The sequence below is a fragment of the Alcanivorax sp. genome, assembly GCF_051117345.1.
Lineage (GTDB): Bacteria > Pseudomonadota > Gammaproteobacteria > Pseudomonadales > Alcanivoracaceae > Alcanivorax.
Window position 1 is genome coordinate 1 of sequence record NZ_JBNPEC010000033.1, and the last position, 53,866, is coordinate 53,866.

The 53,866-nt window shown below is 59.1% G+C and carries 45 protein-coding genes and 1 pseudogene; 25 read left to right on the forward strand and 21 right to left on the reverse strand.

What is annotated here, in order from left to right; genetic code table 11:
- Positions 1–1,023, forward strand: a 1,023-nt coding sequence (argJ, locus tag ACFE0K_RS02285) for a bifunctional glutamate N-acetyltransferase/amino-acid acetyltransferase ArgJ (RefSeq protein ID WP_434534522.1), incomplete at its 5' end; no start/stop codon positions are given.
- A 137-nt stretch (positions 1,024–1,160) separates the two neighbouring features.
- Complete coding sequence (locus ACFE0K_RS02290) at positions 1,161–2,120, forward strand: Nudix family hydrolase (protein WP_434534523.1); 960 nt, start codon at positions 1,161–1,163, stop codon at positions 2,118–2,120.
- A 137-nt stretch (positions 2,121–2,257) separates the two neighbouring features.
- On the opposite strand, the gene ACFE0K_RS02295 is transcribed toward ACFE0K_RS02290, so the two are convergent.
- The 5 genes from ACFE0K_RS02295 to pilB form a co-directional block, all read right to left on the reverse strand.
- On the reverse strand, positions 2,258–2,449 hold the full coding sequence (locus ACFE0K_RS02295; RefSeq protein WP_035249304.1) for a DNA gyrase inhibitor YacG: 192 nt from the start codon (positions 2,447–2,449) through the stop codon (positions 2,258–2,260).
- A gap of 2 nt (positions 2,450–2,451) precedes the next feature.
- The gene (gene coaE, locus ACFE0K_RS02300) at positions 2,452–3,051 is read right to left on the reverse strand and encodes a dephospho-CoA kinase (RefSeq protein WP_434534524.1); all 600 of its coding nucleotides are present in this window, start codon (positions 3,049–3,051) and stop codon (positions 2,452–2,454) included.
- 120 nt (positions 3,052–3,171) lie between these two features.
- Entirely contained in the window at positions 3,172–4,050 is an 879-nt protein-coding gene (locus tag ACFE0K_RS02305) for a prepilin peptidase (protein ID WP_434534525.1), read from the reverse strand.
- A 3-nt stretch (positions 4,051–4,053) separates the two neighbouring features.
- Positions 4,054–5,280, reverse strand: a complete 1,227-nt coding sequence (locus ACFE0K_RS02310) for a type II secretion system F family protein (RefSeq protein WP_434534526.1) — start codon at positions 5,278–5,280, stop codon at positions 4,054–4,056.
- Between the two features lie 2 nt (positions 5,281–5,282).
- Positions 5,283–6,989 carry a type IV-A pilus assembly ATPase PilB gene (pilB, locus tag ACFE0K_RS02315; protein WP_434534527.1) on the reverse strand — a complete coding sequence of 569 codons (1,707 nt, stop codon included), beginning with the start codon at positions 6,987–6,989 and terminating at the stop codon, positions 5,283–5,285.
- Positions 6,990–7,586: 597 nt separating this feature from the next.
- Between pilB and ACFE0K_RS02320 the strand changes: the two genes are divergently transcribed.
- Positions 7,587–7,943: a pilin gene (locus ACFE0K_RS02320; RefSeq protein WP_434534528.1), complete on the forward strand. Its 357-nt coding sequence runs from the start codon at positions 7,587–7,589 to the stop codon at positions 7,941–7,943.
- 441 nt (positions 7,944–8,384) lie between these two features.
- Positions 8,385–8,448: pseudogene (locus ACFE0K_RS02325) on the forward strand (pilin); the annotation flags it as partial.
- 384 nt (positions 8,449–8,832) lie between these two features.
- Here ACFE0K_RS02325 and nadC read toward each other — a convergent pair.
- Both nadC and ACFE0K_RS02335 read right to left on the reverse strand, forming a co-directional pair.
- Positions 8,833–9,672, reverse strand: coding sequence for a carboxylating nicotinate-nucleotide diphosphorylase (gene nadC / locus ACFE0K_RS02330; protein ID WP_434534529.1), 840 nt, complete (start codon positions 9,670–9,672; stop codon positions 8,833–8,835).
- Between the two features lie 73 nt (positions 9,673–9,745).
- Positions 9,746–11,083, reverse strand: coding sequence for an alanine/glycine:cation symporter family protein (locus ACFE0K_RS02335; protein ID WP_434534530.1), 1,338 nt, complete (start codon positions 11,081–11,083; stop codon positions 9,746–9,748).
- A gap of 206 nt (positions 11,084–11,289) precedes the next feature.
- Between ACFE0K_RS02335 and ACFE0K_RS02340 the strand changes: the two genes are divergently transcribed.
- From ACFE0K_RS02340 to aceF, 5 genes are all read left to right on the forward strand, one after another.
- A complete protein-coding gene (locus tag ACFE0K_RS02340; RefSeq protein WP_434534531.1) occupies positions 11,290–13,521 on the forward strand; it encodes a DUF1631 domain-containing protein in 2,232 nt (743 codons plus the stop codon).
- 37 nt (positions 13,522–13,558) lie between these two features.
- Entirely contained in the window at positions 13,559–14,125 is a 567-nt protein-coding gene (gene ampD, locus ACFE0K_RS02345) for a 1,6-anhydro-N-acetylmuramyl-L-alanine amidase AmpD (RefSeq protein ID WP_434534532.1), read from the forward strand.
- The gene (locus ACFE0K_RS02350; RefSeq protein ID WP_434534533.1) at positions 14,122–14,958 is read left to right on the forward strand and encodes a hypothetical protein; all 837 of its coding nucleotides are present in this window, start codon (positions 14,122–14,124) and stop codon (positions 14,956–14,958) included. Before ampD ends, ACFE0K_RS02350 begins: the two co-directional genes overlap by 4 nt.
- A gap of 369 nt (positions 14,959–15,327) precedes the next feature.
- Entirely contained in the window at positions 15,328–18,000 is a 2,673-nt protein-coding gene (gene aceE / locus ACFE0K_RS02355; protein ID WP_434534534.1) for a pyruvate dehydrogenase (acetyl-transferring), homodimeric type, read from the forward strand.
- A gap of 36 nt (positions 18,001–18,036) precedes the next feature.
- Complete coding sequence (aceF, locus tag ACFE0K_RS02360; RefSeq protein ID WP_434534535.1) at positions 18,037–19,698, forward strand: dihydrolipoyllysine-residue acetyltransferase; 1,662 nt, start codon at positions 18,037–18,039, stop codon at positions 19,696–19,698.
- A gap of 80 nt (positions 19,699–19,778) precedes the next feature.
- On the opposite strand, the gene ACFE0K_RS02365 is transcribed toward aceF, so the two are convergent.
- The 10 genes from ACFE0K_RS02365 to ACFE0K_RS02410 form a co-directional block, all read right to left on the reverse strand.
- Positions 19,779–20,105 (reverse strand): hypothetical protein, encoded by a 327-nt coding sequence (locus ACFE0K_RS02365; protein WP_434534536.1) that lies wholly within the window; start codon positions 20,103–20,105, stop codon positions 19,779–19,781.
- Positions 20,106–20,363: 258 nt separating this feature from the next.
- Positions 20,364–21,035 (reverse strand): response regulator, encoded by a 672-nt coding sequence (locus tag ACFE0K_RS02370; RefSeq protein WP_434534537.1) that lies wholly within the window; start codon positions 21,033–21,035, stop codon positions 20,364–20,366.
- Positions 21,032–22,384 (reverse strand): ATP-binding protein, encoded by a 1,353-nt coding sequence (locus ACFE0K_RS02375; RefSeq protein ID WP_434534538.1) that lies wholly within the window; start codon positions 22,382–22,384, stop codon positions 21,032–21,034. The genes ACFE0K_RS02370 and ACFE0K_RS02375 overlap by 4 nt, the downstream gene beginning before the upstream one ends.
- 395 nt (positions 22,385–22,779) lie before the next feature.
- Complete coding sequence (locus ACFE0K_RS02380; RefSeq protein WP_434534539.1) at positions 22,780–23,352, reverse strand: cob(I)yrinic acid a,c-diamide adenosyltransferase; 573 nt, start codon at positions 23,350–23,352, stop codon at positions 22,780–22,782.
- Between the two features lie 82 nt (positions 23,353–23,434).
- Complete coding sequence (locus tag ACFE0K_RS02385) at positions 23,435–25,339, reverse strand: TonB-dependent receptor plug domain-containing protein (RefSeq protein ID WP_434534540.1); 1,905 nt, start codon at positions 25,337–25,339, stop codon at positions 23,435–23,437.
- Positions 25,340–25,559: 220 nt separating this feature from the next.
- Positions 25,560–26,438 carry a ketopantoate reductase family protein gene (locus tag ACFE0K_RS02390; protein ID WP_434534541.1) on the reverse strand — a complete coding sequence of 293 codons (879 nt, stop codon included), beginning with the start codon at positions 26,436–26,438 and terminating at the stop codon, positions 25,560–25,562.
- A gap of 267 nt (positions 26,439–26,705) precedes the next feature.
- The gene (locus ACFE0K_RS02395) at positions 26,706–27,656 is read right to left on the reverse strand and encodes a response regulator (RefSeq protein ID WP_434534542.1); all 951 of its coding nucleotides are present in this window, start codon (positions 27,654–27,656) and stop codon (positions 26,706–26,708) included.
- A gap of 101 nt (positions 27,657–27,757) precedes the next feature.
- On the reverse strand, positions 27,758–29,302 hold the full coding sequence (locus ACFE0K_RS02400; protein WP_434534543.1) for an AmpG family muropeptide MFS transporter: 1,545 nt from the start codon (positions 29,300–29,302) through the stop codon (positions 27,758–27,760).
- Positions 29,303–29,492: 190 nt separating this feature from the next.
- Entirely contained in the window at positions 29,493–29,795 is a 303-nt protein-coding gene (locus ACFE0K_RS02405; RefSeq protein ID WP_434534544.1) for an MGMT family protein, read from the reverse strand.
- Between the two features lie 164 nt (positions 29,796–29,959).
- On the reverse strand, positions 29,960–30,721 hold the full coding sequence (locus ACFE0K_RS02410) for an SDR family oxidoreductase (protein ID WP_434534545.1): 762 nt from the start codon (positions 30,719–30,721) through the stop codon (positions 29,960–29,962).
- 358 nt (positions 30,722–31,079) lie between these two features.
- On the opposite strand from ACFE0K_RS02410, the gene groES reads away from it, so the two are divergent.
- From groES to rimI, 7 genes are all read left to right on the forward strand, one after another.
- Positions 31,080–31,370, forward strand: coding sequence for a co-chaperone GroES (gene groES, locus ACFE0K_RS02415; RefSeq protein WP_035249363.1), 291 nt, complete (start codon positions 31,080–31,082; stop codon positions 31,368–31,370).
- A 99-nt stretch (positions 31,371–31,469) separates the two neighbouring features.
- The gene (gene groL / locus ACFE0K_RS02420; protein WP_434534546.1) at positions 31,470–33,113 is read left to right on the forward strand and encodes a chaperonin GroEL; all 1,644 of its coding nucleotides are present in this window, start codon (positions 31,470–31,472) and stop codon (positions 33,111–33,113) included.
- Between the two features lie 255 nt (positions 33,114–33,368).
- A complete protein-coding gene (rrtA, locus tag ACFE0K_RS02425) occupies positions 33,369–33,980 on the forward strand; it encodes a rhombosortase (protein ID WP_434534547.1) in 612 nt (203 codons plus the stop codon).
- 13 nt (positions 33,981–33,993) lie between these two features.
- Positions 33,994–35,658, forward strand: a complete 1,665-nt coding sequence (locus ACFE0K_RS02430) for a DUF3592 domain-containing protein (protein WP_434534548.1) — start codon at positions 33,994–33,996, stop codon at positions 35,656–35,658.
- Between the two features lie 107 nt (positions 35,659–35,765).
- Positions 35,766–37,313 (forward strand): 2-isopropylmalate synthase, encoded by a 1,548-nt coding sequence (locus tag ACFE0K_RS02435; protein ID WP_434534549.1) that lies wholly within the window; start codon positions 35,766–35,768, stop codon positions 37,311–37,313.
- 37 nt (positions 37,314–37,350) lie between these two features.
- Entirely contained in the window at positions 37,351–38,097 is a 747-nt protein-coding gene (locus ACFE0K_RS02440; protein ID WP_434534550.1) for a hypothetical protein, read from the forward strand.
- Positions 38,078–38,566, forward strand: coding sequence for a ribosomal protein S18-alanine N-acetyltransferase (gene rimI / locus ACFE0K_RS02445; RefSeq protein WP_434534551.1), 489 nt, complete (start codon positions 38,078–38,080; stop codon positions 38,564–38,566). Before ACFE0K_RS02440 ends, rimI begins: the two co-directional genes overlap by 20 nt.
- Positions 38,567–38,785: 219 nt before the next feature.
- Here the strand turns inward: rimI and ACFE0K_RS02450 are convergent, their stop codons facing one another.
- Positions 38,786–39,205 carry a hypothetical protein gene (locus tag ACFE0K_RS02450; protein ID WP_434534552.1) on the reverse strand — a complete coding sequence of 140 codons (420 nt, stop codon included), beginning with the start codon at positions 39,203–39,205 and terminating at the stop codon, positions 38,786–38,788.
- A gap of 144 nt (positions 39,206–39,349) precedes the next feature.
- On the opposite strand from ACFE0K_RS02450, the gene ACFE0K_RS02455 reads away from it, so the two are divergent.
- From ACFE0K_RS02455 to ACFE0K_RS02470, 4 genes are all read left to right on the forward strand, one after another.
- A complete protein-coding gene (locus ACFE0K_RS02455; protein ID WP_434534553.1) occupies positions 39,350–39,685 on the forward strand; it encodes a DUF2834 domain-containing protein in 336 nt (111 codons plus the stop codon).
- Between the two features lie 83 nt (positions 39,686–39,768).
- Positions 39,769–41,352, forward strand: coding sequence for a peptide chain release factor 3 (gene prfC, locus ACFE0K_RS02460; RefSeq protein ID WP_434534554.1), 1,584 nt, complete (start codon positions 39,769–39,771; stop codon positions 41,350–41,352).
- Positions 41,353–41,765: 413 nt separating this feature from the next.
- A complete protein-coding gene (locus tag ACFE0K_RS02465; protein ID WP_434534555.1) occupies positions 41,766–42,152 on the forward strand; it encodes an MmcQ/YjbR family DNA-binding protein in 387 nt (128 codons plus the stop codon).
- 14 nt (positions 42,153–42,166) lie between these two features.
- On the forward strand, positions 42,167–42,469 hold the full coding sequence (locus ACFE0K_RS02470; RefSeq protein WP_434534556.1) for a hypothetical protein: 303 nt from the start codon (positions 42,167–42,169) through the stop codon (positions 42,467–42,469).
- A gap of 221 nt (positions 42,470–42,690) precedes the next feature.
- Here ACFE0K_RS02470 and ACFE0K_RS02475 read toward each other — a convergent pair whose 3' ends face one another.
- Positions 42,691–44,118: a phospholipase D family protein gene (locus ACFE0K_RS02475; RefSeq protein WP_434534557.1), complete on the reverse strand. Its 1,428-nt coding sequence runs from the start codon at positions 44,116–44,118 to the stop codon at positions 42,691–42,693.
- 229 nt (positions 44,119–44,347) lie between these two features.
- Between ACFE0K_RS02475 and ACFE0K_RS02480 the strand changes: the two genes are divergently transcribed.
- The gene (locus tag ACFE0K_RS02480; RefSeq protein WP_434534558.1) at positions 44,348–46,972 is read left to right on the forward strand and encodes a DUF6351 family protein; all 2,625 of its coding nucleotides are present in this window, start codon (positions 44,348–44,350) and stop codon (positions 46,970–46,972) included.
- Between the two features lie 108 nt (positions 46,973–47,080).
- Here ACFE0K_RS02480 and ACFE0K_RS02485 read toward each other — a convergent pair whose 3' ends face one another.
- The gene (locus ACFE0K_RS02485) at positions 47,081–48,904 is read right to left on the reverse strand and encodes a beta-ketoacyl synthase (RefSeq protein ID WP_434534559.1); all 1,824 of its coding nucleotides are present in this window, start codon (positions 48,902–48,904) and stop codon (positions 47,081–47,083) included.
- A gap of 400 nt (positions 48,905–49,304) precedes the next feature.
- A complete protein-coding gene (locus ACFE0K_RS02490; protein WP_434534560.1) occupies positions 49,305–50,486 on the reverse strand; it encodes an acetyl-CoA C-acyltransferase in 1,182 nt (393 codons plus the stop codon).
- Positions 50,487–50,944: 458 nt separating this feature from the next.
- Between ACFE0K_RS02490 and ACFE0K_RS02495 the strand changes: the two genes are divergently transcribed.
- The 4 genes from ACFE0K_RS02495 to ACFE0K_RS02510 all read left to right on the forward strand — a co-directional run.
- The gene (locus ACFE0K_RS02495; protein ID WP_434534561.1) at positions 50,945–51,532 is read left to right on the forward strand and encodes a superoxide dismutase; all 588 of its coding nucleotides are present in this window, start codon (positions 50,945–50,947) and stop codon (positions 51,530–51,532) included.
- A gap of 170 nt (positions 51,533–51,702) precedes the next feature.
- Complete coding sequence (locus tag ACFE0K_RS02500) at positions 51,703–52,236, forward strand: hypothetical protein (protein ID WP_434534562.1); 534 nt, start codon at positions 51,703–51,705, stop codon at positions 52,234–52,236.
- 117 nt (positions 52,237–52,353) lie between these two features.
- Complete coding sequence (locus tag ACFE0K_RS02505) at positions 52,354–53,217, forward strand: hypothetical protein (protein ID WP_434534563.1); 864 nt, start codon at positions 52,354–52,356, stop codon at positions 53,215–53,217.
- A 55-nt stretch (positions 53,218–53,272) separates the two neighbouring features.
- Positions 53,273–53,866, forward strand: a 594-nt coding sequence (locus ACFE0K_RS02510; protein ID WP_434534564.1) for a hypothetical protein, incomplete at its 3' end; no start/stop codon positions are given.

The window sequence follows — 53,866 nt, forward strand, 5'->3', positions numbered from 1 at the left end:
CTGGCCGCAGGGGCACCCAAATACCTGATGATCAACACCGGCTATGCCAACGCGGGCACCGGTAAGAAAGGGATGGAAAACTGTCTGGCCAGTTGTCGTCTGTTGGCTGACGCGGCCGGCTGCGCCGAGGATCAGATCCTGCCCTATTCCACCGGGGTAATCGGTGAGCAGTTTCCGTTGCCGGCGTTTGAAAAAGGGTTGCCCAACGCATTGGCAGAACTGGATGAGCACCACTGGGGCCGGGCGTCAGAAGGCATCATGACCACTGACACCTACCCCAAGCTTACCAGTCGCCGGGTGGAGATCGACGGCGTGCCGATTACCGTCACCGGCATGGCCAAGGGCTCGGGCATGATCAAGCCGAACATGGCCACCATGCTGGGTTTTATCGCCACCGATGCGCCTATCGCCAAGCCCCTGCTGGACCAGTGGGTGAAGACCCTGGCGGACAAGTCTTTCAATCGTGTCACGGTGGACGGCGACACCTCTACCAACGATGCCTGCATGCTGATCAGCACCGGTGCGGCCGAGATGGCGGAAATCCAGAGCCTGGATGATCATAGTCAAGTGCTGTACCAGGCACTGGAAAGTGTCTTCGTGGAGCTGGCGCAGGCGCTGGTGCGCGATGGCGAAGGCGCCACCAAGTTTGTGTCGATTACCGTGGCCGGTGCGGCCAGTGAATCTGACGCCCGCATTGTGGCGGAAACCATCGCCCATTCCCCCCTGGTGAAAACAGCCCTGTTTGCTTCCGACCCCAACTGGGGCCGTATCCTGGCTGCTATCGGCAGAGCTCCCATTGCGTCCCTGGAAGTGGACAAGGTCAATGTCTGGCTGGATGAGTTGTTGTTGGTGGAGCAGGGCGGTGTGGCGGATAGCTACGAAGAGGCAAAAGGGGCAGCGGTGATGGCCCAGCCGGAAATCAGCATCCGTGCGGATCTGGCCAGCGGCGATGCCGAGTGCACCGTGTGGACCTGTGATTTCAGCTACGACTACGTGAAGATCAACGCGGAATATCGCACATAATCTGAATGCCTGACGCCTGACGTGAAAAGCCGCTGTAGGAGCTATGCTTGCATGGCGAACGGACTCGCGACATTCATTATGCTGTGTCGCCATGCAGGCATAGTGACTCCCTGCGCGCCTACGGGATTTTTGTTTCCATGACAGTACCCACACCCGCCATCACCGTCGTTGCCGCCATCATCCGCGGCAACGACGGCCGCATCTGCCTGAGCCGGCGCCCGGACCACAAGCATCAAGGGGGGCGCTGGGAGTTCCCCGGCGGCAAAGTAGAGCCGGGTGAGCCCCTGTCGGCGGCCCTGGCCAGGGAGCTGGAGGAGGAGCTGGGCATGCAGGCGGCCATTTCCTCTCCGTTCATGACTATCGCCCACCAGTACCAGGATCTGCACGTCACCCTGCATTTTCGTGATGTCACCGCCTGGCAGGGCGAGCCTACGGGCTGTGAAGGGCAGCAGGTGGGCTGGTTTGAGATTCCGGAACTGCCGGCGCTGGAGTTTCCGGCGGCGAACCGGCCGGTGGTCACCGCCATCACGCTTCCCGATTATCTTGCCATCGCGCCGGATAATCTGGATCTGGACGCCCTCAAAGCGGGTATCGGTCGTCTGGATGCTGCCCGTACCGGGCTGTATCTGCGCCAATGGAGCGAGCATGCCGCACTGCCTGAGATTCTGGCACTTTGCCGGAAGAAAGGCGTGAAGGTATGGTTGCGGGCCTCATCGGCAACACGGGCGCAGCAGGTGTCCTTACAGGGCGTCTTTGGGCTGCATTTGCCCGGGTCGGCATTGATGGATTGCCAGGAAAGACCGGCTTTTGCGGGGGTGGTGTCGGCAGCCTGTCACAGCCGTGACGCCCTGGAAAAGGCGGCAGACCTGGGTCTGGATATGGCGCTGGTTTCCCCCGTAGAGGCCACGGACACTCATCCGGATCGTCCCCCACTGGGTTGGCAGCAAGCCGGGGAATGGATTACCGGGTTGCCGCTGGCATGTTATGGGCTGGGTGGTGTCTCGCCAGCGGATCTGGAAACCGCCCGCCAGCACGGCGCCATTGGCGTGGCGGGTATCCGGGCGTTCTGGCCGGACGCTGCCTCAGCCTCTCTGTAGGATGCAGTTCGTTTAGGCTCAGTGCCCCCTACGGTAGGCGCGCAAAACACTTCCAGTCCCGCAATTCCCCTGTTGGAATCCAAGCCTGCCTACCGTATTAATGGTCCACGCGTCAGCTCAGCCGATTCGTTAGACGATCAAAACTCTTCAAAATCCCCGGGTGCATTGTCATCACCGGGAATCGCATGGCGTTCCGCTGCCCAATCACCCAGATCAATCAATTTACAGCGCTCGGAGCAGAAAGGTCGCCAGGGGTTATTGGTCCAGCGAGTGAGGGATTTGCACTGGGGGCAGGGATAGGTTTGGGTGGTGTTATTGGTATCAGACATGTTCAGAGTGCGTTAGCCATTTCCAGATAGCGTTGATGCAGGCTCGTCAGTTGCTCGTGAAGTGCCTGCAGCGAACCGTGATTCTCAACCACATCGTCGGCCTGGTCCAGGCGTTTGGTTCTCTCCATCTGAGCCTTGATGATGGCGGCAACCTGCTCTTCGGGAACATGATCCCGTTCCATGGCCCGTTTGACCTGCAATTCTGCCGGCGCATCAATGACCAGAATACGGTCCACCAGCGTTTTCTGACTGGTTTCCAGCAGCAGTGGTGATACCAGAACGGTATAGGCGGACTGACTGGCAGCAATTTGCCGTTTCAGCTCCTCGCCGATGGCGGGGTGAGTAATGCCTTCAAGTACCTTCAGGGCGTCTGCATCCGCAAACACAATCTCGCGCAACGCGCGGCGGTCCAGGGCGCCATCCCCAGTGAGTACATGCTCACCAAAATGGTCGGCGATACGCTTGAGCGCAGGCTGGCCCGGTTCAACCACTATCCGGGACGCCAGATCCGCGTCCACAATGGTGATGCCCTGCTGGGCGAGGAAATCCGTGGCAGCGGTTTTGCCGCTGCCAATACCGCCAGTCAGGCCGACTACGAACATGGAGACTCCAGAACGGGTTTCATCAGCGTCGGAGCCAGCCCTTTTCGCTTTGCAAGCAAGGCTCCAACAGGAAATCATCGAGGGGAATGTTGTCAGCGATTAACTATTCACTGTTAACACTTAACTGATTTTGAACATCCCAAGATACGAGCTGACGATGGTATCGCCCCACAGCAATGCAATCCAGCCAGCGGCCGCCAGATAGGGACCGAAAGGGATCTGGGTGCGTTTTTCGCCGCCAAATAGAGTAGCGAGGAGAGTGAATACCAGGCCCACTACGGAAGATAGCAGAATAATCAGCGGCAGATACTGCCAACCCACCCAGGCCCCCAGAGCAGCGAGAAGCTTGAAGTCACCATAGCCCATGCCTTCCTTGCCGGTGAGCAGCTTGAACAGCCAATACACGCTCCACAGGGACAGGTAACCGGCCATGGCACCAACTACCGCATCCGGCAGGGATACCGGTGAAACGCCAAGCAGCGCCGCCAGCAGGCCGGCCCACAGTAGTGGGTAAGTCATACTGTCCGGTAGCAGGGTGGTATCCGCATCAATCATTGACGCGGCCAGCAGGGTCCAGGTGGCGAAAAGGGTAAAGGCCAACCATGGGCCATAACCGAAGTGCCAGGCGCACAGGCCGGCCAGCACGCCACTGGCAACTTCAATGATCGGGTAACGCTTGCTGATCGGTGTCGAGCAGCTCTTGCATTTGCCTTTCAAAACCAGCCAGCTCACCACCGGAATGTTTTCATACCAGGCAATGGCGTGGTCACATTTTGGACAGCGCGAGCGCGGTGTCACCAGATTGAAGATATCGCCATTATCCTCAGCGGGTAGCTCCAGAATTTCGCGGGCTTCCTGCTTCCAGCTACGTTCCATCATCACCGGTAAGCGGTAAATCACAACATTGAGAAAACTGCCGATCAGCAGACCCAGAAAAACGCAGAGCCCAACCAGCAGGGTTGGGCTCGCGGAAAGAACGCTTAGAAGATTGTCTGTCATTAATTAGCCTACAACTTGGCCCAATTGGAAAATCGGCAGGTACATGGCGATGATCAAGCCGCCGATAAGAACGCCAAGCACTGACATAATGAGAGGCTCCATCATGCTGGTAAGGCCATCAACGGCATTGTCGACTTCGTCTTCATAATAAATGGCGACCTTTTCCAGCATGGCATCCAGAGCCCCTGATTCTTCACCGATAGCGGTCATTTGTAATGCCATGGCCGGGAAGACACCGGTTGCCCGCATTGCAAATTGCAATTGCTGGCCGGTTGAGACGTCTTCTTTCACTTTGTAAACGGCCTTGCGATATACCACATTGCCGGTCGCCCCGGCGCACGCGTCAAGGGCTTCGATTAAGGGCACGCCAGCAGCGAAGGTAGTTGAAAGTGTGCGAGCGTACCTTGCGATGGTCGATTTAAAAGCCAGATCACCGACAATGGGTAGTTTTAATACCAGTCTGTCCAAGGCGTCCCGGAAGGGTTCTGATTTTTTCTTGAGAGTGGAAAAACCAATGACAAATGCAATGATGCAGACGAGGATAAGCAGAAAGTTGTTTTGAAGTCCATCAGACAAATTGATAACAAAGACAGTAAAAGCCGGGAGCTCAGCACCGAACCCTGAGAAAAGATCCTGGAATACCGGTACCACTTTCAGCAAAAGAATTGCAGTCACAATAACAGCTGCAACAACAACCGTTGCCGGATACTTCATGGCTTTCTTGATTTTTTGTTTGAGGAGTTCGCTCTTCTCTTTATAAAGCGCGACTCGATCGAGCATTGTCTCAAGAGACCCTGACTGCTCACCGGCCTCGATCAGGCTGCAGTACAAATCATCGAATTGATCTGGATGCTTTGACAGAGCCGTTGCAAAATTACTGCCTGATTCAACTTCTGTTTTCAGGCTCAGTACCAGTTGTCTCATGGTGGGGTGTTCCAGGCCATCAGCAACAATTTCAAACGCTTGAACGAGAGGGACACCCGCTTTCATCATGGTAGCCATCTGACGAGTAAAAATGGCGATATCCATGGGCTTGATTTTTTTCTTTCCTCCAAAGCTAACTTCGCGCTTCTTGAGGACTTTTTTGGCATTAATGCCTTGTTTGCGAAGTTCTGCACGAACTAAAGCTGGGCCTTTGCCAGAAGCTTCGCCTTTTACTTTCTTTCCTTGCCTGTCAACACCTTCATAAACGAAGGTGGCGTTTTTTTGTTCTGCTAGTTTTGTTGCCATAATTAATGTCCGCTTGTTACACGGTTAACTTCTTCCAGACTGGTCACGCCGTGCATGACTTTTACGAGGCCGGAGCGATGTAAGTCATTGAATCCTTCTTTGCGACACTGATCTGCAATTTGGATGGAGTTCCCTTCTTCCATAATTATTCGAGCGATACCGTCAGTGATTTTGACGACTTCATAAATCCCTACCCGGCCTTTATAGCCGTTGGTGCATTTGTCGCATCCCTGCGGGCCATAAACAGTAAACCCGGAACCAATATCTTCTTCCGTGAATCCCATCTCAAGTAGGGACTGTTGCGGGATGTCCACTACGCTTTTGCAGTGCTCGCAAAGCCGGCGTGCCAGTCGCTGGGCAATAATCAGAACTACCGAGGTGGCAATATTGAACGATGGAACGCCCATGTTACGTAGGCGTGTCAGTGTTTCTGGTGCGCTATTGGTGTGCAGGGTAGAAAGCACCATGTGACCAGTCTGTGCCGCTTTCACTGCAATGTTGGCGGTTTCCAGATCCCGGATTTCACCTACGAGAATGACATCAGGATCCTGTCGAAGGAATGCTCGCAGGGCTGCGGAAAAGTCCATGCCCTGTTTGGGATTAACATTAACCTGGTTGATGCCTTCCAGATTGATTTCTACCGGGTCTTCGGCAGTAGAAATGTTGCGCTCTGGAGTGTTGAGGATGTTGACGCCAGTATAGAGCGAAACCGTTTTCCCGGAACCGGTGGGGCCAGTCACCAGAATCATGCCCTGAGGCTTGTGAAGAGCATCGAGATACATTTGTTTTTGATCTTCATCATAGCCCAGCGCCTCAATACCCATTTTTGCGGATTCCGGGTCCAGAATCCGTAACACGATTTTTTCCCCGAACAACGTGGGGCAGGTGTTTACCCGGAAGTCGATGGCACGGGTTTTGGAAATTTTCAGTTTGATTCGGCCATCCTGGGGCACCCGACGTTCAGAAATGTCCAGTCGTGACATTACCTTCAGGCGCGCAGACAGCTTGCTGGCAATGTTGATCGGGGGCTTGGAGACGGTTTTCAGAATGCCGTCCTGGCGGAACCGCACCCGGTAGGTCTTTTCATAGGGTTCAAAGTGTAAATCCGAGGCCCCCCCTTTAATTGCATCCAGCAGCAGCTTGTTCACGAAGCGTACAATGGGGGCGTCATCGGTTCCGGACTGGGTTTCCTCTTTTTTATCTTCGGCAGGCCCCACATCAAGATCGCCCATATCATCATCCAGATCATCAAAAGCACTGCCTTCGGCTTCTGATTCCAGGTGATCAATCCAGTGGGTGAGCTTGTCCTCTTCAACGATGATGGTTTCTACATTGAGGCCGGTGTTGAAGCGGATTTCTTCCAGTGCGGGCAGATTGGTAGGATCGGACACTGCCACAAAAAGCCGGCTACCCCTGCGGAACAAGGGCAGGACATGATGCTTGGTGATCAGTTTTGGATCGACTAAATCCTTGATCAGGCTGTCACGCTGAAAGGCGCTCAGATCAAGGATGGGATCGCCAAATTCCTCGGCCACTGCGTTTGCGACCACTCGCGCTGAGAGCTTGCCGGAGCTTACCAGCTGGTGAACGAGACTCACCCGCTCTTGCCGGGCCTGCTGTTGCGCTTGCTGTGCGTCTTCGGCGGTCAGCAATTCCTGTTTGATAAGCCTTTGCGGTAAGCCGCTGAAGGAAAGGGTCTGGCTAGTCATGGCAACCTGCTTGTTTATGCTTAGTATGGTCGGTATGCCCAACACTTTCTTCGTAACATACCGGTTGTCACCGGCACAGGGAAGAGTGGATGTCGCAAAATCAGTACCTTGTCGGGCCTTTCTAAAGATGTTCCCAGCTTTGCGGCAGGGCTCTCTGCCCAGAGTCGCATTCTAGCGCTAAGGGTTTAGAGCCCCCTGAGAGGCGGTTAGTTATTCCTTTATCTTGGTTAGGGTGGGCCTATCCACCGCTTTTCACCCTATCACAGCCTCTCTATTAGCACGGAGGGTCGTTTCAAAGGAAAAAGCGAAGGGAGCAAATGGATTGTTGTGGCCCGCCTGGGGTGACGTTTTTTGTCGTTACTGTGCTGGCGAGTGACGAATAGTGTCGGTTATGACTGCTGACGGTAACTCCAGGAGAGAGTCAATAGTCATTTCTGCAGTTGTGCACAGTGCGATTCGGCGTTGAATTCACAGGCTCCTAATGCTTTTTCCTCATGAGCAAAAAAGTTGGCCCGCTCTATGCATTAGACCAACGCAGAGGCTCGCCAAGGGTGAGCTCAATAACAAGGTTTGCAAATTTTAAGTTGGAGAGACGACATGAAGAAGCAAATTCAACAGGGTTTCACCCTTATCGAACTGATGATTGTGGTTGCCATTATCGGCATTCTGGCCGCGGTGGCTATCCCGGCTTACCAGGATTATGTGGAGCAGAGCCGCGTTGATTCCTGTTTGGCTGAAACTAAAGGCCAAGCTAACAACTGGCTGATTGAGTATTCGCAAGATCCGGCCAACCTGTCGGCGGCAGTAACCGGTGCTTGTAATTCTATTACTGCGCCAACAGCAGCTCCTACAGATGGTGCAGGTAATGCTACTGCAGGTTGGGTCACTGCTACGGCCAAAGATTCCGCTGCTACCACTATTACTTGTGACGGTTCCGGTACTTGCACCAAGTAAGTCTACTGGTAGTGATTGGGTCTTCGTAGCTTGACCTAATCCCCAAAAGGCCCGGTGATTTAAATCACCGGGCCTTTTTTGTTATGGAAGCTATGATCCTACTGCCTCTTTGTTTCCTCGCCATATATTGGGATTGCTGTTTTATCTGGTTTTTTAATAATCAATGTCACGAGTGTCTGACCTATGAGGCGTGTCGTTGGTGTAAGTTGTTATAATTCCGCATTTAAAAGTTGACCTTTATTGTTTGTTTCTGCCGAAAAATGTTGTTGTTCTCTGTCTTTTAATCTGTCTGATGGTGTTAAGTTTTTGTTTTTTCTTGAATTATTATAAAAACCAATCTGGTCTGGATTATGCATTGTTTTTACCAGGGGGCAGTCACGGGATAACTATAAAGAGGGGGAGACTGTGAATTATCAGAAAGGGTTTACGCTGATTGAATTGATGATCGTGGTGGCGATCATTGGCATTCTGGCGGCGGTGGCAATGCCGGCGTACAACGATTACGTACGACAGTCAGCAGATAATGCCTGCCTTGGTGAGGCGGCTGCTCATGTGCGAGTGGGAGTGACCCATGTCGCTGTCACAGCGAACAGCTTCCCGGCAAATACAGCGCCGAGCCGCTGTACAGCGTTGCCTTCAATCAACTCGCCCATCTCTGCAGGTGACACGCTGACCTTTACGCCTGTATCACCCGGCACGGGAACGATAACCTGTGATCTAGCGGGTGGTTTCTGTCGCCTCTGACAAAAAGCCCGCGGTCGAGATTCTTTTCCTGTGCGGATCTAGTCTCCGATATATTCTGGGGCCCGGAAAATAATCTGGGCTCCATTCGCTAGAACCGGTATCCAGCGGCGATATGTTAAATTACCTGCAACAATGGCAATGGCCATCATTGCAATCGCAGGGATAAATCGATGGCTTGTACATGCTTGGTCAGTGCTCCTGAGGACAGGAACCATTTGCGCCTTCTGGGCAAAGCCCTCGCATCGTCTACTGTCAGGTTACCGGACACTTCCAGTGCGGATTCGGTGGCGATAGAGGCGGCCTCTGCTAGCATCTGGGATGTGAAATTATCCAGCATAATTTGATCCGGCCTCATCGCTGCGGCTTCCTGCAGCTCCGCCAGTGTTTCTACTTCCACAATAATCTTCTTCTCCGGTGCCAGGACCCGCGCGCGCTCAATGGCTGCAGTAATCCCGCCGCAGGCGGCCACATGGTTTTCCTTGATCAAAAACGCATCGTACAAGCCGACCCGGTGATTTTGGCAGCCACCACACAGGACCGCATATTTCTGGCCAGCTCGCAGGCCAGGGAGTGTTTTACGCGTATCCAGAATTGTCACGGTGGTGCCTTCGACGGCATCGGCGTAACTGCGCGCAGTGGTGGCGGTGCCCATCAGGGTTTGCAGGAAGTTCAGTGCGGTGCGTTCGCCGGTGAGGATCTGACGGGTATTGCCCTGCAGGGTGCACAGGGTGGTATCTGCGGCGAGCCGGTTGCCATCCTCTACATGCCATTCAATCTGCACATCGCCGAGTTGCCGGAACACTTCATCCGCCCAGGGAATGCCACACATGACGCCCTCTTCGCGGGTGATGATGGTGGCGGTACTTTCGCTGTCGGCGTCGATGAGCTGGGCGGTGATGTCGCCGTCGCGGATATCTTCTTCCAGGGCAGAGCTGACGTTGCGCAGAATGTCGTCACGCACATAGTCGGGCAGGGTGATGGTCATGCTGTTCTCGGTGCTGAACTCAATGAAAACCCGCAGGCAGACCTGCGGGTCGTGTTATGCCGCGGTGATATCTTCAATCCGGCCGGTTGGAAAAGAATTCCCGGCTAAGCCGAACCACCACGGGCGACAATAATAACAGAGCAATCAGGTTCGGTATTGCCATCAGGATATTCATAATGTCGGCTAGGGCCCAGACTAGGTTCAGGCTGACGACGGCGCCAAAAGGCACGGCCAGTACCCAGATCACCCGGAAGGGCAGGATGGCCCGGTCGCCAAACAGGAACTGAGTGCAGCGTTCGCTGTACAGGCTCCAGCCCAGCAGGGTTGTGAAGGCAAAGATTGCCAGGCCGCCGGCCACAATTACATTGCCGAAGTCCCCGAAGGTAGAGGAAAAAGCCAGTGCGGACAGGGTCGCGCCTTCTGCACCGCTGGTCCAGGCGCCGGAGGAAACGATGGCCAGGCCGGTGATGGAGCAGACGATGATGGTGTCGATAAACGTGCCCAGCATGGCGATGGAGCCCTGTCTGGCGGGGTGGTCGGTATTGGCGGAGGCGTGGGCGATGGGCGCGCTGCCCAGGCCGGCCTCGTTGGAGAAGATGCCTCGTGCAATCCCGAAACGAATGGCTTCCTTGACCAGGGCACCCGCAAAACCGCCGGCAGCCGCGGTGCCGGTGAAAGCGCTTTCGAAGCATAGGGCCAGGGCGGCGGGCAGCGCGTCAGCGTGGTCTACCAGCACCACCAAGCCGGCCAGAAGGTAAGCCAGGGCCATAAAGGGAACGATATAAGTGGCCACGGTGGCAATCCGTTTCATGCCGCCTAGCACCACCAGGCCCACGAGGACGGCCAGGGTGACCCCGGTTATCCATGCTGGCAGTCCGAAGCTGTCCTGCAGGCCGTGAGCGACAGAGTTGGCCTGGACGCTATTGCCAATGCCGAACCCCGCCAGCATGCCGAAGATGGCAAAGGCAATGGCCAGCCAGCGCCAGTTACGGCCAAGGCCGTTCTGGATGTAGTACATCGGGCCGCCCACGTACTGGCCAGCTGCATCTTTTTCCCGGTATTGCACAGCCAGTACGGCTTCTGCGTATTTGGTCGCCATACCCACGAGAGCAATCAGCCACATCCACACCAGTGCCCCGGGGCCTCCTGAGTGGATGGCAGTGGCAACCCCCACGATGTTACCGGTACCGATAGTGGCAGATAGCGACGTGGCCAGAGCGGCGCCAGCACCGATGGTGCCGACCCCCACCTGTGGGCCGAACATCTGCTTGAAGCCGAATCCCAGCTGGCGAAGCGGCAGGAACCGCAGGATCAGGGTGAGGTAGATACCCGTGCCAGCAATCAGGATCAGTGCCGGCCATCCCCATAAAAAACCGCTGATCTGTTTAAGAATGGTAACCGCGTGCTCCATGGCTCTCGTCCATTGCCCCAAAAGGCCTTAGGCTATGGGAATTTAGCGGGCAGGGAAAGCTGGCGACGTGTTTGTGGTTGAATACATATAAAGCATCAGATGCCAACTAGTTCAAAATTCGTAGACTGTTGGTGTGATAGCTTAGTAATGTATTGAAACCACAGTCCCATTATCAGAACGGGTGAAGCTCAACTCCCGGGGGTGTCATGGCCAAGGTTACCCAGCTCAAACCGGTCGCCGGCAAAGCAGCCGCTAACAGCCTGCCCAGACCGATAGAAAAAGTGCGTGACCGCTACCTGTCACTGGCGTCTTCCTATCTGGAAGATATGCTCGACGGCGCTGACGACACACTCTACGACCTGGCCGAAAAGGAAACCGATAGCGAACGCGAGCGTTACTTTGATGCCATGCGCGAGCTTCGCGTGCAACGGGCCGGGCTGGTTGCCAGCCTGAAGCAGGCAATGCAGCACAAATTTGCCACGCTCGGTCATTCTGACGAGCAGGCCGTGTCGCTTGAAAATGCCAAGTTTGATCTGGACTCCCTGACCCTGGTGAATGAGGAAGACCTGGAAACGTCGGTGGCGCTGGATAACATGGCACGCCGCGCCCGCAATGGCTGTGTAGAACAACTGAAGGTGCTGTGCCACCGCCTGGAATACCTGTTTGAAAGCAAGGCGGAAATCACCGAACGGAATAACCCGCTGGAACCGCGCGAGCTTGTAGACGCCTTCAATCAGGGGCTGGAAAAGCTCTCTTTGGACATCAAGGCCCGTCTGATTATCCTCAAGCTGTTTGAGCGGGAAGTGATGGCGGAAACCGGCTTCATGGTGTCTGAGGCCAACAAGGTTCTGGTGGATGCCGGGGTACTGCCGGACATGAAATCCGCCCCTATTGCGCCTGCCCGCAAGCCGGGAAATCGCTCGTTGGCATCCAGCCAGACGTCCTCCTCTGGTTCGACGATGGGTAATAACGATCAGATGTTCGGGCTGCTGCAGGAACTGCTGGTCACCATGCGCGGTATGCAGGGTGGTGGGGCGCCAGCAGGTGGTGGAGCCCCTGGTGGTGATATTAATGCGGCCATGGCGGTCATGCAGAATGGCGTGCCTTATCTGAATGGTGCCCCGGTGGCCAATGCGGCTTCCGTTCACCAAGTCAGCTCTGATGACCTGATGGGCGTGCTCAATCGTCTGCAGCGTGTGGAACGCAGCCTCAGCGAAACAGACGGTGAAAAAGCCAACCTGAAGGAAGACTTGTCAGAACTGCTTGATAGTGAGCATGGCGAAGCCATCCATGCTCTGGATCAGGCCGATGACGATGTGATCAACCTGGTATCGCTGCTGTTTGATTTCATTCTGGATGACGAGGGCCTGCCGTCCGAGATCAAGGCGTTGATCGGTCGGCTGCAGATCCCCCTGTTGAAAGTGGCGATCACCGATAAGACCTTCTTCAGCAACGACAACCACGAAGCTCGGCTACTGCTCAACATGCTGGCCCGGGCCGGCAACCAGTGGGACCCACAACAGGGCATTCAGGACGATCTGTACCAGCGCATCAACCACGCGGTACACCGCATCATCGATGACTTTGAGGACGATGCCAGCCTGTTCGCCACCCTGCTGGATGAGTTTCAGCGCTTTTTCGACAGCCAGAGTTCTCGCTCCGAGCGGGTGGAGCAGCGGGTGCGCGAGGCGGAAGAGGGCAAGGCCCGCGCCGAGCTGGCCCGCCAGGAAGTAGTGGCCGTGCTCGACAAACGCATGGCGGGTCGTCAGTTGCCGGATGTGGTGGTGCGGTTGCTACGTCAAGGCTGGCAACAGGTGCTGTATCTGACCTGGTTGCGCGAAGGAGCCGATAGCGCCGCCTGGCAGCAGCAGGTCAAGGTGGTCGACGGGGTGGTTTGGAGCGTCCTGCCGCACCGCGATCAGGCGGCGCTGGAAAAGCTCAAGGCGCTTAGCCCCAAACTCCTCAAGACACTGCATAGCGGGCTGGGACAGATCAGCTACGACGAGGCAGAAGCCAAGCAGTTACTGATCAAATTCCGGGATGTGCACCAGCAGCTGCTCAAGGGCTTGGAAACCGAGCGGGTGGCAGTGGAGCCGGAAATGCCGGCACCGCAACCGCAAGCCCAGGAAGAAGCGGTTTTGCCGGAAAATCATTTCCTGGTGAAAAAGGCCGGTCAGCTTTCTCCGGGCCAGTGGATCGAGATAGTGGATGGCGACGAGCCCCGTCGGGCCAAACTGGCCGCCAATATCCGTGCAGGCGTGAAGATGGTGTTCACCAATCGGCGCGGGATCAAGGTGGAAGAATTCTCCGCTTACACCCTGGCCGTTGCCCTGCATGAAGGGACTGTTAAACTCATCGAAGAGGGAGCCCTGTTCGACCGGGCTCTGGAAGCGGTTATTGGCGACCTGCGCCGCATGCAGGCCAACGTGCAGCATTAAGTTGGCTTGACCGCGCGGGCATAAGGAGCTTGCGCGGGTGCTCACCCTCAACGAACACCGGGTCGATCAGGCACAGTGGTGCCCATCCCCCAATTACAATCTCCGCCCTGATCCCGATGATATTTCCCTGCTGGTGATTCATAACATCAGCCTGCCGCCGGAGCAGTTCGGCGGTGATTATATCCAGGCCCTGTTCCAGAACTGCCTGAATCCGGACGACCACCCCTATTTCCTCGAAATCCACCAGCTCACCGTATCGTCGCATTTTCTCATCCGGCGTGACGGCAGCCTGTTGCAGTTTGTCCCCTGTGATCTTCGGGCCTGGCATGCCGGTGTGTCCTGCTTTGCCGGGCGGGAAAACTGTAATGATTTTTCCATCGGCATTGAGCTGGAAGGCGCAGATACTGTGCCCTATGAAGACGTGCAGTACGCGACCCTGACGGAACTCACTGCGTTACTGCAGTTCCATTACCCGGCGATCGAGGATGCCCGCATCACCGGCCATGAATATATTGCCCCGGGCCGTAAGACCGACCCTGGGCCCGCTTTCGACTGGGCGGCCTATCGGGCTCGCCTGGCTGCATTCAAGGAGGAAATGGCATGAAGTTTCTGGTGCTGATACTGGTCCTCGGCCTGCGCCGCCTGGATACCAGCTGGCCGCTCTGGATTACCAATCCACAACGTCATCAGGGCTGGTTGCAGCAATGGGGCAATCGCCTGGGGCAGGGACAGCGAGTCTGGTGGCTGGCCGTGCTTGTGCCGGCACTATTGATTTACGCCCTGACCTGCTGGCTGGACGGCTTCTGGGGTCAGCTGTTGGTGCTGCTTCTCGGCATAGTATTGATGCTGTGGCTGGTGGGCGGGCAGAGTGAGTTCCGTCATGTTGATGAATTGCTGGTGCGCGGTCGAATGAACGACCCGGAGGGCTTTGCTGCCCTGGCCACGGATGAATTCGATGTGACCGGGACGCCGGGCGATCCTGCCTATCAGAGTGCTCTGACGGAAAAGATTCTGGCGCGGGAGCAGCAGCTCTTTATCGCTATTTTCTGGCTGGTGCTGCTGGGCTTTGGTGCGGCGTTTCTGGTTGTCCTTAATCGAGCCTGGCTAAACCGGGCTGGCGACGAGCAGGCGAATAACTGGCAGGCACGCCTGGATGGCTGGTTATGCTGGCCGGCCAACAGGCTGCTGGTATTGAGCATGGCGCTGGCCGGTGATTTCACCACCGTTATGGAAAAAATGCGTGGCCACTGGTGGCGCCAGGAATACAGTGGCCAGGCGCTGCAACAGGTGGCCAATGTGGCTCTGGAGGACTCGCAGGTCAGCGGTGAAGGTTCCCTGTCCGCAGCCCTGGATCATCTGGAATCCCTGCAGGGGCTGTTACTGCGCTGCGTTGCCATCTGGCTGATCCTGGCGGCGCTGTGGGTTATCGCGATTTGACTGGGCTTCTCCGGAACTTTTGCAACCGTTGGAGCCTTGCTCGCAAGGCGAAGGGCAGAATGAACCCCGGCGCCTGCTGAAACCTTCGCTTTGCAAGCAAAGCTCCAACGATTTTCTGGGGTGTCGAACATGACGGGCTCGACCTTGGTCGGGTTTTGTCCCTGGGCCGCCGGTGCCATGCTGGGAATAGCGAAAATCCAGTCCGTCAGTGACAGGCCTCTGGTGATTATCGTCATTTGACCGGCCAGTCATTGCGGCTAGTATGGAAAGAGCTTGTATCAGCTCGCCCACCACCCCCGGGCGCTTATTTCCGCGGTGCTGCAGTGATCCTGCAGGACTGCCTGGCGACGCGAAAAAGGACGCATGCCCATGCACAAAAGAAGTTTCTTTGATGATATGGACCCGGCAGAAACCCGGGAGTGGCTCGAAGCCCTGGAATCCGTGGTCGAGCGCGAAGGTCCTGAGCGGGCCGCCTGGTTGCTTGACACCATCACCAACGAGGCCCAGGAACAGGGCATTCGCCGTACCGACCTCAATACCCCGTACCTCAATACCATTCCTGCTAAAGACGAAGTGCCGATCCCCAGTGATATCTTCATGGAACGCCGGGTGCGTTCCCTGGTGCGCTGGAATGCACTGGCCATGGTGATGCGGGCGAACATGGATAACGATGACGAGCTGGGTGGCCACATTGCCTCCTTTGCGTCATCCGCCACGCTTTACGATGTGGGTTTCAATCATTTCTTCCGGGCCCCCAGCGATAAAAACGAAGGGGACCTGGTGTTCTTCCAGGGCCATTCCGCCCCGGGTGTGTATGCCCGCGCTTACCTGGAAGGGCGCATCAGCGAAGAGCAACTCGACAACTTTCGCCGGGAAGTAGATGGCAAGGGGCTTTCCTCCTATCCACACCCCTGGTTGATGCCGGATTTCTGGCAGTTTCCTACCGTATCCATGGGGCTGGGGCCGATTCAGGCCATCTACCAGGCCCACGTGATGAAGTACCTGCAAAACCGCGAGCTGATCCAGAAAGATGACCGCAAGGTGTGGGCCTTCCTGGGCGACGGCGAAATGGACGAGCCGGAATCTCTCGGTGCCCTGGCCCTGGCCGGGCGCGAAAAACTGGATAATCTGATCTTTGTGGTCAACTGCAACCTGCAGCGGCTGGATGGCCCGGTGCGCGGTAACGGCAAGATCATCCAGGAACTGGAAGGCGTGTTCCGGGGCGCCGGCTGGAATGTGATCAAGGTGGTCTGGGGCCGTCTCTGGGACCCGCTGCTGGAACGAGACAGCCAGGGGTTACTGCGCCGCCGTATGGAAGAGTGCGTGGACGGTGAATACCAGGCCTACAAGAAAAACGGCGGCGCCTACACCCGTGAGCATTTCTTCGGTGAGTACCCGGAGCTGAAGAAGCTGGTGGAGCACATGTCCGACGATGAGGTGTACCGCCTCAATCGCGGTGGCCACGATCCCTTCAAGGTCTACGCCGCCTACCATGCGGCGGTTAACCATACCGGTCGGCCCACGGTGATTCTGGCCAAGACCGTAAAGGGTTACGCCACCGGCGCTGGCGAAGCCGTCAACAAGGCCCACCAGATGAAGAAGCTGGATCTGGACAGCCTGAAGGATTTCCGCGATCGCTTCGACATGCCGTTCACTGACGAACAGCTCAAGGACGTGCCTTACTACCGCCCGGATGCAAACTCCCCGGAAATGCGCTTTATGAAAGAGCAGCGCGACGAGCTGGGCGGTTATATGCCGGTGCGTCGTCAGCAGGCCAGCCAGGCGCTGACCCTGCCCGGGTTGGATATCTTTGCCAATTTTCTGGAAGGCAGCGGTGACCGGGAAATTTCTACCACCATGGCCTTCGTGCGCATGATGAGCGCGCTGATCAAGGACAAGCAGATCGGCGAACGGGTGGTGCCGATTGTGCCGGATGAGGCACGCACCTTCGGTATGGAAGGCTTGTTTCGGCAGCTGGGGATCTACTCCTCCGGTGGCCAGAAATACGAGCCCGAAGATGCCGGCCAGGTCATGTACTACCGGGAAGACAAGAAGGGTCGCATTCTGGAAGAGGGCATCAACGAAGCGGGCGCCATGTCGGGCTGGCTGGCGGCAGCCACCAGCTACAGCGTGCACGACTTCACTCTGATCCCGTTCTACATCTATTACTCCATGTTCGGCTTCCAGCGGGTGGGTGATCTTTGCTGGGCCGCTGGCGACAGTCAGGCCCGTGGTTTTCTGTTGGGGGCCACCGCCGGGCGCACTACCCTGAATGGCGAGGGGTTGCAGCATCAGGATGGCCACAGCCATCTGCTGGCCAGCACCGTGCCCAACTGTGTCAGCTATGACCCCACCTACAGCTACGAGCTGGCGGTGATTCTCCACGACGGCCTCAAGCGCATGTACGAAGACAACGAAAAAGTCTTCTACTATCTGACGCTGATGAACGAAAACTACGTGCACGGCGCCATGCCGGAAGGGGCCGAAGAAGGTATTCGCCGGGGCATGTACCTGTTGCGCGAAGGCAAGGGAAAAACCAAAAAATCCCCTCGCGTGCAGTTGCTGGGCAGCGGCACCATTCTGCGTGAAGTGGAAGCGGCGGCCGAGCTGCTACGCGATGACTTCGGGGTGGCTGCGGACGTGTGGAGCGTCACCAGTTTCAACGAACTGCGCCGGGAAGGCCTGCGCCTGGACCGGGATGACATTCTCCACCCGGGCCAGGATCGTGAGCGCAACTGGGTAGAGAGATGCCTGGATGGTCGCGACGGCCCGGTGATTGCGTCCACCGATTACATGCGTGCCTTTGCCGACCAGATCCGGCCCTGGGTGCATGCACCCTATACAGTGCTGGGCACCGACGGTTTCGGTCGCAGTGACTCCCGCCAGAAACTGCGCCACTTCTTTGAAGTGGACCGATACTTTGTGGTGCTGGCGGCACTCAGTGCGCTGCGCAAGGACGGCAAAGTAGAGGCGGCTACGGTGAAAAAAGCCATCGAAAAATACGGCATCGATACGGATAAACCCTATCCGGTGATGCATTGATCGCACCCCAGCGTGATCTCACAAAAGGAGACCGGTGTGAGTAAGAGCATGATTCGTGTTCCCGATGTGGGCAGCAGTGATCCTGTTGACGTCATCGAGATCAGCGTGAAAGTCGGCGACACCATTGCCGCCGAAGACACCATTATTGTTCTGGAATCCGACAAGGCCACCGTGGAGGTCCCCGCGCCGCAGGGTGGCAAGATCACTGCTATTGGCGTCAAGGCCGGTGATCGGGTCAAGGAAGGCGATGAACTGATGGAAGTGGAGGCCGAAGGCGAGTCGGAAGAGGAGTCTTCGCCGGAATCCGGGGCGGCCAGTGAAGCGTCGAAAGCCTCTGAGGAAAAGCCGGGTACAACGTCAAAGTCGCAGGAAGCGGATGAGTCCGAGGCGTCGCAAGCGCAGGAAAGCGGTGGCAGTGAAAGCGTTACCGTACCGGACCTGGGGGACATTGATTCCGCCGAAATCATTGAAGTAAATGTGGCCGTGGGTGATGAGCTCGAGCAGGAGCAGGTCATCGTGGTGGTGGAATCGGACAAGGCCTCCCTGGAGATTCCTGCACCCTTCGCCGGCAAGGTGGAATCCGTGGCCGTGAAGGTAGGAGACAAGGTGGGCACCGGTGATGCGCTGCTGACCATGGCAGTCTCCGGCGGCAAGCCGGCAGCGGACAAGAAAGCCGAGGCAGAAGACAAACCAGAGTCAAAACCAGCGGCCCCATCGACATCGGATCAGCCCGCCACAGAGCACAAATCGGCTCCGGCAACGTCTCAGCCGTCAGCGGCAGATGCCGGCTCCCCTTCGAAATCCGTGCACGCGGGCCCGGCGGTTCGCAAGCTGGCCCGGGAAATGGGCGTGGATCTGGCCCAGGTCAACGGCACCGGGCCCAAGGATCGTATCCTCAAGGAAGACGTGCATGCCTGGGTGAAAAAGCGCCTTGAAGGTGCGCCGGCGGCCTCCGGGGGTGGCCTGGCGGTGGAGCTGCCAGAGATTGATTTCAGCCAGTTCGGTGAGGTCGAACGGTTGGAGCTCAACAAGCTGCGTAAGGTGTCCGCCCAGAACCTGACCCGCTCCTGGCTGACCATTCCCCATGTTACTCAGCACGAGATGGCGGATATAACCGAGCTGGAAGCCTTCCGCAAACAACAGAACAAGGGGCTGGAGAAAGAAGGCGTCAAGCTGACCATGCTGGCGTTCCTGGTCAGCGCCTGTGCACGGGCACTGCAGGAGTTCCCGCGTTTCAATAGCTCTCTGGAAAACAGTGGCGAAGCCCTGATTCAGAAACACTACATCAACATCGGCATTGCCGTGGATACCCCCAATGGTCTGGTGGTGCCGGTGATCAAGGATGCGGACAAGAAAGGCCTGAAAGCCATTGCCCTTGAAATGGGCGAGCTGGCAGAAAAGGCCCGCAATCGTAAACTGACACCGGCAGACATGAAGGGCGGGACTTTCAGTATTTCCTCGCTGGGAGGAATTGGAGGCACCGCCTTTACGCCCATCGTGAACTGGCCGGAGGTTGCCATCCTCGGGGTCAGCCGCTCCGACATGCAGCCGGTCTGGGACGGTGAGCAGTTTCAGCCCCGGCTGATGCTGCCGTTGAGCCTGTCCTATGATCACCGGGTGATTGATGGTGCTGATGCGGCACGGTTTACCACCTACCTGAGTCAGTTGCTGACGGATATGCGGCGAGCGTTGCTGTAGGACCGGGGTGCGTAGCCACACAAAAAAAGCCGGCATTCATGCCGGCTTTTTTGTGTGGCGGGACAAGACGTTTGTGTGAGTTACTCCTCGCGCTTGCCTTTCTTTTCTTGCCACTTTTCCTTGCGCTCTTCCCAGCGCTCCTTGCGCTTTTCCTTCATGTCAGCCAGTTTTTCCTGTTGCTGCGGTGTCAGTACGGCATTCATTTTGTCCTGGGTTTCTTCATGCAGGGCTTTCATTTTCTCGCCCTGTTCCTGAAAGATAATCTCAAGCTGGGTGCTTTGCTCTTCGCTCAGTGCCAGTTTCTTTTCCAGACGCTCCACCATATGCTCCCCGCCTTTATGACCGGGACCATAGGCAAAAGCGGAAGTGGTAAAGATAGCCAGGGCAACGATAGCCAGTTTTTTCATGGTGCTCTCCTTGTGACTCAGTGAGTCCCTGTGAATGTATGAGCGCAGTATGGGAAGAAAGAGTGCAAGGAATATGCAGGAAATAAGGAAGAAGCGGTTACCAGCTACTAGCTTCGAGCTGCTAGAAAAAGATGACACAAAAGAAAGAGGATGCTTGACGGCTATTTGCCGTCCTCTCGCATACTGATAGCTAGAAGCTAGAAGCTAGAAGCTAGAAGCTAGAAGCTAGAAGCTAGAAGCTAGAAGCTAGAAGCTGCTCTAAGGCTGCTCCAACCGATACCCCACACCATAAACACTGCCGATCCAGTCATGGGATTGGTCATCCCCGTCGCTGAGCTTGCGGCGCAGTTTGCGGATGTGGCTGTCGATGGTGCGGTCGGAGACCACCCGGTGGTCCTGATAGATTTCATCCATTAACTGGTCCCGGGACCAGATGCGGCCGGGGTGGCGGGACAGTGTGGCGAGCAGGGCGAACTCGATGGCAGTGAGAGCGACACGCTGTTTGCCCATGACCGCTTCATAGCGCTCTTTATCCAGGATCAGGGTGGGGCCGGTGTTATCCGATGGCGGATTGGCCCGGCGCAGTACCGCCTTGACCCGGGCCACCACTTCCCGGGGGCTGAAGGGCTTGCAGATATAGTCGTCAGCGCCCAGTTCCAGCCCCAGCAGGCGATCCACTTCATCCACTCGGGCGGTGACCATCAGGATCGGCACCTGGCTGTGCTGGCGGATAGCCTTGCACACTTCCATGCCGTCGCCGTCCGGTAGCATCAAGTCCAGCAGGATAGCCTGGAAGCTTTGCTTTTTTGCCAGCGCCATGGCGGTCCGGGCGCTGTCGGTCTGTTCGGTATCGAAGTGAGCATGCTGGAGATAGTCCGCCATCAGTTGTGACAGGCGTGGCTCGTCTTCCACGATCAGGATGTGACTCATGAGGCCTCTCCCGGCAAGGTGATACGGATGCGCACGCCACCCAGAGGGCTGTGCTCCGCGCCGATGGTGCCGCCATGGGCTTGCACAATACGCTGGCAAATAGCCAGCCCCAGGCCGGTGCCGCCGGTGCGGCGATTGCGTGAGCTTTCCACCCGGTAGAGATGATCGAACAGGCGGGGCAGAGCCTCGTCGGGTACGCCTGGGGCACTGTCTTCCAGTAGCAGTTCCCAGTGATCGGCAGGGTGTGTCAGCGTAATGCGCAGGCTGCCGCCATTGGCGGTGTACTTCAGGGAGTTCTGCAGCAGGTTGTCCAGCAGCTGCCGAATGCGCACCGGGTCCATATCCACATCGGCCCGCTCGGGAAGATCACTCTCCAGGGTGATGGCTTGTTGGGAAAAACTGTTGCGGTAGCTGTCGATCACTTCGCCCAGCAAATCCGCCAGATCGTCCCGGTGGAACTGATAACGCAGATTGCCGCCATCAGCCAGCGCCAGGTCGTGCAGGTCGTTGATCAGGTGGGTGAGCTGGGCGACTTCCCCTTCGAGGGATTTGATGAACTCGGGGCTCAAGGGGCGAATGCCATCGCTGATGGCTTCCAGCTCGCCCTGCAGAATTGCCACCGGGGTGCGCAGTTCGTGGGCGATATCCGAGAACCAGCGCTGGCGAGCCTGCTGGCCCTGGTCCAGCCGCTGGGCCAGCTGATTGACCTGTTCGGTGAGGGTGCCCAGTTCGTCCCGGCGGCGGGTTTCCAGGCGGGCGCTGTAGTGGCCTTCCTGCAGGTCGCGGGTATGGTTGGACAGGGCAAGAATCGGTGCCACCAGATGGCGAGCCAGCAGCCAGGACACCAGCAGCGACAACCCCACACCCACAAACAGCATCCAGCCTATGAAACGAAGCTGGCGGCCCATGAAACGCTGGTCCAGCTTGTCGCGGATGGCTTCCTGATCCGGGTAAGTCAGGTAACCCACCGTTGTGTTGCCACTGCGGACCGGAATTTCCGAGCGGAATTTTCGCGGCGCAGGGGGGCCGAACAGACGTTGCTTCTGAGCATTCAGCAGTTGCAGGTGACGGTGGTCGCCGCGGCTGTCACGCTCGTCATCCCGGTCCCCGGCCAGTCGGTAGAGGCGTTTGAGCTGACGGGGGTCATCCATCAGGAATTGCCAGCCACCGCGCTGCTGATAGAGCAGGCCGAGGTGATCCGCCAGCCGTTCTACCTGGGCTTGCTGGCGTTCATCCAGATAGGTTTCCAGACTGCGCAGGAACGACAGGTAATAGAAACCGCTGGCCGCCAGGGTAAGCACCAGGAAGGTGGACAGGAAAATGACAAAGAGTTTGTTGCGAATGCCCATGGCGAAAAGTCGTCGGTCCGGGCCACCAGTGTAGCCCGAGCCCGCGCCCCTGCAGCAGAGTTGCACAATGTTTTCACAATGGGGATGGAATGCGGGACGCCTGACGTTGGATGAAAAGCCCTTGTGGGAAGCGATGCTTGCATCGCGAAGCGGTTGGCAGTGCGGGCGTTTTCGCGATGCCAGCATCGCTTCCCACAAAAACACCTGCCAGGCCCCAGCAACCGGCACAGACTAACGGATGACGTAGGGTGCACTGAGCCTAAGCGAACTGCACCAATTTAGCGGTTGGCGGGTACGATCCCCCTTACGATTGTTGCGCCGCTACGCTCCTGAAAAAGGGCTTTTCCCTCAGTGAACTCTGCGCCCTCTGTGGTAAAAATTGGCTTTTCAGGAGATCAGCCTCTTTCCGCTTTCGGCTCCCAAAGTACTTCCGGCGACTCCTGACGCAGGTTGATCACCCGGGCCATCACGAACAGCAAATCGGAGAGTCGGTTGACCAGGGCCAGGCTGACCGGGTTGACGGCGTCTTCATCGGCTTCCTGCAGGGCCACGAAGTGGCGCTCGGTGCGCCGGGCCACAGTGCGACAATGATGACACCAGGCGGCGTCCGGGTGGCCGCCGGGCAGCACGAACTCCTTCAATGGTGGCAATTCGGCATTGAAGGTATCCGCCCGGGATTCCAGCTCCACCAGGTCGTGGTCGTCGATCACGCGGTGACCGGGTATGGCCAGCTCGCCGCCGATATCGAACAGCAATTGCTGGGCCAGGCCGAGCACGGTATCCAGGTCCGCTCCCAGTGACCGGGCGCGCAGTACGCCCAGGCCGCTATTCAGTTCGTCCAGTTCTCCCAATACCTGAATGCGTGGGTGCCACTTACTGACCCGGCTGCCATCAGCCAGGCCGGTATCACCGCGGTCGCCGGTGCGGGTGATCACCCGGTTGATGCGGGTTTTTTCCTTGTCGCTCATGGTGGCTCCTGCTGGGGCGTGTATTGCACTTTTCCCGTTGGAGCCTTGCCAGCAAGGCTCCAACGGTTCTGTGGCAATGGTGTTAGAACTCCACACCAAACGCGGCGCGGTAGTGGCGTTCCGGTAATGAGTACAGCGTTGCCGTGTTGGTGGTGTTGCTGAAGTTGCCGTAGTCCACCACCTGATGGTCTTCCAGATTGTAGACGCCTGCCTTGAGATAAACGGCCCGGTAACGGGCAGTCAGTTGCAGGTCCGTGGTGCGGTAGTGGTCCAGTTTGCGGAAGCGGTTGTCCAGGTCGCCGTCAAAGCGGCGGTCCCCCACATAGCGGTGGCTGATCTGGGTGGACAGCCAGGACAGGGCCTGCCAGTCGGCGATCAGTTGCAGGGTATGTTCCGGCACCAGCGGCACGTCGTTGCGATCGAAAGGGCCGCCGTCGAAACGGGCCTGCTGGGCGCTGGCGTTAATGGTCAGCATCAGGCTCTTGTCCAGCCGGAAGCGGGAATTGATGCTGACGCCCTTGTGCACGGTGCGGTCTTCCAGATTGCGGTTGGTGCCAAAGGCGCCGGCGGTTGGATCGAAGACGATTTCGTTGTCGATCTCGGCTCGCCAGAAGGTCAGGGTGGAATGCTGGCGACCCTGGGACCAACTGGCCCCGGCGGTGTAGCCCTTGCCGGTCTGTGGATCAATGGGGGGATTGAAGGGGCTCAGTTCATCCACGTTGGCAATACGCACGCTGCGCTGAGCGCCAGCGAACAGGGCCAGGTTACCGGTGAAGGTATAGCGGATTCCGCCTTCGTACATTTCCCCGTCCTGCTCCTTGTCTTCCCCTTCGCCACTGAGGGTGCTTTCCAGTTTGCGGGCACCGGCGCTGAGAGACAGCTCCGGCGTCAGGCTGACCAGGTTGTGCAGATACCAGGCCCGCTGGCTTTGCTCCAGCTCCCGGTTGCCGAAACTGGTTTGGCTGTCGTAATCGTATTCGTGCAGATCCAGGCCCAGGGTCCAGTTGTGCACCGCGCTACCGGTGGTGTGTTGGCCTTCCAGTTTGGGGGTGGCGCTGTAGCTCTCCACTACGGTTTCACCGAAGCTGCCGCTGGAAACAAACGCAAAGGTCTGTTCCTGACGACGTTTGCTGGCTTCCAGGGTGAGCGCGGTGTTGCCGCGCAGGGCGATGCGCAGCCCTGGCATCAGCCAGTAGTTGTCCTGTTCGGCATCGTCGAAGGGCGTGTCGGTACCCTGCGGGTCGTTGCGAAATTGCGCGTCGGTACGACCGCCGGGCAGGCCTAGCTCCTGTTCTTCGCCGTTGGCGGTGAAATAAGCCTCAATGCCGTCCTGTTGATAACGCACATCGGCAAAAGCGCTGTGGTTACGTACCTCGTTATTGTCCCGATAGCCGTCGCTGTCCTGGGTGCTCATGGCCACTGCGCCACTCAGGCTGCCCTGATGGCCGGTGGCGTAGCCGCTGCCGCCCAGGGTGCCGTAGCTGCCGCCGTTCACTTCCAGCCCGGCGCTGTTGTCATAGCGGCGACGGGTGACGATATTGACCACCCCGCCCACGGCACCATTGCCGTACAGCGCCGCGCCCGCACCGGGAAGAATTTCGATACGTTCAATGGCGGCCAGCGGAATCCCGCTGAGAAAGGGGCTGGCCAGATCGATATTCGAGAGGTGGCGACCATTGAGCAGGATCAGGGTGTTCTGGTTGGCGCCGGCGCCGAAGCCCAACAGGTCCAGGCTCGCCTCACTGCCGTTAGTGCCATAGAGCTGGCTGGCCTGCAGCCCCCCCACAGTATCCAGCACTTCTGTCAGGTTGCTGGCGGGCATGCTCGCCAGGGTCTCCCGATCCAGGGTCAGGGTGCCGGTGGGTAGCTCCCCGGCCAGGCTGGGGTGGCTGGCGCCACTGACTTTCACTGCCTTGATTTCGTTATTGGCCAGGGTTAGGCCACTGGTGGCGATCAGGCCAACGGCCAGAAAAATGCGACTGTGCATGGAGGTTCCACGAATCCAGATTAGTGCCCGCTACGATGGCGAAAAACGGCATTTAATTCCAGTGCTGAAGGGTAAAAGCCGCTGCGGCCTGGATACTCATAAAGGGTTGGTGACGGGAATGATTCAGTTGCGAGTTGCGAGAAGCGAGTTTCGAAGAGCAAAACCATGAGCCAGGGAAAGCTTGGTTTTCGCTACTCGCTACTCGTATCTCGCAACTGCTTTATCGCACCGCCAGTGCCGTAACTATCTTCCGGTTGGCGGGAATCGCCAGCCCCAGCCGGTCCGCCTGCGTCACCAGCCAGCCATTGATGGCATCGATTTCCGTCTGTGCCCCCCGTTGCCGGTCAGCGCGCATGGAAGAAGTGTTGCCGGCGGTGGCCCGGGCCACGCTTAGCACATTGTCCAGGGAGTGTCCGGGCCACGCCGGGTCCAGTTGTTGCAGCACCTGATCCGCTTCTTCGCAAAGCTGTGTGGCCTGTTCGCGCAAGGCCGGGTCGTCGTTAATACGGCCATTGGGAACATCATAAAGAGCGGTCAGCGGATTGATCACTGCATTCGCCACCAGTTTGTGCCACTGGCGCGGGCGGATGTCGTCCTCCCAGTGCAGGTCGGGCCAGTGTTCGGTCAGTGCGGCAAACCAGGCAGGTGGGGCGTTGCTGCCTCCGAGCCAGGTGGCATTTTCTGCCACTACCGTGTGGTCCGGGTGCTGGCCTTTGACGGCACTGGTGGTGACAGCTTCCAGCGGGTTACAGCCCGGCGGTAACAGGCCATCCAGAGCTCCCAGGCCATTCTGAAAACGCAGCACCTGAGTCTGGGTATCAAGGCGTTGCATCAGCGGTGCCATTGCCTGGCGGGTATAGGGCGTTTTGATCGCCACCAGTAAATGACCGATGCGGTCGGGGAGAGCAGAGGGAGTCAGCACGGGTAACGATAACGCTTGCTGGCGTCCGTCCGGCAGCCAGAGCGTTTTTTCCAGCGGCGACAGGGACCCGCTGCGAACCACGGTAACGTGGTGCCCGGCCCGCGTTAGATACCAGGCCGCCAGCGTGCCCATATTGCCGGCGCCCAGCAGAAACCAGTGGGGGGGAGTGTGTGGCATGTTGTCCAAAGGCAAAGAACTGATTTTTACCACATGAGGGCACAGTGAGCACAGCGTTGACGGGATATTCTTGTCGGCGCGTAGCAATGATGGACGGTGTCAGTGTCGAGTTGCGAGAAGCGAGTTTCGAAAGTCAAAACCCAGGAGCTGAGAAGCCTGGTTTTCACTCCTCGTAACTCGCAACTGGACTGGGCTATCGCGCCGCCAGCGACGCTCCTACGGTAGGGTGGGATGGCAAGGGAGATCGGAGGAGTTCGGTGTTACCGGTCACACATTGGCGGTGGCTGACACAATGCGCCGTTCGCTAAAGGACTGATCCAGCTCGGCCAGAGCCTGCTCGAACATCTGCTCCGCATGGCTAGTGCCTTCAGAGGCGGCGATTGCCATGCTTACCTGCAGACTCAGGAAGCCGGCGGCGGTCTGGTAGGCCCGGTGGTTGAGGCTTTCGTAGAGGCGTCGGAAACCGGTGGGGTCGCAGTGGTCTATGTGGGGTTGCCAGGTGATAAGGGCAAACTGGTCGGTCTGTAATCGGCACAGGTGATCCATGGGGCGCACCGACTGGCGCAGGCGCCGGCTGAACGCCAGCACACCTTGTTGTATCACCTTGTCGCCGCGCTGGGCACGTAGTGCCTCGAAGTCCTCCAGGCGCAGCATCAGCAGGCAGGCGGCGCCGCCCCGTTTTTCCGCTTGCTTGAGGGTATTCTGCAACGCACGCAGGGCATCCTGGCGATTGCCGAAACCGGTAAGCGGATCGATCAGGGCGTGGCGTTTGAGCTGACGGTTCACGGTCAGCATGCGCTGGTAGTCGGTCTGTATCCGGTTGTGGCGCTGGATGATCCGGTCTGCGGCCATGACCCGGTGATGCAGTTGCTCGGTCATGGCGGATTTGGACACAAAATCGTCCACGCCCTGATCAAACGCCTGTTGCAGGGCATCCACCCCCTCGCGGGCGGTGAGAAGCAGCACGTAGGTATAGCGATTGCTGGCTTCGTCGCTTTGACGAATGCGGCGGGTCAGCTCCAGGCCGTCCATGCCGGGCATCAGCCAGTCTGCCACCACCAGATCGGCGGGTTGCTCGGTCAGTTGACCCAGGGCGTCGTGGGCGCTGTGGGCGTGGCGAATGCGGGTGTAGCCGGCAGAGGCGAGGGTGCGATTGACCACCGCCGCCGAGAAGCGGGCATCGTCCACGACCAGAATATCGAGTTCCGAGTGACTCATCCGTGTGTTCTTATTGTTGTTTTTTGTAAGTTACCACTATAGCCGGTTTGTGAATTGATTGAAAAGTATACGGCGAGCCTGTTTCGGTGAATGAGCGGGTCTCAGTGCCTAAAGGCCTCGTGGCGCTGGATCAGATAGATCAGCCCCAACACCGGTACGCCCATCAAGCTGGCCAACAGGAAAAATCCGGGGTAGCCCAGATTATCCACCATGCTGCCCGAGTAGCCGCCAATGGTCTTGGGTAGCAGGGTCATCAGCGAGCTGAAGATGGCGTACTGGACGGCGGTGAAGGAGACATTGGTGAGCTGCGAGAGGAAGGCTACAAAGGCGGCACTGGCGAGACCAGCGGTCAGATTGTCGGCGGAGATCACTGCGTAGAGGATGCGGATGTCATGGCCCGCATAGGCCAGCCACAGGAACAGCAGGTTGGTCGCTACGGTCAGAAAGGCGCCCAGATAAAGCACCCGGATCACGCCGTGACGCATGGCCAGCAGCCCACCCAGGAAGCCGCCGGCAATGGTCATGAACAGACCGAAGGTTTTGACCACCCCGGCAATCTCGTTCTTGGTGAAACCGATGTCCTCGAAAAAGACGTTGGAAATGACGCCGAGCACAATATCCGAGATGCGGTAAAAACCCACGAAAACCAGCAACAGCAAGGCGAGCCGGCTGCCGTAGCGCTGGAAAAAGTCCTTCACCGGGTCCAGATAACTTTCCCGAACCAGCTGCCTGTCATACAGCGGGGTCAATGAGAGCGCCTTGATCAAGGCGGCAACAATGGTAATCGCCAACGCGAGCCGCAGGCTTTCCACCACCAGGCCGGACAGGGCGCTGTTCTCAACAATCTCCGTGAGCGTTTGCCGGAGCGTGCCTGCCGAATCGGCAGTCAGGATATACACCGTCACGAAGGCCGTGATGCCTGCCACGAAGATCGCCAGAAACTTCAGATACTGCCCGCTGGTGTACTGATGGGCGGAGGGGCGAGGGTTGTCCGGTTCGCGAATGATCAGGGTGGTGATGGCGCCAACCAGCATGGTGAGTGCCATGAGGGCATAGGTGGTTTGCCAGGCGGGGTAGCTGTAGGCGTCGCTGGTGGAGCCCAGCCAGCTTGCCAATACCAGCGAGCCTGCCCCGGAGGAAAGCATGCCTATCCGGTAACCGGCGATGTAAGAGGAGGACATGAGTGCCTGTAATTCCACTCCCGCAGATTCAATACGGTAGGCATCGATGACGATATCCTGGGTGGCGGCGGTAAAGCCGAGCATGACCACCGCAAAGGCCATCAGGTTGAGTGCTCCAGGCTGGCTCGGATCGACCAGGGAAATGCTGAAGATGGAGGCGGCCACAGTGAGCTGCGCGACAAGCAGCCAGGCCCGCCGCCTGCCCAGCCAGCGTGTCAGGGCGGGAATGGGCAAACGATCAATCAGTGGCGCCCAGAGAAACTTGAACGAATAGGCCAGTGCCGCCCAGCTGAAGTAGGTGACCGTGGAGCGCTCCACACCCGCCTCGCGCAACCACAGAGACAGGGAGGAGAAGATCAGCAGTAGAGGGATGCCTGCAGAAAACCCGTAAAAGAACATGGTCACTACACGGGGGTGCAGGAAGGCTTTCAGGGATTGCTGCCAGTTGGTCGATTGTGGGGGCATAGGTCTCTTAGCGGGTATTGCCGATTGGCGAAAGACGTATCATAGACACTTTGTCCGCAGCGAGCGATGTGGGTTGAGTGCCTGCCGCGGGCGCACGTGGGTGGCAGGCTGTTGCCTGTCCCTCGGTAGATCAAGCCAACCTGAATGCCCGAGCATGCCAGTTGTGGTTCAGGGGGCTGGAGAAGGGGCGTTACCAGTGAAGAAAGTGCTGTTTGGGTACCCGGTCACCCAGCACGGTGACGTTGTCGTCGAGCAGCCGCTGAATCTGCACCTCCCCGGCTGGCGTGCCCGCCAGAGCAATCCTGCCGTCCCCGCGTAATACCCGATGCCAGGGCAGGCGGGTGTCCTTCGGTAACTGGCTCATTAGCCGGCCCACAAAACGGGCATGGCGGGGAAACCCGGCCTGTCGCGCCACGGCACCATAGCTGCTCACCGCCCCGGGCGGGATGGCGGCAACGATCTGGTAGACGGCGTCTCGGAAAGAAGGATCCATGGGGATCAGCTTCAAGCCACAAGCTTCGAGCTACAAGGAAAACATGAAAAACAAAAAAGGGCAGGCCCGAAGGCGTGCCCTTTTTTGTGGCCAGCACACCATGCTGGCTTGCAGCTTGCAGCTTGCAGCTTGCAGCTTGCAGCTTGCAGCTTGCAGCTTGCAGCTCAGCGCAGCCCGCCATCCATATCGATACAGCGACCGGTGAAGTAATCGGTCTCGAAGATGAAGGCCACGGAACGGGCGATGTGTTCCGCTTCGCCCAGGCGACGCAGAGGCACGGCCTGGATCAGGCGCTCGCGGGCTTCCGGCTTCATGGCGGCGAGCATGTCGGTGTTGATGGTGCCGGGAGCCACCGCGCCGGTGCGGATGTTGTAGCGAGCCAGCTCTTTGGCCCACACCTCGGCCAGGGCAACCACCCCGGTCTTGGCGGCGGCGTAGTTGCTCTGCCCGAAGCTGCCCTGGCGGGCCAGGGAAGAAATGTTGACGATTACCCCTTCCTCGACCCCCAGTTCCAGCATTTTTGCCGCCGCTTCGCGGCCACACAAAAACACGCCGGTCAGGTTCACGTCGATCACCGCCTGCCATTGTTGCAGGCTCATCTTGCTGACTACCTCGCCGTCCTTGGCCTTCACCAGCAGGCCATCGCGGGTGATGCCGGCGTTATTGACCACGCCGTGCAGGCTGCCGAAGTCCGCCACCACGTCACTGAACAGCTTTTCCACTTCCTCTTCTTTAGCCACGTTGGCCAGATAGGCACGTGCTTCACCGCCAGCGGCTTCACAGGCGGCGACGGTGGCGTCCAGGTCTTCCTGGCTCAGGTCCACGCAGGCCAGGCGGGCGCCCTTGCCGGCAAAGTAGGTGGCAATACCCCGGCCCAGGCCTCGACCAGCCCCGGTAACAACAACCACTTTCTGGTTCAGATCCATGGTGATTCCTTGCAATGTCGGTTCACGATGGCCCGGATTATGGTGGGCTGACCCTGCCTGGCCAATGACCGGATTGCTCAGTGACTCACAAAAACGGCAAACGACACTCTCGGGTTGCCCCTCCCGGCAAAGGATTTTTCTTCTCACCCCTTGAAACCTGGCGCTGCGGCCCCACTGCTGTGTCCTGCGGGCGGTCGCGGGACAGGCGCTTTCAAAGGTCACTTTCCCTATTGACTGCTCTGGCATCATTACTATGATTAGCACTCGACTCATTAGAGTGCTAATTGCGACTGTCGAGCTCATCCCATCGGGGAGGAGGCTCGGGTGTCAACTGAACTAACTGGGAGTTTAAGGAAAAATGAGCATCCGTCCTTTGCATGATCGCGTGCTGGTTCGCCGTGAAGAGGAAGAAACCAAGACTGCCGGCGGTATTGTGCTGCCCGGTTCCGCTGCCGAGAAGCCGTCCCGCGGCGAAGTGATCGCGGTGGGTAACGGCAAAATCACCGATAGCGGTGATGTACGTCCGCTGGACGTCAAAGCCGGTGACAAGGTGATCTTCGGTCAGTACGCCGGTAACACCGTGAAGGTGGACGGCGAAGAATTGCTGATCATGAGCGAAGCCGAAATTCTGGCCGTGGTTGAAGGCTAAACGCTGAAGGCTGAATGCCGCAGGCCAAGAGCAAGAACATGAACGCCCGCAAGGGCATTCACCCCATTCCGGGGTAAAGATTTGCAGAGGTAAAGAACAATGGCGAAAGAAATTCTGTTCCGCGACGAAGCCCGTCAACGTATGGCCAAAGGCGTTAACATCCTGGCCGACGCCGTCAAGGTAACGCTGGGCCCGAAAGGCCGTAACGTGGTGCTGGAAAAATCCTTCGGTGCACCGTCCATCACCAAGGATGGCGTCTCCGTGGCCCGTGAAATCGAACTGGAAGACAAGTTCGAAAACATGGGTGCCCAGATGGTGAAAGAAGTGGCGTCCAAGGCCAACGACGAAGCCGGTGACGGCACCACCACCGCCACCGTGCTGGCTCAGGCATTCGTTAACGAAGGCCTCAAGTCTGTCACCGCCGGCATGAACCCCATGGACCTGAAGCGCGGCATCGACCAGGCCGTGGCGGCCGTGGTGGAAGAGCTGAAGAAGCTGTCCACCCCGTGTGACAACACTAAGAGCATCGAGCAGGTGGGTACCATCTCCGCCAACGCCGACAAATCCGTCGGTGAAATCATCGCCCAGGCCATGGAAAAAGTGGGTCAGGAAGGTGTTATCACCGTTGAAGAAGGCCAGTCCCTGCAGAACGAGCTGGACGTGGTTGAGGGCATGCAGTTTGACCGCGGTTACCTGAGCCCCTACTTCATCAACAACCAGGAAAAGATGCAGGTCGAGCTGGAAGACCCCTACATCCTGCTGGTGGACAAGAAGATCTCCAACATCCGCGAGCTGCTGCCGGCCCTGGAAAACGTGGCTAAAGCAGGCAAGCCGCTGCTGATCATCGCCGAAGATATCGAAGGCGAAGCGCTGGCTACCCTGGTAGTGAACAACATGCGCGGCATCATCAAGTGTGCCGCCGTGAAAGCACCGGGCTTTGGTGACCGCCGCAAGGCCATGCTGCAGGACATCGCCATCCTCACCGGCGGTACCGTGATCAGCGAAGAAGTGGGCCTGAGCCTGGAAAACGCCTCCCTGGAAGATCTGGGTACTGCCAAGAAAGTGAACATCGACAAGGAAAACACCACCATTGTTGATGGCGCTGGCCAGCAGGTCGATATCGATTCCCGCGTGGAGCAGATCCGCAAGGAAATCGAGAATTCTTCCTCTGACTACGACAAGGAAAAACTGCAAGAGCGCGTGGCCAAGCTGGCCGGCGGTGTTGCCGTTATCAAGATCGGTGCTGCCACCGAGATTGAAATGAAAGAGAAGAAAGCCCGTGTGGACGATGCCCTGCATGCGACCCGCGCTGCGGTAGAAGAAGGTGTGGTACCTGGCGGCGGTGTGGCGCTGGTACGCGCTCTGGCTAACGTGGGTGTCATCAAGGGTGACAACGACGAGCAGAACGCCGGTATTGCCCTGACGTTCCGCGCGCTGGAAATGCCCCTGCGTCAGATCGCCTACAACGCTGGTGCTGAAGCGTCCGTGATCGTACAGGAAGTGCGCAACGGCAAAGGTAACTACGGTTACAACGCTGCCACCGGTGAATATGGTGACATGCTGGAAATGGGTATCCTGGATCCTGCCAAGGTAACCCGTTCCGCGCTGCAGGCAGCGGCCTCCATCGCCGGCCTGATGATCACCACCGAAGCCATGGTGGCGGACAAGCCGGAAGAAAACGGCGGTGGCGCCCCGGATATGGGCGGCATGGGTGGAATGGGCGGTATGGGCGGCATGATGTAAATCATGGGCTCGTAACACGCTCCAAAGAAAACCCCGCACAAGGCGGGGTTTTCTTTTTTACAGGCAGCGACAAGCTTCAAGCCACAAGCTGCAACGCGACTTGCTGTCCCTGCCAAACCGCTAACGCAGGCGCCGCGCCGCTGACTTGGGAGCGCGGGCACTGTCTGCCAATATCGGTACAATCCCTCCCGCGCCTTGTAGCTTGCAGCTTGCAGCTTGTGGCTTAATACCCTTTCAATGTCAGCCGGTAACTCCATGCAACCCAGAGACAAAAAACTCCGCCCGCACTTCGCCCTGGTGGTGGCCACCATGGTCGTGCTGGGGCTGGCTCACGGCTGGGTGAATCCCTGGCTGGGGTTTGATCGAGCGGCCATCGAACAGGGGCAGGTCTGGCGGTTGTTTACCTGCCATCTGGTGCATCTCAATCACTGGCACATGCTGCTCAATCTGGCCGGCCTGGTGCTATGCGGCTATTTCTTCACGGACCTGCTGGATCGGGTGCGTTTCTGGAGCTGGTTGCTGTTTTGTGGGGTGGCTACTGGGCTGGCGCTGTATTTTCTGGATACCGGTTTGCAGCACTATGTGGGGCTGTCCGGTATCCTCCATGGCTTGCTGGTCTATTGCCTGCTGCAGGGCTGGCGGGGGAATCCCTGGCTGCATTCACTGGTGTTGTTGGTGATCGCCGGGCGAATTGTCAGTGAGCAGCAGGCTGGCTATGACGTGGAATATCTCCGTAGCTGGATCGCCGGGCGGGTCTATGTGAATGCCCACCTGTACGGTGCCCTGGCCGGAGTATTGTTGTTTGGGGGAATAACGGGTGTCGAATACGGCCGAAAACGCAGAACAGGAAACACAGAAAGACAATAAGGCATCAGGGTGCATGACTATCCTGTTTCCCGGGGTTTTCCTGGTGGCAGGCTTGGCGGTGATGTTCTTTGTGGGGCTCAAGCCCGCCTTTCAATACTGGCAGTCCGGGAGCTGGGACAGGGTGCCGGCCACAGTGCTTAGCAGTACGCTTAATCGCAGTTATTCCGACGGCTCCACCACCTACAGTGTCAGCGCTCACTACCGTTATGACTATAACGGGCGCAACTATTCCAGCCATACGGTGAGCCAGTACGGCGGCAGCGATAATTTCGACGATTACTGGCAGCGTCTGGCCAGCCGATTGGAGTCCGCTCGCTCCCGAGGGCGAACCGTCATGGCCTGGGTCAACCCGGCGAATCCGTCCGAGGCTTTTCTGGATCGCACTCTGCGCTGGGGATCGTTGGTGTTTGGCCTGGCCTTCGGCGGCGTCTTTGCACTGGTGGGGGGCGGTTTGATGTTCCTGTTCAACCGGGGCAGCAAGGGCAAGGCAGACTTGGCGGAAGGCGGCCAGTACCACAGCAAGGAAAAATCCGGCCACTGGTTTCTGGTGGGCTTCGGCGCCATCTTCATCCTGCTGCCATCGCCGGCCTATCTGGCGGTCTGGGACAAGGTCAGCCGCGGTGACTATGCGATTCTGATGGTGCTGCTGTTTCCTGCCGTGGGCGCCGGCATTGCTTATGCAGGCTGGAAAATGCGCCGCAACTATCAGTTTTTCGGTCCCACCCCGCTGGAACTGGACCCGGAACCGGGCCATGCCGGTGGCCAGGTAGGGGGCTCCATCCGCCTGGGCAAGGCGTTGTCCCGTGACACGGATATGGAGGTGTGGCTGAGCTGCATCCGTGGCCGGGAGAGCGGTAGCGGCAAGGACCGCAAGACCGTGGAAGACATCCTCTGGCAGACCGACCAGCGTGCCTTGTGCCAGCCTACCCAGCAGGGCAGCGATATCCTGTTCTGTTTCGATGTGCCGGCGGAGCAGCCGCCGTCCTCCGGTAGCGGCCGCAATTATATCTGCTGGCGGGTCGAGCTGGAGGGCGTGGTGGACGGCCGCAAGCTGAAACGAAGCTGGGATATCCCGGTGGTGGCCGGAGAGGGCGACAGTCGTTTCCGTCTGCCGGAGTCCCATGTCATGGCCGACCAGCGTGAGCGGCAGGTGGAGGCGCTGGAATCTGCCAATGAGCAGATCCGGGTGGCGCAGACCGGCCAGGGCCTGCATCTGGAAAGCCGCCCGGGTCGCCACCTGGGTATGAAGCTGGCGCTACTGGTGTTTGGTGGCATCTTCGCCGCTGTCGGCACCGGGCTGTTTATCGCCGCCGCCAGCGAAGGTTTCATGCTGTACTTCATGGGCAGCATTTTCGGGCTGATCGGTTATGCCATTGTCGGCAGTACGTTGTTTACTCTCGGGCGGGGGCTGGACGTATGGATTCGCGGCGGCGAAGTGCGCAGCCTGCGTCGCTGGCTGGGCGTCCCGCTGTTCACCCGCAAGGGCCAGTTGTTGCGGGCAGAGCAAGTGGTGCTGAAGACCGGCATGAGCAGCACCAGCAATGGTCGCCAGACCGAGTACATGACGCTGATCGCCGAGCTGGATGGCAAAAAGATCCGGCTGGCCGAGGGGGTCGCCGGGCGAGAGGCCGGTGAGGCCCTGCGTGAAGCCGTGCTGCGCACCCTGCGACTGGTGTAGAATTCCGGGATACCACAACGACAAATCACCGTAGGAGCCATGATCGCCATACGAGCATGGCTCCTGCAGGGTGAGCTGGATTAGCCACCCGCCAGAGAGAGATAACGATGAGCAAAGACCGCCTGATTATTTTCGATACCACCCTGCGCGATGGTGAGCAGAGCCCCGGTGCCACCATGGATCAGGACGAAAAGCTGCGTATCGCCAAGGCTCTGGAGCGCATGAAGGTGGATGTGATCGAGGCCGGTTTTGCCATCGCCAGCCAGGGGGACTTCCTGTCGGTGAAGGCCATTGCCGACACGGTGCGCGAATCCACCATCTGTTCTCTGGCCCGCGCCAAGGCGTCGGATATCGACCGGGCAGCGGAAGCCCTGGCCGGTGCCGAATCCGGCCGAATTCACACCTTCCTCGCCACCAGCCCGATTCATATGCAGCACAAGCTGCGACTGCAACCGGATCAGGTGGTCGAACACGCGGTGGCGGCGGTGAAGCATGCCCGCAATCACATGGGTGATGTGGAGTTTTCCTGCGAGGATGCCGGCCGTTCCGAGCTGGATTTCCTGTGCCGTATTATCGAGGCGGTGATCGACGCCGGTGCCACCACCATCAACATCCCCGACACCGTGGGCTATGCCATTCCGGAACAATATGGCCATACCATTGCCCAGCTGCTGGCTCGTATCCCCAATGCCGACAAGGCAGTGTTCTCGGTGCACTGCCATAACGACCTGGGTCTGGCGGTGGCCAACTCCCTGGCCGCGGTACAGGCCGGTGCCCGGCAGGTGGAATGCACCATCAACGGCCTGGGCGAACGGGCCGGCAATGCCTCCCTGGAAGAGATTGTCATGGCGGTACGCACCCGCCAGGACCTGTTCAATGTGGACACCGGCATCAATGCCAAAGAGATCGTGCCCACCTCGAAAATGGTGTCGCAGATCACCGGCTTCCCGGTGCAGCCCAACAAGGCCATCGTCGGTGCCAACGCCTTTGCCCATGAGTCCGGCATTCACCAGGACGGGGTGCTCAAGCATCGCGAGACCTACGAAATCATGTCCGCCGAAGATGTGGGCTGGCACACCAACCGCATGGTGCTGGGCAAGCACTCCGGCCGCGCCGCCTTCCGCGCCCGTCTGGACGAGCTGGGCATCACCTTTGCCTCGGAAGCGGCCATGAACGAAGCCTTCCAGCGCTTCAAGGATCTGGCTGACAAGAAACACGAAGTGTTCGATGAAGACCTGCAGGCCCTGGTCAGCGACACCAAGAAAGCCGCCGAGGAAGAACGCTTCAAGCTGGTAGTGCTGGAAGCAACCGCTCGCACCGGTGAAACCCCGGAAGCGCGTATCGTTCTGTTGATCGATGGTCAGGAACGGGAAGCGACGTCCACGGGTGCCGGGCCGGTGGATGCGGCCTTCAAGGCCATCGAGATGCTGGCGGAAAGCCACAGCATCCTGCAGCTGTACTCGGTGAATGCCATCACCGCCGGTACTGACAGCCAGGGTGAAGTGACGGTACGGCTGGAAAAAGGCGGCCGCATCGTCAACGGCCACGGCGCCGATGTGGATATCATCACCGCCTCGGCCAAGGCCTACCTGAATGCCCTGAATCATTTCGCGGCGGGCCTGGAAAGGGCCCACCCGCAGGCGGCGGATGTATGAGTCTCTGGTTGGACGTCGGACCAGCGCGGAGCGCCTTATGAATGAAGCCCAGCGACAACATTATCTGAAAGCCCTGGGCCTGACGCCCTGGGTGGCCAGGGGGCCGCTGCCCGGTGCGGCGGCTTCACCGCTACTGGACTGGGAGGACGAAGAGGACCAGCCGGTGGCGCCGGCATCATCAGCGCCAGCGCAGGACGCTCCCGCGCCGGCCCAGCCGCAGACAGCGGCCCCGGTTGTCAGTGAGGCCCCGGTTCAGGATGCCCCGCAGAGCCCGCCCCCGAAAGCAGCCAGCCAGACGTCGGAACCAGCGCCAGCTGCACCGGCAGTCGCCAGAGGTAAGGGACTGACCTTCACTCTGGAAGCCCATCTGGGCGGCGATATCTGGTTGCTGTGCGCCCAGGAAGATAATCAGGCCCCAGGCCTGGGGCGCTTTGAAGCGCCGCTGATGGCCAATCTGCTTGCCCTGTTTCAGGCTCGCCCCCAGCGTCCACGTCGTTTCTTCTGTCCGCTGACAGAACAGCCCATGCCTGCGCAAGAAGCGTCCCAGGCGCTATCGGCCTTTATTGCCGGCCTGTGTGAGCAGGCTGGTGGTGAAAAGGTATTGTTGTGTTTGCCGGAGGCGCTGTGTGATGCATTGTTTGATCAGCCCCGCTATCAGCCTTTCGAGCTGGGAGGCCGTCGTGCCCTGGTAATCAGCAGCCTGGCAGAAATGTTGGCGGACCCGGCGCAGCACAAGAAGGCCAGCTGGCACGCCATGCAGACCAATGGCTTCCATGGCGAGTGAGCGGACCCGCGTGGCAGCCATCCGCGCCATGGAGCTGGAAGACCTGGACGCGGTGATGGCCATCGAAACCGCCGCTCAGCTTACGCCCTGGAACAGCGTCCACTTTCGCGATTGCCTGGGCAACGCCAATTATCTTTGCCAGGTGGCCACCGTGGACGACGTTCCGGCGGCCTTTCTGATCCTGTCGCGGATCCTCGACGAAACCCATGTCCTCAACATCGCCGTGGCCCCGACCTGGCAACGCCACGGTATCGCCCGGCGCTTACTGCAACAGGCCCTCGACGCCGCTCGTGCCGATGCCATGACTGTTGTCTATCTTGAAGTACGGGAAAGCAATCAAAGCGCCCAGGCACTCTACCGCCAGCTGGGCTTCGAAATCTGCGGCGTGCGCAAGAACTATTACCGCAAGGGGGAAGGACACGAAAACGCGGTGCTAATGCAGTGCCTGCTCACCGGCGGGCATAAATAATCAGCTACATCCTATCTACGACGTCGCTGTAGGAGCGCCTCTTGAGGCGCGAACCGCGCTTGCGCGGAAATCGCCCGCAGGGCGATCAAGAATCCCAAGGCTCGACAGGTTCCAGAAAGAATGGTGGTCAGACCTTGATTTTTATCGCCTCGCTACGCTCGGTTCGCGGCTCGAGAGCCGCTCCTACAGTAGGCAAGGTGCGATTCGAACAACTCTCCGTTACTCCTGAATCGGCATCCAGCCGTTCTCCGAATCCCGGAAGGTAATCACCCGCTGGCGCTGGAAGGTATCGCCCTTCTTGAAGTTGCCATGCTCCATGCGCAGGGCGCTGAGGGTCATGATCATGGCGAAGCGATCCATGCCGGACAGATCTTCATTGCCCTTGATCTTGTCGGTGTAGCCACTCAGATCTTCCCTGGCTTTCAGCTGGTAATCCACTTCCAGGGTGTAGCGGCCGTCGCCGTCGTCGTAACCATTGCGCTTTTCCACATCGGTGACCGCCAGCAGGCCGGACAGGTGAGCGTTGTCCAGTTCCGCTTCCAGCGCTTTACGGGCATCGCCCCCATCCGGTGTACGGCTGCAGGCCGCCAGCAGGGTGGCCAGGAAGAGGGCAGCGAAAGCACGAAGATAAACAGGCATGGTCAGGCATCCTTGTGGTTCTGGAACCGACACTCTAGCACTGCTTTCGGTCCGCGCTGAAGTACCGGGTTGGAAAGGTGGACACCTTCCGGGAAATCCTCAAGGATACAGTGATCAAGGATGGCCATTACGAGGACCGAGCCCGTGTCAGAGAACCTGTATCGTCGACTGTTATTGCTGGTAGCCCTGAGCTTTTGTGTGGTGTTTGCGGTGCTGATCATCCCGCCGCTGCTGGCCAACCCGGATATTATTGCCGCTGCCGCTGGCGGCTTTGTGAATCCCTTTGCGGCGGGCTACGCCACCGATGTAATTCTGTGTTGGGTTGTGCTCGCCATCTGGGTGGTGTTCGAGCGCCAGCGCTATCAGATCCGCGGCGGCTGGCTGGCACTGCTGCTGGGTGTGGTGCCTGGGGTGGCGGTGGGTTTCGCCCTCTACCTGCTGATGCGCCAGCGCCAGCTCAAGGGCTCCGGCATCGTCTGACAGGGAGGCGCTGAGAGCCTGATAAGGGCTCGCAAGGCTGTTATACTCGCGCCCTCGAAAACCCTGTCAGAGTCGGAAGCCCCATGAGCCTGCAAGACCAGGTGGCCAAGCGCCGCACCTTCGCGATTATTTCGCACCCGGACGCCGGTAAAACCACCATTACCGAAAAACTGCTGTTGTACGGAAACCTGATCCAGAGCGCAGGTACCGTAAAAGGCAAGAAGTCCGGCAAGCACGCCACCTCCGACTGGATGGAGATGGAGAAGGAGCGGGGCATTTCCGTGACCACCTCGGTGATGCAGTTCCCCTACAAGGATGCCACCGTCAACCTGCTGGATACTCCCGGGCACGCTGATTTTTCAGAGGATACCTACCGCACCCTCACCGCGGTGGATTCGGCGCTGATGGTGATCGATGCGGCCAAGGGCGTGGAGCAACGGACCGTCAAGCTGATGGAAGTCTGTCGCCTGCGCGACACGCCGATTCTCACCTTCATCAACAAGCTGGACCGGGACGTGCGCGACGGCATCGACGTGCTGGATGAGATCGAGGACGTGCTCAATATCGAGTGCGCGCCGATCACCTGGCCCATCGGCATGGGCAAGAGCTTCAAGGGCGTCTACAACCTGCTCACCGACACCACCGTGCTGTACAAGACCGGCCAGGGCCACACCGTGCAGGACGTGCGCGAAGTGAAAGGGCTCAACAACCCGGAGCTGGACCAGGCGGTGGGAGCCGACTACGCCGAGGAGCTGCGTGACACCCTGGAACTGGTACAGGGCGCCAGCCATGAATTCGATCTGGAACGCTTCCTGGCCGGCAAGCTGACCCCGGTGTTCTTCGGGACCGCGCTGGGCAACTTCGGCGTGGATCACATGCTCGACGGTCTGGTGAAGTGGGCGCCGCCGCCCCAGCCCCGCGATGCCACCGCGCGTACCGTGGTCGCCGACGAGCCCAAAATGACCGGCTTCGTGTTCAAGATCCAGGCGAACATGGACCCCCGCCACCGGGACCGTATCGCCTTCATGCGCATCTGTTCTGGCAAGTACCAGAAGGGCATCAAGCTCAAGCAAGTGCGTACCGGCAAGGACGTGCGCATTCCTGATGCGTTGACCTTCCTGGCCGGTGAGCGTGACAACGTGGAAGAAGCTTTTTCCGGCGATATCATCGGCCTGCACAACCACGGCACTATCCAGATTGGTGATACCTTCACCGAGGGTGAAGAGCTGGCCTTCACCGGCATCCCCCACTTTGCCCCGGAACTGTTCCAGCGCGTGGTGCTCAACGACCCGCTGAAGAGCAAGCAGCTGCACAAAGGGCTGACCCAGCTGGCGGAAGAGGGCGCCACCCAGGTGTTCTTCCCGCTGCGCAACAACGACGTGATTCTCGGTGCCGTGGGCACCCTGCAGTTCGATGTGGTCGCGGCGCGGCTGAAAGGGGAATACGGGGTGGATTGCCGCTATGAACCGGTGAGTGTGGCGACAGCGCGCTGGATCGAAGCCGGCAGCGACAAAGAGCTGACGGCCTTCGAGCGCAAAGCCCACGATAACCTGTCCCGCGACGGCGCGGGCCACCTGACTTATCTGGCGCCGACCCGAGTGAACCTGCAACTGGCCCAGGAGCGTCACCCGGAGATCCGGTTCCGCGAAACCCGCGAAATTTCGTAGCAACGCAACCGACGCACGCAACAATGTGAGTAAGACGGAGCCTCGCGTTGTTGTGTCGTATTTCCCGTCAGCACTAGGCTTCGTGGATGATGGGTAAATGCACTGCCTCAGCGGTCGCGATCCTTTTCACAAGCGGGTAAACTTCCTGACTTGTTTCGGCCCCGCCTCACAAGGGTACTGTCGAGACACAAGACCCCGGCTATCCGCCGGGGTTTTTTATTGGGCGCGAAAATACCCAACCCGACCCATCAAGGGCGTGTGCCAGAAACAACTTCCTTATCCCCCTTACGTGCTGGCTTCCCCTGCTGGTGGTCCCTGTGGCTGCGGCGGGCAGCAGGGAGAGGTATCATGGCTTGTCGCCGGGGCTGTCGACCCCGAAAGCCAATGGGTCATCAATAAGGGATGCCTTGATCATGGATGCTAAAGCCGCGCAAGCGTACCTGTTGAGCAAGCCGGAAGCGCGCAAGGATTTCCCCTTCGGCCCCGATGTGGCGGTGATGAAAGTGCGGGACAAGATGTTCGCGACGTTGGGGGAAGAGCAGGGCGAAGGGCGAATGAATCTCAAATGTGACCCGGACCAGGCCCTGGCGCTGCGGGATATTTTTCCGGCGATCATTCCCGGCTATCACATGAACAAGAAACACTGGAATACCATCAAACTGGATGGCTCCATTCCTCGCGGTGAAATCGAGCGCATGATTGACCATTCCTACGCGTTGGTAGTGGGCGGGCTGCCGAAAAAAGTGCGCGAAGCCATGGCGGTAAGACACGGCCGTGAGGCACTCTACGGGCAACAGTAAAAGGAGTATTCAGTGTGGCAGTGATTATTGGTGGTCTGATCGTGATCTGGCTTGGCCTTGGCATGGGCGGCGCTGTCCTGCGCTGGCTGGGCATCGAACTGCATTACCCGGCCCGGCTGGCCGCGCCCCTGTTGCTGGCGCTGCTGGAGACCGTGCTGTTCCTGCTGTTTGTCCCCGGCACCGACCTGCTGCCGGAAACTTGGGGTTGGCCCATGGCCGGCGGCCTGGTAGCCGCCGCCTGGTTGATCAACGGCGCGGTCAGTGGTCTGGATTGGTACCGCAACCGTCCGGTGAAAGAAGCCCCGGCGACGGAATGATTCCTCCCTTTCTGTAGGAGCGTCGCTGGCGGCGCGAACCGGAGCGGAGTGGAGGTAACGCCCGCTAGGGCGGCCCGTAGGGTGCACGAAGTGCATAAACCCAACGTATGCAATCGCGCCGCAAGCGACGCTCCTACAGAGGGCTTTGCGCTTACCAAGAACGCGCCTGGTTTTTCCTCTGCGGCCTCAGTGTCCTCTGTGGTAAAAAAATCGCCTTTACCCTAGAAACTACTCCACCCGGTAAATTCCATTACCCGATACACCCAGTACTTCCAGCTCGCCTCGTCCGCGTACACGGCGTAATCGGTACTGTGCTTTTCCCCGTCACGATTTTCCCAGCGTCTGGCAAAGGCGGATCGGGCATTGACCATGAGAGCGTGATCCGTTTTCGCCAGCACCCGCACGCTGCTTTCCAGGTTCAGGTTGTCCAGGTTGCGGCGGGTGAAGTTGGCGGAGCCGATAATCACTTCTGAGCGTTCTGACCCTCTGCGCAACAACATCTTGGTATGGCATTGTTCACCCTGGGTATTGCACCAGCGCACCTCAATGCCCGCAGCCCGCAGCTCCGCGCCCACCTGACGGTTGGGAATGCCATTCTTCTGGCGGCCGAAGGCATCCTTGTTCGGGTCCAGCAGCACACGCACTGCCACGCCTCGCTCATGGGCCGCCAACAGCGCCTTCACCAGGGGGCGATGGGACAGGTAGAACACTGAGACATCCAGTGCTTCGCCGCGCTGGCTGCGCTCAATGGCCGCCAGCAGGGCGTCGCGGATGGCGCCTTCGGTGAGCACCTGTAGCTGGGCGGCGGCGGTGTCAGGCGCATCGACGATGGGGGGGGGTGGCAGATCGGGCAGGGTAATGCCTGCCATTCTTGCCACCGCCAGTTCACTTTCCAGCAGCTCCGCCACGGCGGGCCCCTGGAAGGTGATGCCCAGATTGCTGTGGGCGCTGCTGGCATCGTGGGGATTGGCAGTGGTGACCAGCGCGGTCCACCGATCGCCTTCATCCACCACCAGAGTCTTGCGGTGGTTGGCCTTGAAGTTGAGCAGGGTCAGGTAGCTGCGCAGGGTGACCTTGCCCGGCCCCATGGGGTTGGGCAGCCAGCCACCCTCGTTGCTGTTGCCCAGCCACTGACAGCAGATACGCCAGATACCTGACCAGCTCGGGTTGGAGTCGCGCAGGTGTGTCAGCGGGGTGGTGATCACTACCACGCCAGTGTCTTCCAGGCGCTCCAGATGCTCGCTGTGCAGGCCGCCATAGAGGCTGTTGATCGGATCGGTGATCAGGATGACCGGCAGATCCGGCTGCTGCTGTTTCTTGTCCACCAGTGCCTGGGTCAACTGCTGGGACAGGGGGCGGTAGCTGGCATCGTCTGTCCCCTGGAAGGCATTGAACAGAAACATGTCCACCACTACCAGTTGCCGGGCCTGCCCGATCAGCCGCAGGGCCTCGTCGAAAATGCTCTGACGCATGCCGCGCCCGCCATCGGCGGTTTCCCAGGTGTCATCCACCAGCAGGGTCAGGCCCTGGGCGGGCAGCAACGGCGATTCATGGGCCAGACCATCCGGCAGCGGTTTGTAACGGTGCCAAAGCGCGGTGCAGGCGATCAGCGCCAGTAGCATGAACAGGGCAAGTTTCAATCGAATCATGGGCAGTCCATCGGTTGATTGCGGCTACCTTAGCAGGGAGCGGTGAGGGCCTGAACCAGGTTTTAATAATGAAATGGTACATCCGTACAACATTCTGCAAAAAATGCCGCCTTCCGGTAACTATCCTGCTACCGCACATCAACAGTAAATCGGCACTCTGTCCACGAGAATGGGTTAACACTGATGTTAATAACAATAAGCCGGTCAGCGCGCCGGCCTGGAGTGTCCCATGAAAGCCCTTTCTCGTTTGCTGGCTACCGCCCTGGTGGCCCTGTTGGCAGCCTGTGGTGGTGGCGGTTCTTCATCGTCGCCGGCTGCCAGTAATCCGGTCCCGAACACTCCCGATCCGGATATTCCCGAGGCTCCACGGGCAGGGGAAGGGGACATCAGCGTGCTGTCCAACCGTGCGGACCTGATCAGTGGCGGGGATGCGCTGGTGGAAATTACCGCTGACGACAGTGCCTTGCTGAGCGGGGCAACAGTGATGCTGGGTGTCCGGGAGGTGACCCAGCAACTGACTCGCACCAGCGAGGGCACCCTCAAGGGCTTACTGGAAGGCCTGGCGCTGGGGGCCAACACGGTCACCGTGGTGCTGGCGGATGAATCGGTGCTGGAGCGGCAGATCATCAACCACCCCAACGGCGGCCCGGTGTTTTCCGGCCCCCAGTTGCAGCCCTGGCAGTGCACCAACGAGCAGGCAGTGGATGCCCAGTGCAACCAGCCACCGGAATACACCTTTCAGTATGTGCCGGCCAACAAGCTGGAAAGCCTGCTGACCAATTTCGACCCGGAAAACCCCGGCTTGCCGCAAGCCTTCCAGCCCTATGACCCGACGAACCCGCCTGCGGATGACAGCATTGCCCGAATCACCACGGATGAAGGGGTAGAAACGCCCTTTATCGTACGCATGGAGGAAGGGGTTCAGAATCGAGACCGTTACCTGATCATGACTCTCTATCAGCCGGATCAGCCCTGGACCGCCCTGACACCGCAACCGCAATGGAACGGCAAGTTGCTGATTCATCATGGTGGCAATGTGGGGTTGAGCTACGGTATGGGCGAAGCGCCACGGGGGGACATTTCGGGCACGGCCCCTGAGGGCGGGGAGCTGCTCTTGGGCGACAGCATTACCACGGCACTGGGGCGGGGTTTCATGACCCTGTCCACCGCACAGGGCAATCTGGGGCATAACGCCAATCTGGTGACGGCCGCAGAGTCATTTATGATGGCCAAGGAGCGCATCGTTGAGCAATACGGGGAAATCCGTTACACCATCGGTACCGGTTGTTCCGGTGGTGCCATCACTCAGCAGCATGTGGCCAATGCCTATCCGGGCATTTATCAGGGGCTGATCGTGCAATGCTCCTACCCGGATGTCTGGACCACCGCCACCCAGTTCGCGGACTACAACCTGCTCAGCAATTACTTCGGCAACCAGATACCCATGGATGCCGAGGGTTTCCAGGAGGTGTTTAGCTCGCTGCTGACCTCCGGGGTGATTCCGGCCGCGCAGTGGTCCGCCTTTTATGGTCATTTGCCGCTGAACCCGGTGGTATCCGATCTGGCCTTTTTTCCGTCCGCCTACCCGAACCAGGAAGAGTGCCCGGGTCTGCAGGAAGGAGTGGCGGTGTATGACGCCGAGACACAGCCTGATGGCCTGCGCTGCGGCCTGCTGGATTACATGATCACGCAGTTCGGGCCCCGCGATTCCGCCGTATGGAGTGCCAATGAGCAGCTGCTTGGCCGTGGCTTTGGCGGTATTCCGCTGGATAATGTGGGCGTTCAGTATGGTTTGAAGGCATTACAGAACGGCCTGATCACCGGCGAGCAATTCCTGCAGGTGAACCGTGAGGTTGGTGGTCTGAGCGTGGATATCGACTACCAGACCGAGCGCACAGTGGCGGATCCGCAGGCCTTGCGCAATGCCTATCGTACCGGCGCCATCAATACTGCCGAGCACCTGGCCGGTGTGCCGATCATTGATCTGCGTGGCCCGGATCCGGGCATTGCCCACGATGCCTACCACTCCTGGCAGATGCGTGCCCGGCTGGAACAGAGCCAGGGGCACGCCGACAACCATGTGATCTGGTATGGCCCGGCGCCGCTGTTCGGCGATACGGTGTTCAGCACGGAAGCCTTGCTGGTGATGGACCTGTGGTTGTCAGAGATTGAACAGGATGACACGGCCACCCCCGTGGCGGAGAAAGTGCTGGCCAACAAGCCGATCTATGCCCGTGATCGCTGTTTGTCGGTGTCGTCCCTGTTTGGCCCGGACGGTCCCATCGTGCCGTTAACCGGTAACCTGCTGTATCCGGAACCCATTCTGCCGGGCCTGGACCCGTCCCTGTTGCCACCGGCGCCGGCGGAAGCCGGGGTGGTGGTGGATGCGCTCACCGGACAGATCTGTGGCCTGGATGTGAGCGAGCTGCCGGTGGTGTCGGAACTGCCGGTACTAGGAGACTTGCTAGGCACTTTGGGGGAGCTGCTCTCACCGTTGACTGACCCGATCGTGGAGCTGCAGCAGACCGTGGTGCAGACCCGTTTCGGTACTCCGCGCACCGTGGCCGGCGACAGCATTGAAACCCTGACCAACAAGTGCCAACTGAAACCGGTGGACCCGGCGGATTACCCCACGGTGCTGGATCCGGAGGGCTTCGCGGAAAAGGTCGCGACGATTTTTCCGCAGGGCGTCTGCGATTACAGCAAGCCCGGCGAGGGGCTAATGCCCACGCAGACCTGGTTGCAGTACGGCGATGCGGAACAGGTTATTTACGGCGGTGCACCGTTGACCGGCGACGCGGCTTCTGCCCCGCAGGGCTGGGCCTCACCAGCCTTCGAGGTGGAGATTCGCTGATTGCTGAGAGCCCCCTTGTCACCCCATTGGAGGCAGGGTGTTCCTGTAGGAGGCTGCTTGCAGCCGAACCCGCTTGGCAGGGTTCGGCTGCAAGCAAGCGCCTACTGTTCAGTGATCGGATTGCTGGTCGTTGAGCTGGAAATCCTGGAATGCCATATCGTCATCAAAGGCCATGACCTGGCCGTTATTCAACTGCACCGCCTTGTCACTCAAATTGACTTGCTCGTCCCCCAGCACTCCGTCGTTAAACCGGTAAACCGGTTTGGGCGCCTCGTTCAGGCAGTGGTCGCGGAAACGGGCCTTGGTCTGAAGCACACTGTCCCGAGCGGCCTGCCAATTTGTGATGGCCTTGTTGCCATGGCGCTGTTGCAGCATGGCTTCAGTGACTGTCGCTGACAGGGCCACGGCGGTGGCGTTGTTGCCGCCAAAGCCTTTCGAATTGATCAGGCTGGCCTGCAGGTCATCGCGCGGTACATGGTCCATGGCGAAGTCCAGGTGCTGGCGGTGCACATCGCCGGCGATGTGGTCGATGGTGCGGATGCCCGGCAGCACGCCCTGGGCAAAGCTGCCCAGGGCCGCCGCCAACTGGTCGCCGCCGGCGCTGCCCAGCGAGTGGCCCACATAGGCCTTGATGGCAGTGACCGGCCAATGGCGGATGCCGAAGGCGTCTGCCACCCGGTCAAGAATCACCGATTCGGTGACCCGGTTCTGGGGCGTGCCGGTGCCGTGGGCATGGACAAAACTGTGTTCGCGCAGGCCCTTTTCGCCGATCAGCTGGCGGGTCAGGGCGGCGGCCTTGCCCACGGTCAGGTAGTTGCCCACGCCGGGGGCAGAGATGGATTTCTTGGCGCCATCGGCGTGAATGAACACATCCGGCACCGCGCCGAGAATATCCGCCCCCAGCTCCAGTGCCAGGGCATCATCCATCAGCACAGTGAACTGGGCAGACTCGGCCATGGTAAAGCCGCAGTTGTCGGAAAACGGCCGGCAGGCGCGGCGCACATCGGCCTGTGTCGCGCCATCCAGCGCCGCCAGATCCTGGTCTTCCGCCAGCGCGCCCATGGCCCGGTAGCCTTCCATGATTTCCGCCACCAGCGGGGCCTCGCTGGTGCCGACGATGGCCACCCGCACCTTGCCGCTGCGTATGGCCTGTACGCCTTTTTCCAGGTTGTAGAGGAAAGTGGCGCAGGCACCGAGCATGCCGCCGGTGGTGCCCACCGAGTGCAGCACGTAGGCATTGAGGAAATCCGCGGTCATCTCGCCCAGCCCCAGCGGCACCTGTTTGGAGGTGATGCGCTGGCCGTTAGGTGGGAAACGCATGACACCGCCCAGGCCGTTGTCGTCCAGCTGCGACATGGCATTGCTGGCATAAACCGCTACCTGATCCGGGCGCACCTTGCCGGCCACAGTGGCCCAGTCCATGCCCAGGTCGCCCAGCGCATCGCTGATGCCGAAGATGGCCATCTGCAGGGCGCGGGGGTGGTTGCGCGAGGCATACAGGGCGCCGGGGTCGAAGCCGTCCGGCAGTTGGCCGGCGGCGCTGACCCGGCGCGGGGCATCATGGGGGACACGCAGGTCCAGCCCTGCAGGCAGGGTGACGCGGCTGCGGCGCTTGTCGATAGGGGAGACCTGCCAGCCTGCGGGTAGCGGGTCAGGAAGGTCCATGTTGCGCATTTCCAGGGTAACGGGAATGTCGCTGGTGCCGCTGATGGCGGCGTGGAGACGGTGGGAATCGGGCAGGGCACGAATCAGGGTGGCAGCCAGCTGGCTGTCCGGGCTGTGACCGGTCAGTTGGCCCAGAGAGCGCAGGGTGTCCTGGCGACCGGCCTCCGGTAGGGCATTGAAAATCAGTCGCTGAAAGCCGAAATGCAGGGCGCTGCGGCCGGCTGCATTGATGCCGCCCATGGCGGTAATAACGGGTAATGCTGACATGGTGCTCCCGGGCCTATGCCCAACCCAAAATGGTGACTAGCCGGTCAGGGTACAGGTGAAATCCGGTTTTGCGTATACGACGGAGGGCGAATCCGGTCAGGAAAGTGCAACAGAGTTTGAAAGTGAAAGCGGATGTTTCGGGATGTGGGTGGCTACGAAGCTGCTGTAGGAGCACCTCTTGAGGTGCGAACCGCGCGTCAGCGCGGAAATCGCCCGCAGGGCGATCAGGCATTCCAGGGCCTGATAGGTTTCTGTAAATGATCACGCTCCTCTGCCACCTCGCTCCGCCTGGTTCGCACCTCAAGAGGAGCTCCTACAGAGGGAGGGGGGACGGGGCTCCGCCCACAAAAAAACGGGGCCCAAGGGCCCCGTTTTTGTCTGGCATCAAGCGTTGAGCGTATTACACCAGCTCGACAGCCACCGCGGTGGCTTCACCGCCGCCGATACACAGGCTGGCCACACCGCGCTTGCCGCCGGTGCGCTTGAGCGCGTGGATCAGGGTGAGGATGATGCGCGAGCCGGTGGAGCCCACCGGGTGACCCAGGGCACAGGCGCCGCCGTGGATGTTCACTTTCTCGTGGGGAATGCCCAGATCAATCATCGGCATCATTGCCACCATGGCGAAGGCTTCGTTGATCTCGAACAGATCCACGTCGTCCACGGTCCAGCCGGCTTTTTTCATTACCGCTTCGGTGGCACCGATGGGGGCAATGGTGAATTCGCTGGGGTGTTTGCTGTTGGTAGCGTGGGCGAGAATACGAGCCAGCGGCTTCAGGCCGCGCTCGTTGGCCACAGATTCGCGGGCCAGTACCAGCGCGGAGCCGCCATCGGAGATGGAGCTGGCGTTGGCGGCGGTGACGGTGCCGTCTTTGGCGAAGGCCGGGCGCAGGGTGGGGATCTTGTCGATGTTGGCGTTGCCCGGCTGCTCGTCGGTGTCGACAACCACTTCACCCTTACGGGTCTTCACGGTCACCGGCACGATTTCGTCCTTGAACCAGCCATTGTTGATGGCGGCATTGGCGCGGTTCAGGGATTCGATGGCGTAGTTGTCCATGTCTTCGCGGGTAATGGAGCGCTTGTCAGCCACTTCCTGGGCGAAGGAGCCCATCAGGCGACCGGTTTCCGCATCTTCCAGGCCATCCAGGAACATGTGGTCAAACACCTGGCCGTGGCCCATGCGCATGCCGCTGCGTGCCTTGTCCAGCACGTAGGGAGCATTGGTCATGGATTCCATGCCACCGGAAACAACGATGTCGTTGGTGCCGGCCTTGATGGAATCGTAGGCGAACATGGTGGCCTTCATGCCAGAGCCGCACAGCTTGTTGATGGTGGTGGCACCGGTGTTGTCCGGCAGGCCGGCCAGACGCATGGCCTGGCGGGCCGGGCCCTGCTTGAGGCCAGCGGGCAGTACACAGCCCATGATGACTTCCTGCACGTCTTCCGGCTTCAGGCCAGCACGGGACACCGCTTCACGGATGGAGGCGGCGCCCAGTTCGGGAGCGGAAACCGCAGACAAGGCACCCTGGAAGCCACCCATGGCGGTACGGGCACCATTTACAATTACTACAGCATCATCAGACATCGTTTTCTCCTGCCAGCAAAAATAGTACCTGAATCCGTGACTTCATCGCGGCGCCTGACGCAAGCCTTTGCCGCCACAGAAAATTTTTCTTCAGTCGATCGTATTCCCTGATACGAAGCTTCTTCAGAAAATCCCCTGTGACAACAAATTCTTGCGCCATGCATCCACGCTGAAGTCACGGATTCAGGTAGCAGTAACCAAAATTTGGGGCGCATTGTACTTGAAACAAGGGGGATACACCCCATCTCACAGGGACCTGCCGGTCACGGGTAGCGCAGATGAGAATCATGCGCTTTTACGGCACAGGGAAATCCCCGGTATTGCCGGGCTCGTGGTGGAGATCATTACCGGTAGCTTGTTATTATCGTTCAGCCGCTGGCGGCAGGCATGCCGTCAGCGGGGAATTTCTTTCTGTTGCCGAGCCGCAACAGAACAACATGATGTCAGGGGAAATGACTATGGCTTTTGAATTACCGCCGCTTCCGTTTGAGAAAAATGCACTGGAACCGCATATTTCTGCAGAGACGCTCGAGTATCACCACGGCAAGCACCACAATGCCTACGTGACCAAGCTGAACGACATGGTTGCCGGCACCGACAACGAAGGCAAATCCCTGGAAGAGATCATCAAGAGCGCCGAAGGCGGTCTGTTCAACCAGGCCGCCCAGGTGTGGAACCACACCTTCTACTGGAACAGCCTGAGCCCTAATGGCGGTGGCGCCCCCACCGGCGATCTGGCTGCGGCCATCGATACCGCCTTCGGTTCCTTCGACGAGTTCAAGTCCCAGTTCAATGCCAAGGCGACCGGCAACTTCGGTTCCGGCTGGACCTGGCTGGTGAAGAACAGCGATGGCAGCCTGGAAATCGTCAACACTGACGATGCGGATACCCCGATCGCCCACGACAACGGCCAGACTCCGCTGTTCACCGTGGACGTGTGGGAACACGCCTACTACGTGGACTACCGCAATGCTCGTCCCAAGTATCTGGAATCCATCTGGAACCTGATCAATTGGGATTTTGCCGCCAGCAACTTTGCCGGTTAAGACGGCTTATCTCTTAAAGGGATACCGTTCAGGTAGTGAAAAAGGCCGCTTTTGCGGCCTTTTTCGTGTCTGTCTGGCGGCGGTGAGGGAAGTTTGCTAGCGTCCCTCCCGGGATATTGTCGGGTTTTGTGTGGTCCAACCCCCAGGTTAATGAAAATAACAGGTGTGATATGCGTTTTTTGGGAATCTTTTTTCTTGTGATGGGGTTGTCGGCAACCGCTGCCATGGCAGAAGGGCCAGCGCCAGCCTCCGCCGAGCAAAAACAGAAAAGCCCCGAGCAACAAGCCATGGATCAGCTGGCAGAAGCCGGGCTGCGCCAGGCACTGCAGGCCATCCAGCGTTCCGGCGGCCTCTACCCGTTCGGCTTGATCCAGTCCGGTGACACGGTACGGGTGGTGGGTTATTCCGGTGATAAGGCCGATGCACCCAGCGCTGAAGAGTGGGCCCAGGGCCTGTTCCGGCAGCTGCGAAAGATCGGCAAGGAGCAACCGGATATCGAGTTGATGGGGCTATTCCGGTTGCATGACATCACCGCCGAAAATGGTGAAAAAGTCACCGGGGTATGGGCGCAGGTAGACCACCGCGATGTACGCCCCTGGGTGATTTTCCTGCCGTTGCTGAAGAACGAAAAAGGCAAGCACGAGCTGGGTGATATGGTCTACTACGCCACCGAACAGCCGTTGTTCGAGAAAAGCGGCGAATAAACTTTTCAGAATCAGGCAGCACTAAATGGGCGCTGTTCGGCAGCGCCGCAGTGCCCTCTGTGGCACTATTTGTCAATCGGGCCATGAACCGGACTATCCGGGATGCAGGACACAGGAATGACGCGAGATCGTGAAGTAAATCTGGGTAATCTCAATGATGTCACCGTGGATGATCATGGTGATGCCGGTCGCCGGCCTTCTTCTGCCGGCAGCAACAAGCCGACAGAGAAGGGGGCGGGCAAGCCTCCCAAGACCCCCAGGAAGTCGGCACCGCCCTCCCATGGTGGCGGTGGTGGCTGGATGATTGCCTGTCTGGTGCTGGTAGTGCTGATCGCCGCGATGGGAGTCTGGTTCCAGAAACAGATGACCGTGCTGCAGTCACAAATGGACGAGCGCATCTCGGAATCCAGTCAGAAACTCGGCAATCTTCAGTCCCGGTTGTCTGCCACCGACGAGAGCCTGAACCAGTCGTCCGGGCAGCTGCAGGATACGGTCCGCGCTCAAGGCAAGAAGCTGGAAGAAAACAACACCGAAATCCGCAAACTCTGGGATCTGAGCAACAAGCGCAACCGGGCGGATATTGCCGAGCAGAGTAAGAAACTGACTGCACTGTCAGCCACTCTTAATGAGGTGAAAAAGGCCCAGGCCGGGGTGGATGGCAAACTGCAGGGGATCAACAAGGACACCGCTGCCCTGAAAAAGCAGGTGGACAGTGCGGTGTCTGCCGTCAACAAGAGCAGTGAACAGTGGCAGACCCGCATCAGTCAGATGCAGACTCAGGTGGATGTGCTGGCGGAAAATATCAATCAGCTGGAAAGCCAGCAGCAAAACCTGAAAAGCGGTCTGGCCAAGGTGGAAAAAAACCAGGCCGGGCTGGCAGCGTTGAAAAATCGGCTGGATGAGACAGAGGCGGCGATTGCGGCGTTTGATTCTTACCGGCTGCAGGTCAATAGTCGGCTGGATAAACTGGAAGGGCGCTGATCGGCCACGGGGGGTGGTGATCAGCTAAAAACAACAAGTAAAAGAGCGTCTTGCCATGGCCAAGTTGCCGGAAAGTAAAGAGCGACGTTTACAGGGGTTGAATCAGGATGTACTGGCGGTAGCGACCCCGGTACCGGGGCCGGATCTGGAACCGGTCAATCTGCGCACGCCCAAAAAAACCAACCCCATCTCGGTCAGCGAGGGCGGTCACTCCGGCTTGCTGTGGTTGTCCCTGGTGCTGGCGGTAATTGCCTTGCTGTTGGCCGCCAGTCAGTGGTTGGCCCACGCTGAAACCAGCCGTGAACTCAGTGAATTGCGAGAGCAGTACTATCAGTTGGCATCGCAGCGTCAGGGAGAGGCAAGAGAAGGCACTCGCAGCACGGCAAAAGCGCCAGCCACGTCTGAAGCGGCTCCTGGCGATGCGGTGGTCAACAGCCTGCGTGACGATTTGCGCGAACTGAATGCCAAGGTACGCGGGCTCACCGTGGCCATGGCCAAACAGCGCAACAGCAATAGCGAAAGTGCCGAGCTGGCGACGCGCCTGAACGAGATGGACAGCAAGCTGCAAGGCCTGTCTTCGCGGATCAGTCGCCTGGCTGACCGGCCACAAGCGGCAGCGATCTCTACGTCGCAACCGGCGCCGGACAAC

Excerpts from the sequence above, each read along its gene's own strand:
- ACFE0K_RS02290 (WP_434534523.1), top strand. The coding sequence starts at position 1,161 with ATGACAGTACCCACACCCGCCATCACCGTCGTTGCCGCCATCATCCGC.
- ACFE0K_RS02295 (WP_035249304.1), bottom strand. The coding sequence starts at position 2,449 with ATGTCTGATACCAATAACACCACCCAAACCTATCCCTGCCCCCAGTGC.
- coaE (WP_434534524.1), bottom strand. The coding sequence starts at position 3,051 with ATGTTCGTAGTCGGCCTGACTGGCGGTATTGGCAGCGGCAAAACCGCT.
- ACFE0K_RS02305 (WP_434534525.1), bottom strand. The coding sequence starts at position 4,050 with ATGACAGACAATCTTCTAAGCGTTCTTTCCGCGAGCCCAACCCTGCTG.
- ACFE0K_RS02310 (WP_434534526.1), bottom strand. The coding sequence starts at position 5,280 with ATGGCAACAAAACTAGCAGAACAAAAAAACGCCACCTTCGTTTATGAA.
- pilB (WP_434534527.1), bottom strand. The coding sequence starts at position 6,989 with ATGACTAGCCAGACCCTTTCCTTCAGCGGCTTACCGCAAAGGCTTATC.
- ACFE0K_RS02320 (WP_434534528.1), top strand. The coding sequence starts at position 7,587 with ATGAAGAAGCAAATTCAACAGGGTTTCACCCTTATCGAACTGATGATT.
- nadC (WP_434534529.1), bottom strand. The coding sequence starts at position 9,672 with ATGACCATCACCCTGCCCGACTATGTGCGTGACGACATTCTGCGCAAC.
- ACFE0K_RS02335 (WP_434534530.1), bottom strand. The coding sequence starts at position 11,083 with ATGGAGCACGCGGTTACCATTCTTAAACAGATCAGCGGTTTTTTATGG.
- ACFE0K_RS02340 (WP_434534531.1), top strand. The coding sequence starts at position 11,290 with ATGGCCAAGGTTACCCAGCTCAAACCGGTCGCCGGCAAAGCAGCCGCT.
- ACFE0K_RS02350 (WP_434534533.1), top strand. The coding sequence starts at position 14,122 with ATGAAGTTTCTGGTGCTGATACTGGTCCTCGGCCTGCGCCGCCTGGAT.
- aceE (WP_434534534.1), top strand. The coding sequence starts at position 15,328 with ATGCACAAAAGAAGTTTCTTTGATGATATGGACCCGGCAGAAACCCGG.
- ACFE0K_RS02365 (WP_434534536.1), bottom strand. The coding sequence starts at position 20,105 with ATGAAAAAACTGGCTATCGTTGCCCTGGCTATCTTTACCACTTCCGCT.
- ACFE0K_RS02370 (WP_434534537.1), bottom strand. The coding sequence starts at position 21,035 with ATGAGTCACATCCTGATCGTGGAAGACGAGCCACGCCTGTCACAACTG.
- ACFE0K_RS02375 (WP_434534538.1), bottom strand. The coding sequence starts at position 22,384 with ATGGGCATTCGCAACAAACTCTTTGTCATTTTCCTGTCCACCTTCCTG.
- ACFE0K_RS02380 (WP_434534539.1), bottom strand. The coding sequence starts at position 23,352 with ATGAGCGACAAGGAAAAAACCCGCATCAACCGGGTGATCACCCGCACC.
- ACFE0K_RS02385 (WP_434534540.1), bottom strand. The coding sequence starts at position 25,339 with ATGCACAGTCGCATTTTTCTGGCCGTTGGCCTGATCGCCACCAGTGGC.
- ACFE0K_RS02390 (WP_434534541.1), bottom strand. The coding sequence starts at position 26,438 with ATGCCACACACTCCCCCCCACTGGTTTCTGCTGGGCGCCGGCAATATG.
- ACFE0K_RS02395 (WP_434534542.1), bottom strand. The coding sequence starts at position 27,656 with ATGAGTCACTCGGAACTCGATATTCTGGTCGTGGACGATGCCCGCTTC.
- ACFE0K_RS02400 (WP_434534543.1), bottom strand. The coding sequence starts at position 29,302 with ATGCCCCCACAATCGACCAACTGGCAGCAATCCCTGAAAGCCTTCCTG.
- ACFE0K_RS02405 (WP_434534544.1), bottom strand. The coding sequence starts at position 29,795 with ATGGATCCTTCTTTCCGAGACGCCGTCTACCAGATCGTTGCCGCCATC.
- ACFE0K_RS02410 (WP_434534545.1), bottom strand. The coding sequence starts at position 30,721 with ATGGATCTGAACCAGAAAGTGGTTGTTGTTACCGGGGCTGGTCGAGGC.
- groES (WP_035249363.1), top strand. The coding sequence starts at position 31,080 with ATGAGCATCCGTCCTTTGCATGATCGCGTGCTGGTTCGCCGTGAAGAG.
- groL (WP_434534546.1), top strand. The coding sequence starts at position 31,470 with ATGGCGAAAGAAATTCTGTTCCGCGACGAAGCCCGTCAACGTATGGCC.
- rrtA (WP_434534547.1), top strand. The coding sequence starts at position 33,369 with ATGCAACCCAGAGACAAAAAACTCCGCCCGCACTTCGCCCTGGTGGTG.
- ACFE0K_RS02430 (WP_434534548.1), top strand. The coding sequence starts at position 33,994 with ATGACTATCCTGTTTCCCGGGGTTTTCCTGGTGGCAGGCTTGGCGGTG.
- ACFE0K_RS02435 (WP_434534549.1), top strand. The coding sequence starts at position 35,766 with ATGAGCAAAGACCGCCTGATTATTTTCGATACCACCCTGCGCGATGGT.
- ACFE0K_RS02440 (WP_434534550.1), top strand. The coding sequence starts at position 37,351 with ATGAATGAAGCCCAGCGACAACATTATCTGAAAGCCCTGGGCCTGACG.
- rimI (WP_434534551.1), top strand. The coding sequence starts at position 38,078 with ATGGCTTCCATGGCGAGTGAGCGGACCCGCGTGGCAGCCATCCGCGCC.
- ACFE0K_RS02450 (WP_434534552.1), bottom strand. The coding sequence starts at position 39,205 with ATGCCTGTTTATCTTCGTGCTTTCGCTGCCCTCTTCCTGGCCACCCTG.
- prfC (WP_434534554.1), top strand. The coding sequence starts at position 39,769 with ATGAGCCTGCAAGACCAGGTGGCCAAGCGCCGCACCTTCGCGATTATT.
- ACFE0K_RS02465 (WP_434534555.1), top strand. The coding sequence starts at position 41,766 with ATGGATGCTAAAGCCGCGCAAGCGTACCTGTTGAGCAAGCCGGAAGCG.
- ACFE0K_RS02475 (WP_434534557.1), bottom strand. The coding sequence starts at position 44,118 with ATGATTCGATTGAAACTTGCCCTGTTCATGCTACTGGCGCTGATCGCC.
- ACFE0K_RS02480 (WP_434534558.1), top strand. The coding sequence starts at position 44,348 with ATGAAAGCCCTTTCTCGTTTGCTGGCTACCGCCCTGGTGGCCCTGTTG.
- ACFE0K_RS02485 (WP_434534559.1), bottom strand. The coding sequence starts at position 48,904 with ATGTCAGCATTACCCGTTATTACCGCCATGGGCGGCATCAATGCAGCC.
- ACFE0K_RS02490 (WP_434534560.1), bottom strand. The coding sequence starts at position 50,486 with ATGTCTGATGATGCTGTAGTAATTGTAAATGGTGCCCGTACCGCCATG.
- ACFE0K_RS02495 (WP_434534561.1), top strand. The coding sequence starts at position 50,945 with ATGGCTTTTGAATTACCGCCGCTTCCGTTTGAGAAAAATGCACTGGAA.
- ACFE0K_RS02500 (WP_434534562.1), top strand. The coding sequence starts at position 51,703 with ATGCGTTTTTTGGGAATCTTTTTTCTTGTGATGGGGTTGTCGGCAACC.
- ACFE0K_RS02505 (WP_434534563.1), top strand. The coding sequence starts at position 52,354 with ATGACGCGAGATCGTGAAGTAAATCTGGGTAATCTCAATGATGTCACC.